The organism is Ewingella americana ATCC 33852 (assembly GCF_000735345.1).
Lineage (GTDB): Bacteria > Pseudomonadota > Gammaproteobacteria > Enterobacterales > Enterobacteriaceae > Ewingella > Ewingella americana.
In genome coordinates this window covers 115,344-173,014 of record NZ_JMPJ01000065.1, presented here as the reverse complement: position 1 = coordinate 173,014, position 57,671 = coordinate 115,344, and the positions used below count along the sequence as shown (strand labels likewise).

Here is a 57,671-nt window from a genome sequence, read left to right as displayed (position 1 = left end):
GAATCCTTTATCGGCCGTCACATTGGCCCGTCTTCTCAGCAGCAACAACAGATGCTGGAAACGGTCGGTGCCGACTCGTTAAATGCCCTGATCCAGCAAATCGTGCCGGTGGACATCCAATTGCCGGGCCCGCCAGCCGTGGGTGATTCCGTTACCGAACATCAGGCACTGGCTGAGCTGAAAGCTATCGCCAGCCAGAATCAGCGCTACAAATCTTATATTGGTATGGGCTACAGCGCGGTGCTGACCCCGCCGGTTATCCTGCGCAACATGCTGGAAAATCCAGGCTGGTACACGGCCTACACCCCTTATCAGCCAGAAGTCTCTCAGGGCCGTCTTGAAGCCTTGCTGAACTTCCAACAGTTAACCCTCGACCTTACCGGTCTGGACCTCGCGTCTGCTTCTCTGCTTGACGAAGCGACCGCCGCTGCCGAAGCCATGGCCCTTGCCAAACGCGCCAGCAAACTGAAGAACGCCAATCGCTTCTTCGTGGCTGACGACGTGCATCCGCAAACGCTGGACGTAGTCCGCACTCGTGCTGAAACCTTTGGTTTCGACATTATCGTCGATAAAGCAGAAAAAGTGCTCGAGCTGGAAGGCGTGTTCGGCGTGCTGCTGCAACAAGTGGGCACCACCGGGCAGGTTCACGATTACCGCGCACTGCTGGCTGAGCTAAAATCACGCAAAATCATCACCAGCGTTGCCGCCGACATTATGGCGTTAGTGCTGCTGGCCGCGCCGGGCGCACAGGGCGCAGACGTGGTGTTCGGTTCCGCCCAACGCTTCGGCGTGCCAATGGGCTACGGCGGCCCGCACGCCGCATTCTTCGCCTGCGTTGACGAATTCAAACGCTCCATGCCGGGCCGTATTATCGGCGTATCTCGCGACGCGGCGGGCAATACCGCGCTGCGCATGGCGATGCAGACCCGCGAGCAGCATATTCGCCGCGAGAAAGCCAACTCCAACATCTGTACCTCGCAGGTTCTGTTGGCCAACATCGCCAGCCTGTACGCGGTATTCCACGGCCCGGTTGGCCTGAAACGCATCGCCAGCCGTATTCACCGTCTGACCGACATTCTGGCCGCTGGCCTGAAAAAAGGCGGCCTGACGCTGCGCCACGACAGCTGGTTTGACACCCTGACGGTTGAAGTGAAAGACAAAGCCGCGACGCTGGAACGCGCTTTGAGCTTCGGCCTAAACCTGCGCACTGACATCCACGGCGCCGTGGGCATCACGCTGGACGAAGCCACTTCACGCGAAGACGTGCAAGTGCTGTTCGCCGCCCTGCTGGGTGACGACAACGGTCTGGACATCGATCAGCTTGATAAAGCCGTGAGTAGCGATAACGCGTCTATCCCAGCCGCCATGCTGCGCGTAGACCCGATCCTGACTCACCCGGTGTTCAACCAGTACCACAGCGAAACCGAGATGATGCGCTACATGCACCGTCTGGAGAAAAAGGATCTGGCGCTGAATCAGGCGATGATCCCGCTGGGTTCTTGCACCATGAAACTCAACGCCGCTGCCGAGATGATCCCAATCACTTGGCCTGAATTCTCCGAGCTGCACCCGTTCTGCCCGGTTGAACAAGCTGCGGGCTACCAGCAGATGATCGGCCAGCTCTCCCAGTGGCTGGTGCAGCTGACGGGCTACGACGCGGTTTGTATCCAACCAAACTCCGGCGCACAGGGTGAATATGCTGGCCTGCTGGCTATCCGCCGTTACCACGAAAGCCGTAACGAAGGCAGCCGTCATATCTGTCTGATCCCAAGTTCTGCTCACGGCACCAACCCGGCATCGGCGCAAATGGCCAGCATGACCGTGGTCGTGGTGGCTTGTGACAAGCAGGGCAACATTGATTTAAGCGACCTGCGCGAGAAAGCCGCTCAGGCCGGTGATGAGCTGTCGTGCATCATGGTGACCTACCCGTCAACCCACGGCGTGTATGAAGAAACCATCCGCGAAGTGTGCCAGATTGTTCACCAGTACGGCGGTCAGGTTTACCTCGACGGCGCGAACATGAACGCACAGGTGGGGATCACCACGCCGGGCTACATCGGCGCGGACGTGTCGCACCTTAACTTACACAAAACCTTCTGTATCCCACACGGCGGTGGCGGTCCGGGCATGGGTCCAATCGGCGTGAAATCGCATCTGGCTCCGTTCGTTCCGGGTCACAGCGTGGTGCAGATTGATGGCGTTCTGACTCAGAATGGCGCGGTTTCTGCGGCGCCGTTCGGCAGCGCTTCTATCCTGCCAATCAGCTGGATGTATATCCGCATGATGGGCGCGCAGGGTCTGAAGCAGGCAAGTCAGGTGGCAATTTTGAATGCCAACTACATCGCCACTCGCCTGAAAGATGCTTACCCAGTGCTGTACACCGGCCGCGACGGTCGCGTGGCGCACGAATGTATTCTGGATATCCGTCCGCTGAAAGAGAGCGTCGGGATCAGTGAAATGGATATTGCTAAACGCTTGATTGATTTCGGTTTCCACGCGCCAACCATGTCGTTCCCGGTCGCGGGCACGCTGATGGTTGAGCCAACCGAGTCTGAAAGCAAAGTGGAAATCGACCGTTTTGTTGACGCTTTGCTGGCAATCCGCGCTGAAATCGACCGCGTTGCCAAAGGTGAATGGCCGCTGGAAGACAACCCGCTGGTCAATGCGCCGCACGTACAAGCCGAGCTGGTCAGCGAGTGGTCCCACCCGTACACCCGCGAACTGGCGGTATTCCCAGCGGGCAGCGACAACAAGTACTGGCCGAGCGTGAAGCGTCTTGATGACGTTTACGGCGACAGAAACCTGTTCTGCTCCTGTGTACCGATGAGTGAATACGAGTAATTAATCAAAAGCTGTTCTGCTCCTCCCCCTGAAAAGGGGGAGGCTGTTAGGGGGTATTGCAGGCAAATCAATGTTGCCGTGCAGTGACCCCCTCTCCTTCTTCAACCTCGCAACAAAGCATCCCTAAACGACAAAATATGCGCTTCGGCTGCTGCTGCGGCGGCTTGGGTATCTTGCGTTTCCAGTGCGGAAATAATCGCGCGATGCTCCTCGATAACCTCAACCATGTGGTCTTCTTTCGACAGCGAACTGGCCCAGAAGCGTTGCGCTCTGGCGTGCAGCACGCTGAGAATGTCCTTGAGCATCAGGTTTCCGGCGATCTCCGCCAGCAGATGGTGGAAATGGTGGTCCAGCGACACCATGCGGTTGCGATCCCGCGTCTGCACGGCGACATTCATCTCTTCATTTACCGCCGTTAATGTCGCGATATCCTGCTTTGAGACGTGCTTACAGGCCAGCTTCATGCACAGCATCTCATTGGCGAGACGCACTTCGATCAGCTCCAGCGCGTCATCAATCGACAGCGGAGAAACCATCACCCCTTTGCGCGGGATTATCTGCAATAAGCCTTCATTGGCCAGCCGGTGGATCGCCTGATTAATCGGCGTGCGGCCCATTTCTAGCTCCGCCATCACCTGCGCGGTATTCAAATATTCACCCGGTTTATAGCTCAGGGTGACCAACGCCTGCTTAAAACGACGATAAGCCAACTCATTTTGCGATAAACCCACGTCATCCAACGCCGGTTGTGGGCGGCTTTCTGCTGCAACAGATTTCACGCATGACTCCTGCGAAGGAAATTTTTAGACATTCTACACAAAATTATGGCACGGAAATCGCTTATTTAATAACTGAAGCTATAGTGAAATTTCACTGTGCTTTCTAATAAAACAGTCAATAAGCGAGCCTTAAAAGATGAAATTAACCTTTACCTTACCTGCAAACACTGGCGAAACCTCATTAAACATCCATGTCGATCAGTTGGTGATCGCTGGCTGGACCGGGCGCGATCACGAGGCGATCTTGCACCATATCAGTGAGCTTGAGGCACTGGGCGTGCCCCGCCCGAGTGCAGTTCCTCTGTTTTATCGCGTCGCGACCAATCAGCTGACTCAAAGCGAAACTATTGAAGTGGTGGGCAGCGCCACGTCTGGCGAAGCCGAACCTTTTGTTTTCACTCATCAGGGCGAGCAGTTTGTGTCGCTGGCCTCCGATCACACCGATCGCGAGCTTGAAGCCCATAGCGTGGCGCTTTCCAAACAGATCTGCGTCAAGCCAGTTGCCCGTCAGGCTTGGAAAATGGCCGATGTCGCCGATCACTGGGATCAACTGATCCTGCGCTCGTGGATCAAAGAAGAGGGCGAATTCCGCCTGTACCAAGAAGGCCGCCTGTCCAGCCTGCGTAAGCCCGATGACCTGCTGGGGCGCTATCTTGACGGCAGCGCCCAGCCGGAAAACGGACTGGCGATGACCTGTGGCACGGTGGCGGCGATAGGTGGCATCCGTCCTGCAACGGAATTCCGCATGGAGCTGGTGGACGAAGTGCTGGGCCGCACCATCAGCCATGCCTATCAAAGTGCTGAATTGCCGGTGGTGGCGTGATGACTAAGGAGTTGACGATGAAACAGCTCACCCTGAGTCAGGCGCTGCAACAGCTGGCGGCGCAGGAGACTTCCTCGCTGGCTCTGACCGAGGCGGCGTTAGCGCGCAGTGAAGACCCACAGGGGGAAGGCGCGAAGGTCTTCACCCACATCTATCATCAGCAAGCCTTGCAGCAGGCGGCAGCGTCCGACGCACGTCGCAAAGCGGGCAGGCCGCTGTCCGCGCTGGATGGCATTCCAGTCTCTATCAAAGACCTGTTCGACGTCGCGGGTGAAAGCACTACGGCTGGCTCGAAAGTGCTGCGTGATGCCCCGGCAGCCAAAGCGCATTCGGCAGTGGTCCAGAAGCTATTGGACGCGGGCGTGGTGATCATCGGCAAAACCAATATGACCGAATTCGCTTACTCGGGGCTGGGTATCAATCCGCACTACGGCACCCCGGCTAACCCCTTTGATCGCGCGACGCGCCGCATTCCCGGCGGATCTTCTTCCGGCGCGGCGGTATCGGTCAGCGACGGCATGTCGCTGGGAGCGATTGGCAGCGACACCGGCGGATCGGTGCGTATTCCGGCCGCCTTCTGCGGCTTGACCGGTTACAAGCCGACGGCGCGACGCATCTCGCAACAAGGCGTACTGCCGCTGTCGGCAGCGTTGGACTCTATTGGCGTCATCGCCCATGACCTCGCCTCCTGTCTGGCGTTGGACGGCGTGATTGCCGACTCGCCGGTGAAAACCATTGAAAAAGCCCTCGCGCAGGGGCGTTTTGCGATTCCACAAACGCTGGTGTTAGACGGCATCGATGCCGACGTGCAGCGCGCCTTCACCCGTGCCATTGAGAAGTTAAAGCAGGCCGGTGCGCAGGTTGAGGAGATACCTTGCCATGAGTTCGCCGAGCTGGCTGAGATCAACGCCACCGGCGGCTTTACCGCGCTGGAGTCTTGGGCGTGGCATCAGAAATTTATCGAGCAGCAGGGCGAGCAGTATGACCCGCGCGTGGTGTCGCGTATTCGTCGCGGTGCGACGCTGGGGCAGGCAGACAGAGAGCGTCTGGAGCAGCAGCGCGCCGACTGGCAGCAGCGGGTGGCGAAAACCATCGGCCAGTTTGATGCCCTGCTGATGCCAACCGTGCCGATGATCGCCCCGAGTATCACCGAACTGGCCGCCGACGATGAGACCTATTTCAAGGCTAACGGCGCGGCGCTGCGTAACCCTTCAGTGATCAACTTCCTCGATGGCTGCGCGGTTTCACTGCCTTGCCATCAGGCGGGAGAGGCGCCGGTAGGGCTCATGGTGGCCGCGCTGTCACAGCAGGATGACACCCTGCTGAGCTGGTCATTGCAAATCGAACGCTGCCTCAAAGCCCAATAACAGGAGAAAAATCATGAGCACTTTACCCAATGGCATGCTGTTTGTGGCGACCAACGTTGCCGAGAAAGACGAAGCAGATTTCAACCAATGGTATGACCGTGAGCACGTGGAAGAGCGCGTGCGTATTGATGGCTTTTTGTCTGGCACGCGATATCAATTGATCGGTGCGACGGGACAGGGGCGCAAGTACCTCGGGCTGTATCAGACGGAATCCCTGAACAGTTTCTCAACCGACGCCTATCGCGCGGCGTTCACCCGCCAGACGCCGTGGTCCGTCGCCAGTCTGGATAAAATGATTAACCCGATGCGCCGCGTTTGTGCTGTCGAAGCGGTGATTGGTTTTGGCAGCGGCCGCCATCTGGCGATCATCCCGCTGGCGTCACATGTCGCCGGAGAAGCCCTGACGGCGCGCATTGCGCATCTGGGCGAAACCCTGTTTGCTCAGCCCGGTTTTATCCGTTCACGGCTGTTAACGCCGGATGTTTCCCTCAGTTCTCCTTTACCGAAAGAGTCGGCAGAAGACCGCCCGATGATCCCCATGATGTTGATTGACAGCAGCAGCGCCGAGTCCTGCCAGAAACTGACTGAACTGGCATGTCAGGCTTTGCATATTCCTAATACTGAGGCGCTGCACTACGGTCTCAGCTGGCAACTTACCGCGCAGGAGTTGAAATCATGAGCCTTTCCACCACTGAAAATGCAGGCATTAAGGGCAGCACGCATCAGGCCGATACCACCCACAGCCCGCCGAAAACCGGGCGTTTGGCGGCTGCCAGCTCCATTGGTACCGCGCTGGAGTGGTATGACTTTACGGTCTACAACATCATGGCGGCGCTGATTTTCAATCACGTCTTCTTCCCGTCATTCGACCCGCTGGTCGGCACGATTTTGGCGTTTTCCACCTACGCCGTCGGCTATGTGTCGCGACCAATCGGCGGCATGGTGTTCGGCCATCTCGGTGATGTGCTGGGGCGGCGCTTCGTGCTAGTCACTACTCTGGTCATTATGGGAGTGACGACCGCGCTGATGGGGCTACTGCCGGGCTATGCGAGCTGGGGTATTTGGAGTCCGCTGCTGCTGGTCACGCTGCGTTTTGTGCAGGGTATCGCCCTCGGCGGCGAATGGGCGGGGGCGGTATTGCTGTCGATGGAGCACGGCAAGTCGCACCAGCGCGGGCGCAACGCCTCTTTCGCGCAGGTTGGTCCCTCTTGTGGCACTCTGATTGGCACTGGATTGATTACCCTGATCACCGTGCTGCTCTCGGCCGATGATTTCCAGAGCTGGGGCTGGCGTATTCCGTTCCTGCTCAGTCTGGTGCTGGTGTTCTTCGGCCTGTGGCTGCGTCGCGGTATTGGCGAAACGCCTGCATTTCTCAAGCTGGAGCAGAGTAAAAACACCACGCACACTCCGCTGAAAGAGGTGTTCACCCAACACCCGCGTGCTCTGCTGATTGCCGGTGGTTCGCGCATTGGTTCTGACGTGCTTTACGCGCTGGTGGTGGTGTTTACCCTGACCTACGTCACCACGGTTCTGCATTTACCTCGTCCGCTGGCGCTGACCGCGACCATGCTGGGTGCGTTGGGGAATGCCGTGACGGTGCCGATGTTTGGCGCGCTGTCTGACCGTTTCGGCCGTCGTCCGGTGTATATCTTCGGCGCGGTGGCGGCGATTATCTGGGCGTTTGTGTTCTTCGTATTGCTCGACAGCACTCAGCCCGTGCTGATCTGTCTGGCGGTCATCGGCGGGTTGCTGATTCACGCCATTATGTACGGCCCGCAGGCGGCGTTCGTGACCGAACAATTCCCGACCCGCGTGCGCTACGCCGGTTCCTCTTTAGCCTACACGCTGGCAGGTATTATCGGCGGCGGCTTTGCTCCACTTATCATCACCACGCTGTTTAAAGAGTACAACAGCACGTTAGCAATCTCGCTCTACGTCGCGCTGGCTCTGCTCATCACGCTGGTTTCAGTTTTCGCCGCCAAAGAGACGGCACACAAACCGCTATAAAATGAAAACACATCAATTGATCGACAGAACGGGGAAGGATCCCTGTTTTGCGATACCCCTCGACAAATATAAGTATTAATTTGATAATATAAGTATCAATCCTTATATTCATTTGCTCGGAAATGGAGAAGATTTAAGGAATCTAAGGGAAATTATGGCAACTCTGAATTGGTCCATGAGGTCGATTAAAGAGCTTAAAAAGGATGTTCCGGCCAGCCAAAGGAAAAAAATTGTGAGCATGGTTGCCGAGTTAGCTGATTTTCCCCATGTGCGACCTAACCTCGACATTAAGCCCCTCTCTGGCGCGAATGGAAGGTACCGAATGCGCGTTGGGGAATACCGAGTCTTATTTATCGTGGTGAAAGGCACGCCAATTATTCTCACTATTGAGCACGTGCTAAGGCGAACGTCTAAAACCTATTAATAGCCCGCGTGCTAAGGGCTATGAAGCTGCTTAGCAGCTACCTTACTACTTGAAATATAAGCCATACACCGGAGTAAAAATCATGACAGGTATTCAATTTATTACCGACGAGCAGGGCGTTAAAGTGTCCGTCGTGGTGCCGATTAACGTGTTTGAGCGGTTGATTAAACAAGTGGATTTAGCGGCGTTGGCACCAGAATTATATCAGGCTGAGGGCGGGCAAAATGATGAACTCATTCCGCACGAGGTAGTTGAAATCATGGTCAATAAAGATGTGACGATTCAAGCAGCGTGGCGACTGCACCGTGGGATGACGCAAAAAGAAGTCGCGGAGAAGCTGGGCATAAAACAAGCCGCCGTATCGCAATTTGAAAAGTCAGATAACCCGCGCCCGGAGAACCTACTGCGGCTGGCTGAACTCTACGGCTGTCGCCCGACTCAATTGGTCATGAGTTAAATCACATCGCATGTAAAGAAGCCGCCCCTTTCGGGCGGTTTTTTTGTTTTCCCCTCCCCAAAACGGTCATCCCCACATAAACGGTCACACTCGGTCATTTTTTATCACGAGGATTTGTGACCGTTTGCTGAAATCTTTTTGTCCGTTTGCAAACTCAAACGCGATTTATTGCCGTGATCACCACAGATCCGAAATTTAACATTTCATCTTTTCATCGATTTTTTTGACAACTATCACATGGTCAGCGCAGCGCAAAGAGTGCGCGGCCGCTTTTGAGGAAGCCCGCATTCCACATTCCGTGGTCTGCGTATCCTATTGAACATCGGGAAGAGGAAAAAACCATGCTGCCTGTAGAACGTCACCGCTTTATTACCGAAGTCCTTGCACAACGAGGACGCGTCCTGGTTCAGGAAGTGGCCGAGCTTTGTCATATCTCGCTGGAAACGGCGCGTCGTGATTTGGCTCTGCTGGAGAAGCGTGGGTTGTTGGTTCGCAGTCACGGCGGCGCGGTGTTTGTTGAACACCATCATGCCGAGAAGCAGTACGTGCCGTCGCAGATTGAGCAAGGTGAGTCATTCCGCGACCGCAGTAATCAGGCTCCAGACAGCAAAACGCGGATCGCCAAACGCGCCTTGCAGTTCATCAATCCGGGAGACTGTTTGCTGCTCGACAGTAGCTCGACCAGCTGGTTTTTAGCGCGCCAACTGCCGGATATCCCGCTGGTGGTGCTGACCAACTCGCTGCACATCATTCAGGCGCTGGCGGTGAAAGCCAACGTCAGAACCATTGGTCTGGGCGGCGAGTACTCGGCCAAGTATGAAGATTTTATCGGTGTTTACGCCGAACAGATGCTGAAAGAGTTCGTGATTAACAAATTGTTTTTCTCCTGTCACAGCATCAGCCATGACGGGGGGATCAGGGAAAGTAATGAGCACCATGCGCGGTTAAAACAGCAAATGCTGCTCTCCTCAGAACACAAAATTTTGCTGGCGGATGCCAGCAAATTCGGCCGCAGCTCGTTTGCGCGGATATGCCACTACCGGGAAATAGACACACTGATCACCGACCATCTGGATGATGAAGAGTTTCGGCAGGAGCTGGCCTGGAGCAACGTCAATGTCATTGAAGTTGCCCCTTTACCCCTACAAAAGAAAACCAAAAAACAACCGTAGCGACTGGGCATTTTGCACAACGACTGCGGCATAAATTGAACATCTGTGGAGAAACATCATGAAAAAGTCTGTACTGGCCTGTTTGTTTGCTTCAGCTCTGTTATCCGTTTCAGCCGCGCACGCTGCGGACAAAATTCGCATGGGTGTCGTAGTCAAAGTCGGCGGTAACGCTTGGTTCAACGCCATGGAAGTGGGCATCAAAAACGAAGCGGCCAAAGAGGGTATCGACGCATGGCAGGTCGGCCCAACCAGCGATGACCCGGCGTTACAAGTGCGTGCGATTGAAGACCTGATCGCGCAGAAGGTGGACATCATCGGCGTGGTGCCAAATGACGCCAAAGTGCTGGAGCCGGTGCTGAAGCGCGCCCGCGATGCCGGTATCAAAGTCATCACCCACGAGTCACCGGATCAGAAATACGCTAACTGGGACTTCGAAATGGTCGATGCCACCCAGCTCGGTGTTAGCCACATGATTGCGTTGGCGAAATGCATGAAAGAGACCGGCGATTACGCGGTTTACGTCGGCAGCCTAACCGTGCCTCTGCACCAGAAATGGGCCGATGCGGCGGTCAACTACCAGAAAGAGCACTATCCGAATATGCACCAAGTTGGCGACAAGTTTGGCGTCGGCGAATCCCTCGATGACACCATCCGCACCACCAATGACCTGATGTCGAAAGACCAGAACCTGAAAGGCATTCTGGCGATTGGCTCCCAAGGTCCAATCGGTGCCGGACGCGCGGTGCAAAACCGTGGCAAAAACGGCGACATCTGCGTCTTCGGCCCGTTTAGCCCGGGTCAGGGTGCATCACTGGTTAAAAGCGGCGCCATTAACGGCGGCTATATCTGGAACCCAATGGTGGCCGGTGAAGTCTTCGTGCGCGTTGCGGGCATGATCTCCAAAGGTACGCCGATCACTGACGGCATGGATATCGAAGGCATGGGCAAAGTGAAAGTGGATGAAGCCACCCACACCATCCTCGGTAACAAAACCGAAAGTCTCGACAAGGCGAACCTGCCAAAACTGGTGAAAATGGGGCTGTAATTATGGCGATCTCCGAGACATTTGATACCCAAACGATGCCGCTGATTGATGTGCAGAATCTGTCGGTGACCTTTGGCGGTCAGCGCGCATTGAATGATATTTCACTACAGCTGATGCCCGGCGAAGTTCACTGTCTGGCGGGCACCAATGGCTGTGGCAAAAGCACGTTGATCAAGATTATCTCGGGGGTCTACCAGCCGGACAACGGTTGCAGTATTACCCTCGCGGATAAAAATTTTAACCCGCAAACCTTCAGCCGCCTTAGCCCGGAGCAGGCGCGCAGCTTTGGGGTGCAGGTGATTTATCAGGACCTGTCGCTGTTCCCCAATCTGAGCGTGGCGGAGAACATTGCCTTCGACCACAACCTGCACGGGCTGATGGGCTGGTATCGCCCGTCACGCCTGCGCGATACCGCCAAGCGCATTCTCAGCGAGCTGAATTATCAGCTGGATGTCGATGCCAAAGTGGCGTCGCTGCCGATTGCCCAGCGCCAGCAGGTGGCTATTTGCCGCGCGCTGGTGGCAGATGCGCGACTGGTAATTATGGATGAGCCGACGGCCTCTTTGACCCGTACCGAGGTCAATCAGCTGCTGCGCACCGTGCATTACCTGAAAAGCAAAGGCATCAGCGTGGTGTTCGTCAGCCACCGATTGGACGAAGTGCTGGAGATTTCCGACAGCGTAACGGTCATTCGCGACGGCAAGCGTGTCGGCACTTACCCGGCGTCTGAAGTCAGCAGCGAACGCCTGACCGAGCTGATGACCGGCCTAAAACTCGACTATCGGCTGAAAGCCGCTAACCAGAATGACCAGCGCATCATGCTCGAGCTGGACAAGCTGAGCCGCGAAGGCCAGTACCACGACGTTAGCCTCAAGCTGCACGCCGGGGAAGTGCTCGGCCTGTGCGGGCTGCTCGGCTCCGGGCGTACCGAGCTGGCGCTAAGCCTGTTTGGCATGACCAAGCCGGACAGCGGAAAAATCTATCTCGACAGCAAACCGGTGCGTTTTCGCGGCCATGAAGATGCCATTAAGTCTGGCATCGGTTATGTCTCGGAAGACCGTCTGACGCTGGGACTGATCCAGCAGCAGTCGGTGGGTGACAACACCGTGCTGGCGATCATGGATCAGCTGCGCAGCCGTTTTCATCTGATCGACGAATACCGCAAAAACAAGATTATCCAGCAGTGGATCGAAAAGCTGGGGGTCAAAGTCGCCAGCCCGGATCAGGCCATTTCTACCCTGTCCGGCGGCAACCAGCAAAAGATCGTCTTGGCGAAATGGGTGCTGACTCAGCCGAAGATCCTGATCCTTGATTCGCCAACCGTTGGCGTCGATGTCGGGGCCAAAGCCAGCATCTATCAGTTGATCCACCAACTGGCGGAAGAGGGGATTTCCATCCTGCTGATTTCGGACGAAGTGCCGGAAGTCTACTTCAACTGTGACCGAGTGCTGCACTTTAGCGAAGGCACGGTGAAAGGCGAGTATCTGCCCGCCAATATCAGCCAACAACAACTTGCGGAGGCGGTGAATGCTTAATCTCAACCGTTTACGCCCGTCCACCAACGAAGGCTATCTGGCCTGGGTGCTGGTCGTGGTGATCGTCACCTTCTCGCTGCTGACTAACCAGTTTTTGACCCTGCAAAACCTGCTGGACCTGTCTGAAAGCTACGCCGTCAGCGGCATTTTCGCCCTCGGGCTGTTTGTGGTGCTGGTCACCGGCGGTATCGATATCTCCTTCGCCGCCGTGGCCTCGGTGGTGCAATACACCATCGCCACGCTGGCGATCCACTACGGCCTCGCCAGCCCGACCGGCACGATTTTGCTGGCGATCGCCATCGGTTCCATCTTCGGCATGATCAACGCCATTCTGATCTACTGCCTGCGCATCGTGTCGATCATCGTCACCATCAGCATGCAGTCGCTGTTGTTCGGCATGCTGATGTGGCTGACCAACGGCACCAGCCTGTATGACCTGCCGGACTGGCTGGTGACGCCGCTCAAGGTGCTGCCGTTCAGCGTCGGCACGCAACACTATCAGATTGGTTTGCCGCTGGTGGTGATGCTGGCAGTCGCGGCGCTGACTTGGGTGCTGCTCAATAAAACCCATCTTGGTCGCCAGCTGTTTGCGGTCGGCGGCGATCAGGAATCGGCGCGACGCATTGGTATTCGCGTCGGCGTGCTGCACCTGTTCGCTTACGGCTATCTCGGCGCAATGGCGGCAATTGGCGGGCTGGTGCAGGTCTATCGCGTGGGGGAAGTGGTGCCCAACGCGCTGGTCGGCGGCGAGCTGGACGTTTTAGCGGCCGCCGTGCTCGGCGGAGCCAGCCTAAATGGCGGCAAAGGCAGCGTGGTCGGTACCCTGATGGGCGTATTCCTGATTGGGATCCTCAAGAACGGCCTGAACCTGATTGGCGTCTCCAACTACTTCATGAACATCGTTATCGGCGTGGTGATCGTGGTGGCTATCACCGTCACTCACTACAAAAAACGCAAAGAAACCGATGTCGGCTTCGCGTGAGGAATCTGCAATGTTAACCAAAACCAAGAGCCTAAAAATGAAGTCCAGCGGCACGGGCCCGCGCTTCAAATTTGATAACACCACGCTGGGCCTGAGCCTGCTGCTGGTGGTGGTGATTGTCGGTTTCAGTCTGGCGATGCCCGGCCGTTTTTTCAGCGACTCTACCTTTATGAGTGTGGCTTTCCAGTTGCCGGAGCTGGGCCTGCTGACGCTGGCGATGTTCATCCCAATCCTCAGCGGCGGCCTGAATCTGTGCATTATCGCCACTTCCAACCTGACCAGCTTGCTGATGGCGTGGGTGTTTCTGACCTACCTGCCGCCAGACGCTAGCCTCGGGCTGCAAGCCGTCTGGCTGACGCTGGCACTGGTCGGCGCGATGGTGCTGGCGATTGCTATCGGCATGCTGACCGGCGCACTGGTGGCCTATGTCGGCGCGCACCCGATTTTGGTGACGCTGGCGACCATGACCATGGTGAACGGCATTGGCATCTATCTCTCGCGCGGCGCGGCCATCAGCGGCATGCCGGACATCGTACGCTACATCGGCGCGGATACCCTGCTGGGCATTCCGGTGCCGCTGATCATCTTCTTAGTCACGGCGGTGCTGATCGCGGTGTTCCTCGAACGCACTCGTCTGGGCAAATACATCTACATGAGCGGCAGCAACATCAACGCCACCCACTTCAGCGGCGTCAACACCCACCGCGTGCTGATCGCCATCTACGTGCTGTCGAGCATGCTCTGCGTGATTGCCGGGCTGGTGATGATGGCGCGCTTTAACTCGGCGCGCATGGGCTACGGCGACTCCTACCTGCTGCTCACCGTGCTGGCGATTATTTTGGGCGGTACCGACCCCTTCGGCGGCTTCGGCAGAGTAACCGGCGTGGTGCTCTCTCTGGTGGTGCTACAGGTGATCTCCACCGGCCTTAACCTGTTGAACGTCAGCCCGCACTTCAGTCTAGCAATGTGGGGCGCGGTGCTGATTGTGGTGCTCGGCCTGAAGTTCTTCCGCAACCGCTATATGCAGAAAAGAGCAGGGCGGATGAGCGCAGCGAAGGCCAGAGCCGCCGCGCCTTAGACCTCATTTTTAATGGCTTAACAACACGCATTTTCAATCTCTCTGAACCCAGGAACAGACTATGGAATACAAAATCTCTCCGTCGCTGATGTGCATGAGCCTGATCGACATCAAACAGCAACTGGCGGTGCTGAACCGCCGCGCTGACATGCTGCACATCGACATCATGGATGGTCACTATGTGAAAAATATCACCCTGTCGCCGTTCTTTATCGAGCAGATCCGCCCGCACACGCAGCTGGTGCTCGACGTACACATGATGGTGGAAAACCCGACCGATTTTATCGAGCCGATTGCTAAAGCCGGAGCGGATTACATCTGCCCGCATGCCGAAACCATCAACCGTGACGCCTTCCGGGTGATCAATCAGATTCGCTCGCTGGGTAAAAAAGTGGGCGTGGTGCTCAACCCAGCCACCCCGGTTGAGTTCATCCAGCACTATATTCACCTGCTGGATAAAATCACCGTGATGACCGTGGATCCGGGCTACGCGGGCCAGCCGTTTATCCCTGAAATGCTGCATAAAATCGCTCAACTGCGTGACCTCAAGCAGCAGAAGAACTACCGCTATCTGATCGAAATCGACGGATCCTGCAATGTGAATACCTATCAGGATCTGATGGGCGCGGGGGCGGAAGTGCTGATCGTCGGCAGCTCCGGTCTGTTCAATCTGGATAAGGATTTGGACAGTGCGTGGGACAAAATGCTCGACCAGATGCGTCAGGCGCGTCAAGCGGCCTAAGGGCGGGAGAGGCTATGGAGCATTTTCTCGGCGTAGACATTGGCGGCACCAACACGCGGCTAATGCTGATGAACGACCAGCAGGTTTTTCAGGGATATCAGAAGGTGCCGACCCGCTCTTGGGCCGAACTGGCTGACCCACTCGGCGGGCTTGAGCAACTGCTTGCCGCGTACCTGCAAGGCACTTCTATACAGGTGTCTGGGGTGATGCTCGGGTTGCCGGGGATTTTGTCCCGCGACCGCAATACCGTGTTATCGCTGCCTTTTATTCCGGCACTCGATAACCAGCCGGTGGCGAAGCAGCTTTCGGCACGTCTCGGCCTGCCGGTAAGTATGGATAAAGACGTTAACCACTTGATGTGGTGGGATTTAACTCGTCTCGACGTGCTGCCCGACGTCGCCGTTGGGGTCTACCTCGGTACCGGGTTTGGCAACAGCCTGTGGCTGAATAATGACTTTTATCACGGAGCTCACGGCGGCGCGGGTGAAATTGGTCATATCCCGTTAAAAGACAATAAATTGCTGTGCCCTTGTGGCAAAACGGGCTGCGTCGAAACCCTGACTTCTGGCAACTGGCTTAGCGGCTGGGCCAGACAAAACGTGCCGCAAACCGCGATGTCAGACTTGTTCGTTAAACACGGCGAACACCCGGATTTGCTGGAGTTTATCGAGCGTCTGGCGCGCACTGTCGCCAGCGAAATGAATATCCTCGACCCGCAATATCTGGTGCTGGGCGGCGGCGTGCTGTCGATGACGGCTTTCCCCATTGAGAAGCTACAGCAGCAGATTCGCTCACATTTGCGCAGCCCGCATCCGGCCAATGGCTTAACTATCGCTATCAGCGGCGTCTCGGACGAAACGGGCTGTCGCGGAGCCTGTCTGGCGGCGCAGCGGCGTTTCGAGCAGCAGCGACCTTCACCGCGACATTTTTCACTCAGGAGAGAGGCATGAACAGAGGCAAGGTATGTGTATTTGGATCATTCAACCTCGACATTGTCGCCGGAATGACCCGTTTTCCTCAGCCGGGTGAGTCGCTGATTGCCCGCAACAGCATGATGGGCGCGGGGGGCAAAGGAGCCAATCAGGCCGTCGCCGCGCTGCGCGCCGGTGCGCGGGTTCACTACATCGGCAAAGTCGGGCGCGATGACTTCGGCACCTTTGCGCGTCGCCATCTCGACAGCGCCGGGTTTGATGCCGTGACGCTGTTCTCCACCGCCGAATGCCCGACCGGCAACGCGCTGATTTACGTGGCAGGAGCCGATGCGGAGAACATGATTGCCGTCGACCCCGGCGCGAATCTCACCGTGACCGACGACGAAGTGGAGCAGTGCCGCCCGGCCATTGCCGCCGCCGACATTCTGCTGACCCAGTTGGAAAATAACTTGTCGGCGATTGAGAAGCTGATTGGCATCGCCAAAGATAACGGCACCTTTATTATTCTCAACCCCGCGCCTTTCCAGCCGGTGCCCGACAGCCTGCTGGCGCAGGTCGATTTACTGACGCCGAATGCCACTGAATGCACCTTGCTCACCGGCATTGAAGTGCATGACGTGGCGTCCGCCAAAGTGGCCGCAAAGGCGCTGCACGACAAAGGCATCAAGGCGCTGATCATCACCCTCGGCACCCAAGGCGCGCTGCTCTCGGTGGCGGGTAAAACGGACCTCGTGGCCGCCTTCCCGGCTATCCCGGTAGACACCACGGGGGCAGGCGACGCCTTCAACGGCGCGCTCGCCTCCCAGCTCGCCGCCGGAGCCGACCTCGCCGACGCCGCGCAATTCGCCTCAGCCTACGCCTCAGTCTGTGTCGAACGAGCCGGCGCCGCCTCATCAATGCCAACCTACGCCGAAGCCAAAGAGCGGCAGACTGCGGTGGTTTGAGTTAAAGCTGGTTTCCTGATTTGTCGCCTTAAGGGCGACAGATTAGGGAAGTTTAACACTTAGGTTTCTCACACTTCGTTCAGTAACATTCGCTCGATTTTCATACAAAAAAGTATCATCTGGCTGACACATGACTGACACACAGAAAGCTTAGCGTAACGGCTTATTTGACTGACCGGTAATGAGAAATGCGCCGTTCGCTGTTCCCTTGGCTGGTGCTGATGCCCACCCTGATCTTCCTGTTTTTATTCACCTATTTCCCTTTATTCCGCTCTGCGGCCGACAGTCTGTATGACAGTCGGATGAACTCCGATAACCCGCCGTTTGTTGGTTTGCAGAACTATGTTCGCCTGCTGCAAGACGACGTGTTCTGGCGCGCGCTGCTCAACAACCTGTCTTACATTCTGATGACAGTGATCCCCGGCATCGTGCTGGCGCTGCTGCTGGCGGTGGCGCTGTGGGAAAACACCGTGCTCAATCGCTGGCTGCGCACTGCCTTTTTCTTCCCGATGATTATCCCGCTGGTCAGCGCCGCGACCCTATGGCTGTTTATCTTTATGCCGGGGCTGGGGCTTATCGACTACTACTTGGCGAAGTTCTTCGGGCCGATGAACAACAACTACCTCGGCGCGAGCGACAGCGCGCTGATTGCGCTGAGCGTGATTGGCGTGTGGAAATTCGCCGGTTACTACATGCTGTTTTTCCTTGCCGGATTGCAGTCCATTCCAGCTTCGGCGCGTGAGGCGGCGATGATGGAAGGGGCATCGCGCACCCAAACCTTCTTTTATGTCACCTTGCCGCTGCTGCGCCCGACCATCAGCTTTGTGGTCACCATCGCGCTGATTTATGCCATCACCCAAATCGACCACGTGCCGGTAATGACGCAGGGCGGGCCGAATAACGCCACCACCGTGATGCTCTATTACATCCAAAGTTTAGCCAACGACACCCACGATTTAGGCAAAGCCTCGGCGGCGACCTTCCTGACGCTGATTTTGCTGTTTGGTTTCTCGGTGATGAACCTGCGAGTGCTGGAAAGAGGGGCGCACTATGAGCGTTGAAACGTCTGACAACCTGCTGGTGACCGGCGCGAAAAGCCGCAGCCGCCAGCCATCTATGTTACTGCGCGGCGCGCGCCGTTCCACGCTGCCTCTGCTGCTGGTCTGTGGCGCGCTGCTGTGGGTCGCGCCATTTATCTGGATGCTGTCGGCCTCCTTTAGCGAAAGCAGTTTCGGGCCGGGCATGGCGTCGCTGCTGCCGCGCTTCCCGCTGACGCTGCAAAACTTCCGCGACGCGTGGGACAGCGCCGACTGGCTGCGGCTCTACGCCAACACCATCTTCTTCTCTTTCGGCACCTTCTTGGTCCAACTGGTGACCATCACCACGGCGGGCTACGTTTTCGCCTACCACGAGTTTCGTGGCAAACAGACGCTGTTCTACCTGCTGCTGATCCAACTGATGATCATGCCGGTGGTGATGATGGTGCCGAACATGATGATCCTCAAACAGTTCGGCCTGCTCAATACATTGACCGGCGTGATGATGCCTTACTTCGCGTCGGCGTTTGGCGTGTTCTTGATGCGTCAGGCGTTTCTCAGCATCCCGCGCGAAATCGAAGAGGCGGCGCTGATGGAAGGCTGCCGCTGGTGGCAAGTGGTGTTTCGCGTGCTGATCCCGATGTCGTGGCCAGCCATTTTGGCCTTTGCCACCGTCAGCATCACCTATCACTGGAATGAATATCTCTGGCCGCTGATGGTGCTCAACGATCCGGACAAGCAGGTGCTCACCGTCGGGCTGGTCTCCTTCGCCATGGGGGCTGAGTCAGGCGGGCAATGGGGGCTTATCACCGCAGGAACCCTGATGGTGTGCCTGCCGCTGATGCTGGCATTCGTTCTGTTCCAGAAACAATTTCTTAAAAGCTTTGGCTTTTCAGGCATTAAATAAACTGCCGTTAAATAAAGGGGTTACCGATGTTTCTCGCACAAATTTCCGATATGCATTTCCGTAGTCAGGGCCGCAAGCTGTATGACTTTATCGACGTCAACGCCTGCAATGCCGAGGTGGTTAACCAGCTGAATGCGCTGGAAGAGCGCCCTGACGCGGTGGTGATCACCGGTGACATCGTCAACTGCGGCCTGCCAGCCGAATATCTGGTGGCGCGCCGTACGCTGCAAAACCTGCACTACCCGCTGTACATCATTCCGGGCAACCATGACGACAAAGCGCAGTTCCTCGAAGCGCTGCACCCGCTGTGCCCTGAGCTGGGTCACGACCCGCAAAACATGCGTTACGCGGTGGACGATTTCGACATGCGTTTGCTGTTTATCGACAGCAGTTTGGCGGGTGAATCCAAAGGCTTCTTGACGCCAGAAACCCTGTCATGGCTGGAAGAGCAGTTGAAAGCAGGCGGCGACAAGCCAACGGCGGTGTTTATGCACCATCCGCCGGTTAAAGTCGGTTCGGCGCAGATGGACTCCATCTCCTGCGAGAACGGCGACGAACTGCTGGCGTTGATTGACCGTTTTCCGTCGCTGTGTCGTGTATTCTGCGGTCACACGCACCGCCTGATTTTCACTCAGTATCGCCAAGCCATCATCACCACTATTCCGGGTACCGTGCACCAAGTGCCGTACTATCACCACAATCCGGCGCCTTTCTATAACCTCGAACCTGCCGCCTGCGTGATGCACCGTCTGGTAGAGAAAACCGGCTTAGTCAGCTACTTGCACCCGCTTTCGCAATATCCGGGGCCGTACCTGTATGACGCCACCATCAGCTGCCCGGTGGATGACGAATAATGTCGCGAATTCGTCTCGAAAATATCTGCAAGCAGTTTGAAGGCAGCATGGCGGTGAATAATCTGTCGCTGGAGATCGCCGACGGCGAATTTCTGGTGCTGGTGGGGCCGTCCGGCTGTGGCAAAAGCACCTTGCTGCGCCTATTGGCGGGGCTGGAAAACGTCAGCAGTGGGCGAATTTTGCTGGATGGCGAAGACATTACCGCGCTGGAGCCGCGCGAGCGCAACTTCTCGATGATTTTCCAGAACTACGCGCTGTTCCCGCACATGACCGTCGAGCAGAACATCACCTTTGGCATGCGGATGCGCAATGAGCCGAAATCTCAGCATCGTGCGCGCGTAGACCGCGTGGCGGCGCTGTTGCAGCTCGAACCGCTGCTGGAACGCAAGCCGGGGAAACTCTCCGGCGGCCAGCGCCAGCGCGTGGCAATGGCGCGCGCCATTGTGCGTGACCCGAAGCTGTTTTTGATGGATGAGCCGCTGTCGAACCTTGATGCGCGCCTGCGTACCGAGGTGCGAGACGGCATCATGACGCTGCATAAACAGTTGAAAACCAGCACGGTTTACGTGACTCATGACCAGATGGAAGCCATGACCATGGCCGACCGCATTGCGGTGTTGGACAAAGGCCACTTGCAGCAAATCGGCGCGCCAGAAACCTTGTATGCCCAGCCCGCTAACCTGTTTGTTGCCGGATTTATCGGCACACCGTCGATGAACATCTTCAAGCTGCCTTGTCAGCAGGGCGTGTTGCAGTTTGGCGATCACGCCATTGCCTTGCCAGAGAGCGAGCACGCCCATGGCTTGAACGAGGTCTATTTGGGCATTCGCCCAGAGCACTTAAGTGACCAGCCGAATGAAGAACGCACTTTAGCCCTTAGCGTCACGCTGAACCATCGCGAGTTGCTGGGAGCTGAGTACCTGTGCCATGCCGACACGGGCTATGGTCACATTCGTTATTTATTGAAAAATCAAAATGTTAAAAATCTGCGGCGTATTCAGGCCGAGGGGGAATCCACTTTGGTTATCCCACAGCCGGGCGACCGCGTGACCTTGTACTTCTCTTTGCACGACCTTCATCTTTTTTCGGGCCAAAACCAGCAAAATCTTCACCAGGAGATCCAACATGCGTTTCACTATGCCTAAGCTCCACGCGCTGACGCTTGCCCTCGGGCTGCTGTCGGCTGGCGCGGCGTCAGCAAAACAGAATATCGATTTCATGTTCCCGGCGCCGGTTGACGGCAAGCTGACCATGGAAATGACCCGTGTTATCAAAGAGTTCAACGACTCTCAAAACGATGTCGAAGTGCGCGGTATCTTCACCGGCAACTACGACACCACCAAAGTGAAAGCGGAAGCGGCGGCTAAATCAGGCCAGCCTCCGGCGCTGGTGATTATGTCTGCCAACTTCACTGCAGACTTAGCCATCAAAAATGAAATTCTGCCGATGGACGACTTGTTCAAATACGGCAACCAAAAAGCCACGCCTTTCCTGACTGAAAACTTCTGGCCCGCCATGCGCCAAAATGCCCAAGTTAACGGCGTGACTTATGCGATCCCATTCCACAACTCAACGCCAATTCTCTATTACAACAAAGACTTGTTCGCCAAAGCGGGCATTTCTGCGCCACCGAAGAACTGGGATGAATTGCTAGAAGACGCCAAAAAGCTGACGGATAAAGCCAAAGGGCAGTGGGGCATCATGTTGCCATCGACCAATGATGACTACGGCGGCTGGATCCTCTCTGCGCTGACTCGTGCCAACGGCGGGCAATACTTCAACGCCGACTATCCGGGCGAGGTGTACTACAACACGGCTTCCACCGTGGGTGCATTGCAGTTCTGGCAAAACCTGATTTATCGCGACAACGTGATGCCATCCGGCGTGTTGAACTCCAAGCAGATCAGCGCAGCGTTCTTCTCCGGCAAGCTGGGTATGACCATGCTGAGTACCGGCGCGCTGGGCTTTATGCGTGAAAACACCAAAGATTTCGAGCTGGGCGTGGCGATGATGCCGCAGAAGGTGCGTAATGGTGTGAGCATCGGCGGAGCAAGTCTGGTGAGCTTTAAAGGCATCACCGATGATCAGAAAAAGGCGGCTTATACCTTCCTGCAATATCTGGTTAGCCCGAAAGTGAACGGGGCGTGGAGTCGCTTCACCGGCTACTTCTCACCGCGTATCGCCTCTTATGATTTGCCGGAAATGAAGGATTATCTGGCGAAAGACCCGCGTGCCGAAATCGCTCTGCAACAGCTGAAATACGCCTATCCGTGGTATTCAACCTATGAGACGGTGGCCGTGCGTCAGGCGATGGAAAATCAGCTCGGGGCCTTGGTCAATGACCAGAAAGTCACGCCACAGGCTGCTGCTGCCGCTGCGCAGGAAAAAGCGGATGCCATCATGAAGCCGTATGTAGACCAGACGGCGCTCAGCGTGCCGAAATAAGTGTTAATGACTCCTCCCTCGCCATGAGGGAGGAGAAAGCATTATTTCAGCCAGCCTTGAGCTTGGGCATTGTCCAGATGGCCGCGAATGTGTTGCCACAGCTCTGGGTTGATGTCGCCAATGAAAGAATTGCGTGCCAGAACCTGTTCCAGACGGATATTGTTCTCCACCCAGCTTTGACCTTTATTGTTCAGGTTCATCACTACCGGCAGAATGCGGTCAATCACCAGCGCAAAGCGCGCTTCAGCGGTTTCACCGGCTTCATACTCATTCCACAAATCAAGGAACTGCTGATCCAGTGGCGCAGGCAGCATGCCAAATAGGCGTTTAGCCGCCAACACTTCTTGGTCATGCACGGCTTCACGGGCGGCAAGGTCATACACCAGCACGTCACCGGCGTCGATTTCCACGATGTCGTGCACCAGAGCCATGCGGATCACTTTCTGAATATCGACATCTTTAGGCGCGTAGGGCGCGAGGGACATAGCCGCCACAGCGAAGTGCCAGCTGTGCTCTGCTGAGTTTTCCTGACGCTGAGTGCCGAGCACCTTAGTGCGGCGTTGTACGCTTTTCAGTTTGTCGATTTCCATCAGGAACTGAAAAACTTCGGTCATTGAGCCGAAATTCAGCGCGGAAGAAGCTACAGACATAATCAAACCTCAGTCATTGGCAGGGAATTCCCCTATACGATAATCCGATGAGGCAAAAAAATCATGTCTTTACATAAATCAGCCGAGGTTTTTCTCAAATGATAATTCAGTGAAATTATTAATAAATTGAACGATTAGAAGGGCTTCAGACTCGGCTTGTTCCTAAATGCTTACCAAGCTAAGAGCTTGTTACAACAGTTAATACTAATTTTTAGCTTACACATGTACACTGGAATTGTTCTCAGTTACCCTACTGAGCAGGTAAATTTTTGACCAATTTTTCTTCTCAATCTTTTATCAAAATTACCTCGAGGGTTAGTAAGTTATGACTAAAACGTTGCCTCAGGCTTATCCCTGGGCCGAAGAGATAGCCAACAGCCTGAGCCATGGCGTCGGCTTGGTGTTGGGTATTGTAGGACTGGTTTTACTTCTTGTTCAGGCCGTGGCGACCAATGCTGGCGCGATGGCAATCACTAGCTATAGCCTTTACGGCGGCAGTATGATCCTGCTGTTTTTGGCTTCCACTCTGTACCATGCCATTCCGCATGAGAAGGCCAAATACTGGCTGAAAAAGCTCGATCACTGTGCCATCTATATCTTAATTGCTGGTACCTATACGCCGTTCCTGCTGGTGGGTCTGAATTCGCCGCTGGCGAAGGGCTTGATGGCTGTTATTTGGGGGCTGGCGCTGTTCGGCGTGATTTTTAAAATGGCCTTTGCACACCGGTTTGAAGTGCTGTCGCTGATCACTTATCTGACCATGGGCTGGCTGTCGCTGATTGTTATTTACCAGCTAGCGGTGCGTCTGTCTGCGGGCGGCGTAGCGCTACTGGCGATCGGCGGGTTGCTGTATACGCTGGGGGTGATTTTCTACGCCTCTAAGCGAATTCGCTTCGGGCATGCTATCTGGCACGGCTTTGTGCTGGGCGGGTGTGCCTGCCATTTCTTCGCCGTCTACTTCTATATCTGATTTACCGTCATCCTTCGCACTGTCTCAGCGTTGGCTGCGGGGACTCACTCTGGTCACTTACCAGTGTAAGCTCCCAGGGATTCATCCCCTTGCCGCCTTGATACAGTGCGAATGATTTAGGTAAATCCAGCGTCTGCTATTGATGGAGGAAAATATCTTTCCTCCATTATTTCAATTACTTCTCTTCCACCAACGAATACGGCAGTGGCTGAATGCTCAGCTGGCTTGCCGCGTCGTCGCGTACGCGCAGGTTGGCGTCGGCGTCGAGGTCATTGTTGAGCACGGCTTGCACCCACACTGAACCGTCGTTGAGCTGGCTGGCGGCCAGAATGGTGCCGGTACGACGCCAGTTCTCACCCAGTTGTAACTCTAAATCATCCCCGGCAGCAGGAACTTTGCTGGCTTTACCCGCCAGCCAATACAGCGCGCGTTTATTAGCGCCACGGTATTTAGCACGAGCAACCATCTCCTGGCCGGCGTAGCAGCCTTTGCTGAAGCTAATGCCGTCCAGCGCCTGAATATTGGTGGCCTGCGGGATAAACTGCACGGTGTTAACGGTATCAATCACCGGGTAACCCGCCTCAATTTCCAGTGCCAGCCACTGCTGGCTGTCATTCAACTGGGCCTGATCGCCAATCTCAGTCACCACTTGTTCCGCCTTTTCAGGGCTGGTGACAATCAGATAGCGCTCGGCTGGCAGCGGCAAGTAAAGCAGGGTGCTTTCATCTTGCTGAACTACCGGCTGCTCGGCAGTCGGTAAAGTAGAGAATACGCCTTTCAGCGCGGCATTAGCCTGAAAACCGGCCACGCCCAGCAGCACCACGTCGTCATCTTCAGTGAACGTCACTTTGGAGAACACGGCGTACTTTTTCATTTCGGTCATCTGCTGGTTACGCAGGTTGCGGCGCTCGATGAAAGCCATGCCATCACCGCGCTTGAACAGACGCATGTTGCTCCACATTTTGCCTTTTGCATCGCAATGAGCACAAAGAATGTGTTGGTCTGGAGAGAGCGCCTCGACGTCGGCCGTGACCTGACCTTGCAAATATTTCACCGTATCAGCGCCGGTCATGGTGACCATCGCCCAATCTTCCAGTGAAATTAAAGTCAGCGGCAGACGTGAAGAAGCTGAAGGTTTTTGCGGTGGAAACGGAAACTTGTACGCCATGATGCAATCCTAGGCTGAGGTAAATGGACAATTAACTTCATGGTAAAAGAGCTAGCCTGCTTTGCAAACTCAATTTATGCCATTTCCAAGACACCTCGCAGCAGAATGGCGCGTTACATCATCGTTGCTTGCCATTGTGCGAGGCGTGATGGAGATATGAACATTGAGGCATGTAAAGGTTACGCCTGAGCTGTGCAGGCTGGTAGAATCTTCCCAGACCGATAAAATAATCATTAATGTACCCAATAAAGAGTCAGCCTATGGAAAGCAAAGCCCCACTGGATATTCATAACAAGTCCCGCATTCACTGGGCTTGTCGTCGCGGAATGCGCGAGCTTGATATCTCTATCATGCCTTTTTTTGAATATGAGTATGACAGCCTTGATGACACCGATAAGGCACTGTTCGCCCGTCTGTTGACCTGTGATGACCCGGATTTATTCAACTGGTTGATGAATCACGGCGAGCCAAAGGATGCCGAGTTACAACGGATGGTGGCCCTCATTCAGACGCGAAATAAAGACCGTGGCCCTGTGGCAATGTGATTTACGCGTTTCATGGCGCTCGCAGCTCATCTCACTGGGGATCCACGGTGCGATAATGCTGCTTATTCTGCTGGCGCCATGGTCTGCGGGTTACTGGCCGGTGTGGATGACGCTTCTGCTGGTGGTCATTTTCGAATGTATTCGCAGCCAGCGGCGCATTACGTCGCGCCACGGTGAAATCAGCCTGCTCGATAACCAACGGGTTATTTGGCAGCAGCAAGAGTGGGTTATCACCAAACCGGCGTGGATGCTGAAAAGCGGCATGCTTTTGTCATTGCAGCGTGAAAAACGCAAAGGTGGCTTAAGACAGGCGATGAAGAGTTCACGGCAAAAACTGTGGCTTTCTTCAGACAGCATGAGTCAGGAAGAGTGGCGACGTTTGCGCCAGCTGTTACTCAGCGCTCAGCAGCAGGAAAATGGCCAGCAGTAACCCCTTTGGGGAGCCAAAAGGTGTCACCAAAGAGGCCCGCTTTCAGAGCCTCTAGTGGTGAACGGCTTTAGCCGAGCAGCGCGTCCATCTCTATCAGGATTTGGTCACACCAGTCTTGCAGGCGTTCTTCGCTCAGGTCGTACTGGTTAACTTCATCAAGCGCCAGCCCGACGAAGTGCTTGCCGTCTGCACTCAGCGGTTTTGGACTGGTGAATTCAAAACCTTCAATTGGCCAGAAGCCAATAAACTGCACGCCCAGCGGTAATAAGCGGTCGTGTAGCATGCCGAGTGCGTCGAGGAACCATTCGCCGTAGCCCAGTTGGTCTCCCATGCCGTACATGGCGATGATTTTCCCGTTGAGATCCAGCGTCGGAAGTTTGTCCCAAATAGCTTCCCAATCTTCCTGTATTTCACCGAAATCCCAGGTCGGAATGCCGAGGATCAGAATGTCATACTCTTCCATTTTGACCGGATCGACATCTTTCAAATTGTGCAAATCGACCAGCTCTTCACCCAGAATTTCGCGGATTTTCTCCGCAGCCATTTCGGTGTAGCAGGTGCTTGAGCCGTAAAAAAGTCCAATCTTCATGCTTGTTGCCGTAACGTCATAAGAATGTGAATGGCAGATAGTGTAACAGATTTGCTCGGCACTCCGTCACAATGGCAGGCATAATGAGGGCTAGTCGTCTGCGGCTGAGACTTTCGTTGAGGTCGCAGCGGAATGAAATTAAGGAGTCAACGTGCCGAACGCCGACCATGATCAGGCTCTTTGCGAGCAGTTTTTGGATACGCTGTGGATAGAGCGTAACCTCGCGGAAAATACGCTGGCGTCTTATCGTCTGGATTTGAAATCCCTGCTCGGCTGGTTGAGCCACCATGAAACCGACCTGACCAACGTGCAGGCCGCCGATCTTCAGGCTTTTCTGGCTGAACGCGTCGAGGGTGGCTATAAGGCAACCAGTTCGGCTCGGCTGCTCAGCGCGATGCGTCGCCTGTTTCAATATATGAACCGCGAATCGCTGCGCCATGATGACCCAACGGCGCTGCTCTCCTCGCCAAAACTGCCCCAGCGTTTGCCAAAAGATCTTAGCGAGGCGCAGGTCGACGCGCTGCTGGCTGCGCCCAACGTTGATATCCCATTGGAGCTGCGGGACAAGGCGATGCTGGAGCTGCTTTATGCCACCGGCCTGCGCGTGTCGGAGCTGGTGGGGCTGACGCTCAGCGATATCAGCCTGCGCCAAGGCGTGGTGCGGGTCATCGGTAAAGGTGACAAAGAGCGGCTGGTGCCAATGGGGGAAGAGGCGGTGTACTGGATTGAAAACTACTTCGAACATGGCCGCCCGTGGATGCTCAACGGTGCTTCAGTCGATGTGGTATTCCCGAGCAATCGCGCGCAGAAAATGACTCGCCAGACTTTCTGGCATCGCATCAAACACTATGCGATCCTTGCGGGTATCGACGCAGAGCGGCTCTCTCCGCACGTCTTGCGACACGCTTTTGCCACCCACTTACTGAACCACGGGGCTGACTTGCGTGTCGTACAAATGCTATTAGGTCACAGCGACTTGTCGACCACCCAAATTTATACCCATGTAGCGACTGAACGACTCAAACAGCTACATCAACAACATCACCCTCGTGGCTAACGCGCGAGGAGATAAAGGACGAAATGATGAAAAAAGGTTTAATGCTGTTAACGTTACTGGCTGCCTGTATTACCGGCGCGGCCCAGGCTGACGATGCGGCAGTCCAGGGAACCCTGAACAAGCTCGGCATGAAAAACGTTGAAGTCCAGCCCTCGCCGGTCGCCGGTTTGAGAGCCGTAACGACTGACAACGGCGTGATTTATGTTACCGAAGACGGTAAACACGTTCTGCAAGGCCCGATGTTTGATGTCAGTGGCACCCAGCCGGTGAATGTCACCAACCAGATGCTTATCAAGAAGTTAGATTCGCTGAAAAGCGAAATGATCATCTATAAAGCCGCGAAAGAAAAACACGTGATCACGGTATTTACCGACATCACCTGCGGCTATTGCCACAAGCTGCACCAGCAGATGCAGGACTATAACGACCTCGGCATTACCGTGCGTTATCTGGCTTTCCCTCGTCAGGGCCTGAACTCTAAAGCAGAAAAAGACATGCAGTCCATCTGGTGTACCGGCAACCGCAAGCAGTCCTTTGACGCTGCGATGCGTGGCGACGATATTTCGCCAGCCAGCTGCAAAACTGACATCTCCAAACATTTCCAATTGGGCGTGCAGTTTGGTGTATCTGGAACCCCGGCGATTGTGCTTGAAAATGGCACTATGATCCCAGGTTACCAACCGCCAAAAGAGATGGCCGCCATGCTCGACGCGCAGGAACCTTCACAAAAAACCGGTGGTTGATTTTAAGTGACTTTGCAGACCCAACTTCGTCGTCGTCAGGCAACTGACGGCGCTAACCTTCCTGCTGAGCTTTCCCCGTTACTGCGCCGCTTATACAGCGCGCGCGGTATTAAAGGTTCGCAGGAGCTTGAGCGCGGTGTTAAAGGATTGCTGGGATATCAGCAACTTGATGGCATTGATGCTGCCGTAGAATTATTGCAGAAAGCCCTGCGCGACCGCCTGCGCATTATGGTGGTGGGCGACTTCGATGCCGATGGCGCGACCAGCACCGCACTGACCGTGTTATCGCTGCGCAGCATGGGTTGCAGCGAGATAAAGTATCTGGTGCCTAACCGTTTTGAAGATGGTTACGGGCTTAGCCCGGAAGTGGTTGAGCAGGCCGCCGCGCGCGGTGCCGAGTTGATCCTGACGGTAGATAACGGCATTTCCTCCCACGCGGGCGTCGACTTAGCCCACGAGAAAGGTATTCAGGTGTTGGTCACCGACCACCACTTGCCGGGCGACACCCTGCCTGCCGCCGAAGCCATCATTAACCCTAATTTGCACGGTTGCGAATTCCCCTCCAAATCGCTGGCGGGCGTTGGCGTAGCCTTCTACTTGATGCTGGCCCTTCGCGCCGCATTGAATAAAAGCGGCTGGTTTGAAGAGCAGGGGCTGACCGCGCCGAACCTCGCCGAGTGGCTGGATTTAGTGGCGCTGGGCACCGTGGCTGACGTGGTGCCTCTCGATGCCAATAACCGCATTTTGGTTTATCAGGGTCTGAACCGTATTCGCGCCGGCAAGTGCCGTCCGGGGATCCGCGCTTTATTAGAGGTGGCGAATCGCGAAGCGCGCACGTTGGCGGCCAGTGACCTCGGCTTTGCCCTCGGCCCGCGTTTGAATGCGGCCGGGCGTCTAGACGATATGTCCGTTGGCGTGGCGTTACTGCTCAGTGACGACATCGCTCAGGCGCGGGCGTTGGCCAGTGATTTAGACGCACTGAACCAAACCCGTCGGGAAATCGAGCAGGGGATGCAGGTCGAAGCGCTGGCGCTGTGCGATAAGCTGGAAAGCAGCAGCGACGCGCTGCCTTATGGTCTGGCGATGTATCACCCCGAGTGGCATCAGGGCGTGGTGGGCATTTTGGCTTCACGCCTCAAAGAGCGTTTCAACCGTCCGGTCATTGCTTTTGCTCCTGCTGGCGACGGCGTACTGAAAGGCTCTGGCCGCTCGATTGCTGGGTTACATATGCGTGATGCCCTTGAGCGTATCGACACGCTGCATCCGGGGCTGATGATGAAGTTCGGCGGGCACGCGATGGCGGCAGGTTTATCGCTGGAAGAGGCCAAGTTCGACGAGTTCCGCGACCGTTTTGCCGAGCTGGTTGGCGAATGGCTGGATCCGTCACATCTGGAAGGCGTGATTTGGTCTGATGGCGAGCTGGCGGGTCAGGAGCTGACGATTGATACCGCCGAGCTGCTGCGCGACGGCGGCCCTTGGGGGCAGTCCTTCCCCGAGCCGACCTTCGACGGGCGTTTCCGCATTCTGCAACAAAAGCTGCTGAAAGAGCGCCACCTGAAGCTGATGATTGAGCCTATTGGCGGCGGGCCACTGCTCGATGGCATTGCGTTTAACATCGATCCGACTTTTTGGCCGGACAGCAGCGTGCGAGAAGTTGAACTGGCATATCGTCTGGATATTAATGAATATCGCGGAAATCGCAGCGTTCAGCTGATCATTCAGCATTTGTGGCCGAAATAGGCCATTTTCACCCCTGCCGATAGCCTTGGCGTCCTCAAACCGACGGCGCTAAAAAAACAGCAACTTGCTATAAAAGGGCCGCTAATTCCGCTAGAATCAGCGGTTCGAATGGCATTGGGCCAACTCCGAATCAACGTAAGACGCGAAAATCATGTTTGAAATTAATCCGGTAAAAAACCGAATTCAGGACCTGTCCGAGCGGACAAACGTCCTTAGGGGGTATCTTTGACTATGATGCCAAGAAAGAGCGCCTAGAAGAAGTTAACGCCGAGCTGGAACAGCCGGACGTTTGGAACGAGCCAGAGCGCGCACAGGCGCTGGGCAAAGAGCGTTCCGCACTGGAAGCTATCGTTGAAACCATCGACCAGTTAACTCAGGGCCGTGACGATGTGTCAGGCTTGCTGGAACTGGCGGTTGAAGCTGACGACGAAGAGACTTTCCACGAAGCCGTAGAAGAACTCGACCAACTGACCGCCAAGCTTGAGCAGTTGGAATTCCGTCGCATGTTCTCCGGTGAATACGACAGCGCAAGCTGCTATCTGGATATCCAAGCCGGTTCCGGCGGCACAGAAGCTCAGGACTGGGCCAGCATGTTGGTGCGTATGTACCTGCGCTGGGCCGAAGCCAAAGGCTTCAAAACAGAGATGATTGAAGAGTCTGACGGCGACGTCGCGGGCCTCAAATCAGCCACCATCAAGATAACCGGTGACTACGCTTTCGGCTGGCTGCGCACGGAAACCGGCGTCCACCGTCTGGTTCGTAAAAGCCCGTTCGACTCCGGCGGCCGTCGTCACACCTCCTTCAGCTCGGCCTTCGTTTACCCAGAAGTGGATGACGATATCGAGATTGAAATTAACCCTGCCGACCTGCGTATCGACGTATACCGCGCGTCAGGTGCGGGTGGTCAGCACGTTAACAAAACGGAATCTGCGGTACGTATTACCCACCTTCCAACCAACATTGTGACCCAATGCCAGAACGACCGTTCTCAGCATAAGAACAAAGATCAGGCCATGAAGCAGATGAAAGCCAAGCTTTATGAGTTTGAGATGCAAAAGAAAAATGCTGATAAACAGCAGATGGAAGACAACAAGTCAGACATCGGCTGGGGTAGCCAGATTCGTTCTTACGTGCTCGATGACGCACGTATCAAAGATCTGCGCACTGGCGTTGAGACACGAAACACGCAGGCCGTTTTGGATGGCGACCTGGATAAATTCATTGAAGCAAGTTTGAAAGCCGGGTTATGAGGAACCAAAATGTCTGAGCAACAACCGTCCGCTGAACAGCAATCAAAAGCGCAGGGCGCTGAGCAAGTACCAGATCTGAACAACGAGCTGAAGGCGCGTCGTGAGAAGCTGGCTGCACTGCGTGAAACCGGCATCGCTTTCCCGAACGACTTCCGTCGTGACAGCATTTCTGACGAAATTCACGCTAAATATGACAGCAAAGAGAACGAAGAGCTGGAAGATTTAGGCGTTGAAGTAACCGTCGCTGGCCGCATGATGACGCGTCGTATTATGGGTAAAGCCTCTTTCGTTACCTTGCAGGACGTGGGCGGTCGTATTCAGCTTTACGTTGCTCGTGATGATCTGGCCGAAGGCATTTACAACGAACAATTCAAGAAGTGGGACTTGGGCGATATCCTGGGTGCTCGCGGTAAGTTGTTCAAAACTAAGACCGGTGAGTTGTCTATCCACTGTTCTGAACTGCGTCTGCTGACCAAAGCGCTGCGTCCATTGCCGGACAAATTCCACGGTCTGGCGGATCAGGAAACGCGTTACCGTCAGCGTTATCTCGACCTGATTGCTAACGACGAATCGCGCAAAACCTTCAAAGTGCGTTCACAAATCATGGCTGCGATCCGTACCTTTATGGTCAATCAGGGCTTCATGGAAGTGGAAACGCCGATGATGCAAGTGATCCCAGGCGGCGCTGCGGCTCGTCCGTTCATCACTCACCATAACGCGCTTGATATCGACATGTACCTGCGTATCGCGCCGGAACTGTACCTGAAGCGTTTAGTGGTTGGCGGCTTTGATCGCGTATTCGAAATCAACCGCAACTTCCGTAACGAAGGCGTTTCTCCGCGTCACAACCCAGAGTTCACCATGATGGAACTCTATATGGCGTACGCGGATTACAAAGACCTGATCATCCTGACCGAGAGCCTGTTCCGTACGCTGGCTGAGCAAGTCAATGACGGCAACCCGCAGATCGTTTATGGCGACCAGACCTTCGACTTCGGCAAGCCTTTTGCCAAGTTGACGATGAAAGAAGCCATCTGCAAATACCGTCCTGAAACCAACGTTGCTGACCTCGACGACATGGCGAAAGCCACGGCGATCGCGGAGTCCATCGGTATCAAGATTGAGAAGAACTGGGGCCTTGGCCGCATCGTAACTGAGATCTTCGAAGAGACCGCTGAAGCGCAGCTGATCCAGCCAACCTTCATCACCGAATACCCAGCAGAGGTTTCTCCGCTGGCGCGCCGTAACGACGAGAACCCAGAAGTGACCGATCGCTTCGAGTTCTTCATCGGCGGTCGTGAAATCGGTAACGGCTTCTCCGAGCTGAACGATGCAGAAGATCAGGCACAGCGTTTCGCCGATCAGGTTGCAGCCAAAGACGCAGGCGACGACGAAGCGATGTTCTTCGACGAAGACTACGTCACCGCGCTGGAGCACGGCCTGCCGCCGACGGCTGGCTTGGGTATCGGTATCGACCGTATGGTTATGCTTTTCACCAACAGCCACACCATCCGCGACGTGATCCTGTTCCCAGCGCTGCGCCCAACGAAGTAAGTTCGTCACGGCCAGTAAAACAAAGGGGAGCTTCGGCTCCCTTTTTGATGCCCAAAGCCCCGCGAAAAACTAACCGCTTAAATCTCAAGCGCATATCGCAAAACACGCCTTGCTCACCACACGTAACGGGTTATAATGCCCACGCACACCTAAGCGGGTGTAGTTCAATGGTAGAACGGTAGCTTCCCAAGCTGCATACGAGGGTTCGATTCCCTTCACCCGCTCCAAATCTTCCGTACCAGACCGTTCCGCCGCCCCAAAGCTTACTAAACGCTGTTTATATCCCCTCTAAACGTTTTATATGCTCAATTTTTATGCAGAACGCTGAGCATTCTTCTGTTTTAGTCCTATTCTTACAGCGTATGCACTAAAACGGGTCCATGCTGATATCAGGTTGTAATAAACGTATCTGTCCAATGAGGGAATATTATGAAAAAGGCAATTATTGCTCTGTCCGCGATTTTACTGGCTTCCCCAGTGTTTGCTGCTGATACCGTCAGCCACGCAACGGATGAAACTGTCGCTGAAGCGCACAAAGGTGCAGATACTGCGAAAGAAAAACTGCACAAAGAGCAGAATAAAGGCGAAGAGCAGAAGCAGAAAGCTAAGCACGCCGCAGAAGGTAAGCGCGACTCTACCACCAGCAAAGTGTCTGAAGGCACCAAAAAAGGCTGGGATAAAACCAAAGAAGGTTCGGAAAAAGCTTGGGATAAAACCAAGCAGGGTAGCGAAGACCTGAAGAATAAAGTCACTAACTAATCGACTTGTTCTCCACACTGAAGGCCGGTTATCCGGCCTTTTTTTATGGGTGTGGTGCCCGAATTTGCTTGCTCCAGACCATAAAAAGCCCGCCGTGAATGGCGGGCTTTTGCATTTCAGCGTTAAGCGAGCTTACTTCACGACGCACTTAGCACACTGGTTGATGCGGATCTGCTCGAAGAAGTCGTTACCTTTGTCATCCACCAGAATGAACGCCGGGAAGTTTTCCACTTCGATTTTCCAGATAGCTTCCATCCCCAGTTCAGGGTACTCGACGCACTCGAGGCTCTTAATGCTCTGCTGAGCCAGTACCGCAGCCGGGCCGCCGATGCTGCCGAGGTAGAAACCGCCGTGTTTGTGGCAGGCGTCGGTGACTTGCTGACTACGGTTGCCTTTTGCCAGCATGATCATGCTGCCGCCGTTGGATTGCAGCAGGTCGACGTAGGAGTCCATGCGGCCCGCGGTGGTTGGGCCGAGTGAGCCGGAAGCATAACCTTCAGGAGTTTTGGCCGGGCCCGCGTAGTAAATCGGGTGATCTTTCACATACTGTGGCAGACCTTCGCCGTTATCCAGACGCTCTTTCAGCTTGGCGTGCGCAATGTCGCGGCCAACGATGATGGTGCCGCTCAGTGAGAGGCGAGTTGAGACCGGATACTCAGACAACTGCGCGAGGATCTCTTTCATCGGGCGGTTGAGGTCAACTTCAACCACGCCGGTTTCACCCTGCTGGCGCAATGCTTCAGGGATGTATTTACCCGGATTGTCTTCCAGCTTCTCGATCCAGATACCGTCGCGGTTGATTTTGGCTTTGATATTACGGTCGGCGGAGCAGGAGACGCCCATGCCGACTGGGCAAGATGCGCCGTGGCGTGGCAGACGAACCACGCGGATATCGTGCGCGAAGTATTTGCCGCCGAACTGTGCGCCGAGGCCGAGGTTATTGGCTTCCACCAGCAGCTCTTTTTCCAACTCTACGTCGCGGAACGCCTGACCGTGCTCGTTACCTTCGGTTGGCAGGCCATCGTAATAGTGAGTAGAGGCCAGTTTCACGGTTTTCAGCGTGGCTTCTGCTGACGTCCCGCCAATCACGAAGGCGATGTGGTACGGCGGGCAGGCAGCCGTGCCCAAAGTACGCATTTTATCGACCAGATAATCTTTCAGCTTAGCCGGGGTGATCAGCGCTTTGGTTTCTTGATAAAGATAGGTTTTGTTGGCCGAGCCGCCGCCTTTAGCGACGCAGAGGAATTTATATTCGTCGCCATCCACGCTGTAGAGGTCGATTTGCGCTGGCAGGTTGGTGCCAGTGTTCACCTCTTTATACATATCCAGCGGGGCGTTTTGCGAGTAACGCAGGTTGTCTTCGATAAAGGTGTTGTACACGCCTTTGGAAAGCGCGGCTTCGTCGCCACCGCCGGTCCACACGCGCTGACCTTTTTTACCCATGATGATCGCAGTCCCGGTGTCCTGACAGGTTGGCAGAATACCTTTGGCGGCGATTTCAGAGTTTCTGAGGAATTGCAGCGCGACATAACGGTCATTCTCGCTGGCTTCCGGGTCATCAAGGATGGCTGCTACTTGTTTCTGGTGAGCTGGGCGTAGCATGAAGGAGGCGTCGTGGAAAGCTTGCTGTGCGAGCAAAGTCAGACCTTCTGGCGCGACTTTCAGCACTTCTTCGCCATCAAACTGGCTAACTGAAACGTGGTCACGGGTTAACAGATAGTATTCGGTGTCCTCTTTGGCGAGAGGGAATGGATCTTGATAATGGAAAGTTTTATTCGACATTGTTTTCTCACTTAATCCGTTATTGCCGCCATGGGTACAACGACTTCCTGGGGTGATCTTCGGGTAGATCGGGGGCGACGTTTTTATTCGTGTGTATGTTGCCAGCCTAGGTGATTGGCTGGCAACAGGCTGGGGATGTTTTATTTGAGTAAAAGCACTGTTAATGGCTTGAGTATCAAATTAATCCTCCTTTAGAACAGCATGGCCATCCAAGGGTAGCCGATAAACAGCAGGGCGGCTAAGAACAGTGCGCCGAAGATGGTCCCTAAGCGCCAGTAGTCTTTGGTTGGCAGATAACCGCTGCCGTAGTAAATCGGGCTTGGACCAGTACCGTATGGGGTGATGATCCCCATCACGCCGAGAGAGGTGACCATCAGCAGGCAGAACACTTGCAGGTTGATGCCTGGGATTGCGGCACCGATGGTCAGCATCGCTGGTAACAGGGCGGTGGTGTGCGCCGTGGTGCTGGCAAACAGGTAGTGCAGCAGGTAGAACGCCAGCAGCAGCACGATAGTCGCTGTCCCCGGAGAGATACCACCCATCATCACCGCGCCTTCTTTACCTAACCAAGAGATGAAACCGGTGCGAGATAGGCCGTCGGCCAGAGCCACCAGAGTGGCGAACCATGCGAAGGTGTTCCACGCCGGTTTGTTGCTGGTGATGTCGTTCCAGTTCAGCACGCCGGTCCACAGCATCAGCACCACTACCAGCAGGGCTGCCATCGCAGGTTCGATGAAGCTGGCGGCGAAAATCCACATCATCAGGGCGCAGCATACGAACACCAGCAGCAGGATTTCATGACGGGACATTTTGCCCAGTTTTGCCAGCTCGGCGGTGGCCCAGCGCGGCACTTCGTCATTCACTTTCACTTCTGGCGGGTAGAGCCAGTAAGCCAGCAGCGGCATGGTCAGCAGCAGTAACAGACCCACTGGCAGGAAGGCGAAGAACCACATGCCCCAAGAGATATTGATGCCGGTGATGCTGTTAACGATGCCCAGTGCCAGCAAGTTCGGTGCCAACGCGGAGAGGAACATGGAGCTGGTAATACAGGCGGCGGTGATGGCAACCCACATCAGGTAAGAGCCGATTTTGCGCGCGCTTGGGTCATTCGGTTTAGAGCCGTACAGCGGCGGCAAGTTGGCGATGATTGGGTAGATAGTCCCACCGCTGCGCGCCGTGTTTGACGGAGTGAAAGGCGCCAGCAGCAGGTCGGCGAAGGCGATGGCGTAGCCCAGCGTCAGGCTGCGGCGGCCAAGATACTTCACTAAAATCAGTGCCAGACGGCGACCAAACTGGGTTTTATCATAGCCAGCGGCAAACATGAATGCGCCGAAGATAAGCCACACGGTGGAGTTGCCGAAGCCGCTCACTGCCCACTTAAAGGACTGTGCTGCCATTTTGAATTTCGGGTCAGCCAGTTCTGCCGGGCTAAACAGCAGCCACTGGCTGAACAGCGCAATCACTACCACGCCGGTTAGGCCGATCACTGCGCCGGGGAGAGGCTCAAAAATCAGCCCCACAATGACGCCAACGAACACCGCGAAGAAGTGCCATGCGTGAGGCTGCAAGCCTTCAGGAACGGGAATGAGCAACAGAATTACTGCCACCAGGATTGGCATAAGCATCATCATCAGGCGGTTTTTTTTGCCGCCTGACACTTTGCTAACCGGCGGTGTCACCATGGTTGTTTTGGAGATATCAGTCATAGGTTTGACCTAACAAGTAGTTGAGAATTCTGAGTACCCAAGATCTCGCGAGCGGCAGGAGTGTTCACTGCGGGCTCTTAACGGCTCTGTTGGGTAGGTTTGCGTAATAAAGTCAGTCTGTTTTTGATTTTTTTAGTTACTTAACTTTCTTAAGCTATTTAATGGCGGCATTTACGTTGCTCCATTATTGATATTCATTATTTGGTAGGGATATCCCCCTTAATGGGGAGGAGTTATTTATATAATGCGATTTTCCTATTTATTGCTTTTGATCTGGATCAAGAAAACCTATTTATATTTAACTTTTTAATCATGCATAAAAATAAGGGTTAATTTTTAGCGGGGGTTTTTAAGTGAAATTAATTTAGGAATTTTAGTAATGAGTGCTCTTTCTCTCGCCGTCAGGAGGTTTGCTTGCAAGTGAATTAATCTCAATTCATTGAAATTTATTGATTATTTATCTTTTTGCGCTAGACGCGCCTGCTGGGGGGCTATTCCTCATTAAGTAGTTGGGGCTAATTAAATATAAAGCTGGTGGATAATTGATGAATTGTGAACATTCTATTTGTCATTTAACAATGCATTAATAAATACAGCGGAATATTAATAGGTAAATAGTTAAATAACTAAGGTTAGAGATTATGAAAGTAAAGAAAGTAATATATTAATACCATGAGAGCGGAGACTAACTAAAAAGAATTAATCAATCCGATACCGAATTCACAAAATATTAAACACTTTAGGTTGGAGTTAATTATTATGAAAAATCGCGATCGGTTATTGAGTCCTATTACTCTGCCAAACGGCACCGCGTTGAAAAACCGTTTCCTGATGGCACCGATGACCACCTGCACTGGCTTCTACGACGGCTCGGTGAACAGCGAACTGGTGGAATACTACCGCGCCCGTGCTGGCAGCATCGGCACGGTTATCGTCGAGTGCTGCTTTATCGACGACAAAGGTCTGGCCTTCCCCGGCGCTATTGGTATCGACAGCGACAGCAAAGTGCCGGGTCTGGCAAAAATTGCTCAAGCAATCAAAGAGAAAGGCTCAAAAGCCGTATTGCAGATTTATCACGGCGGCCGCATGACCGAGCCAAAACTGATTGGCGGCCAGTCGCCGGTCGCGCCAAGTGCCTTGGCCGCGCCGCGTGAAGGTGCCGCAACGCCGATTGCGCTGACCAGCGAAGAAGTGGACGGCATGATTGCCAAGTTTGGCGAAGGGGTGCGTCGCGCCATTGAAGCCGGTTTCGACGGCGTGGAGATCCACGGCGCTAACACTTACCTGATTCAGCAATTCTTCTCGCCAAACTCCAACCAGCGCACCGACCAATGGGGCGGCAGCCGCGAAAACCGCGCCAAATTCCCGCTGGCGGTACTGGAAATCACTCATCAGATGGCCCAGCAATACGCCGATCCTTCTTTCATTATCGGCTACCGTTTCTCACCAGAAGAGATTGAAGAGCCGGGCATTCGCTTCGCTGACACCATGTACCTGCTGGAAAAGCTGGCGGCGCGCGGTCTGGATTACCTGCACTTCTCCGTCGGTTACACCCTGCGTCCGTCGATTGTTGATAGCCAAGATCCAACGCCGCTGATCGACAAATATGTCGCGATGCGCTCTGAGACGCTGGCTAAAGTGCCGGTGATGGGCGTCGGTGGCGTGGTGAATATGGAAGATGCCGAGCTGGCGTTGGAGCACGGTTACGACATGGTAGCGGTCGGCAAAGCCTGTATCGCCTACCCGGACTGGGCGGATCGCATCACCCAAGATAAGAAACTCGAGCTGTTTATCGACAGCACCCAGCGCGAAGCCTTGACCATCCCCGAGCCGCTGTGGCGCTTCTCACTGGTCGACGCGATGATCTGCGACATGAGCATGACGTCGAAAAAATTCAAAGCCGGCGTGTTTAATGAAAAAGTGCAGGACGACACCCATCAGCTGGCGATCAACGTCAGTCTGGAAACCGACCGCATTGCTGATATCGAGCTGGATGCCGACGCCGAGCTGGACGTGGCCTTCACCACCAGCTTCGAAATCATCCGCAGCCGCATTCTGGATGCCAACAGCCCGCACGTCGACGCCGTCACTGGCGCGACCACGCAGAGCGAAGCCGTGAAGAAAGCGGTTTCAAAAGCTATCGCTAAATCCTGCAAAGCCCAGCTGTTGGAAGAGGGCGGCAGCCCGTCAGCGCCGCAAAGCTATGACGTGGTCGTGGTTGGCAGCGGCGGTGCCGGTTTGGCCGCGGCGATCCAAGCCTGTGATGAAGGGGCCAAAGTGCTGGTGGTTGAGAAAATGTCGACTATTGGCGGCAACACCATCAAAGCCTCTGTCGGCATGAACGCGGCGGAAACGCGCTTCCAGAAACTCAAAGGCATTGAAGACAGCAAAGAGCTGTTCTACCAAGAGAGCCTGAAGGGCGGCCAGTTCAAGAACAACAAAGTCTTGCTGAGAGAGTTCGTCGAGCGCGCGCCGCAGGCCGTGGAGTGGCTAGCCGAGCACGACATCGAGCTGAGTGATATCACTATCACTGGCGGGATGAGCATCGACCGTACCCACCGCCCGGCGGATCGCAGCGCGGTCGGCGGCTTCCTGATTAGCGGCTTGGTGAAAAACCTCAACAAACGCAATATCGACGTGATGCTCGACACCTCGGTGACTCAGATTCGTTATGAGCAGGGCGCGGTGCAAGGCGTCGAGCTGTTAAACGATGAAAACGAAGTGCTGACCATTAATGCTAAAAGCGTGATTGTGGCGACTGGCGGTTTCAGCGCCAACCGCGACATGGTGGTGAAATATCGCCCTGAGCTGGACGGCTTCGTCACCACCAACCATAAAGGTGCAACCGGCGGCGGTATTGCGATTTTGCAGAACATCGGCGCTGATACCGTGGATATGGGCGAAATTCAAATCCACCCAACGGTTGAGCAAACTACCTCTTACCTGATTTCAGAAGCCATTCGCGGCGGCGGGGCGATTCTGGTCAATCAGGCCGGGAAACGCTTCTTTAATGAGATGGAAACCCGCGACAAAGTCTCGGCGCAAATCATCGCCCAGCCGGAAAAATACGCGTACGTGGTGTTTGATGAGCAAATTCGACTGAACAACAAGGCTGCCGATGAGTATATCGCGCGCGGTTTTGTGATTAGCGCCGAGTCTCCGCGTGAACTGGCTAACAAGTTGGAGATGGATTTCCACGCCTTCCTCGCCACCCTCGAGACTTACAACGTGGCGGTGGATAAGCAGCACGACGCCGAGTTTGGCCGCACCACGGCGATGCGCCACCCAATCAATCAGGGGCCGTTCTACGCCATTCGCATCGCGCCGGGGGTTCACCACACCATGGGCGGCGTGACCATTAACACCGAAACCTGCGTGCTGGACAGCCAGCAGCAGGCGCTGAACGGCGCATTCGCCGCCGGTGAAGTGGTCGGCGGCATCCACGGCGGCAACCGAATTGGCGGTAATGCCGTTGCGGATATCATCATCTTCGGTATTCTTGCAGGACGCAACGCCGCTCGCTTCTCCATGAAATAACGGCGAATAGCCTGTGTCGCTTCCCCGGCGCGCAGGCTTTATCCACTTGATTGACGAGATAAATCTATGACGCCAGACGATCGAATTTATGCTTACTCCGCCGTGCTGATGGGCTCTCCCATTCTGCTCAAGCTGTTTGAACATAATGAGAGTCTGGCGTCACGCGTTTTCCGGTTGATCAAACAGCAAGAGAACATTTTCACGGTCAATCGCCCGCACTCTGAAGTGATGGCGGTAAACCACGCGGCGGGCAGCCACCCGGTGGAGGTCAGCCAGCCGGTTTACGAGTTGATTAAACGCGCCAAGGCCGTGAGCTTGCTCAACGACAGCCTGTTCAACTTCACCATCGGCCCGCTGGTAAAACGCTGGAAGATTGGCTTCAACGGCCACAGCGTGCCTGCCGCCAGTGACCTGCAAAGCCTGCTTGCCCTGACCAACCCCCGTGACGTGATACTTGATGACGCCGCGCGTTCCGTCTTCTTGCAGCACGCCGGAATGGAAATCGACTTAGGCGCGATAGCCAAAGGTTATATCGCTGACGTGGTGAGGGATTTCCTGCTGGCGGAGCAGGTGCCGCAAGGGCTGATTAACCTCGGCGGCAATGTGCAGACGCTGGGCGCCAGTGGGCAAGAGGGCTGGGGGATTGGGCTGAAAAAGCCGTTTGCCGCCGAAGATGCGCTGCTGGGGGTGATCCACGTCAGCAACAAATCGGTGGTCACGTCGGGCATCTACGAGCGTTATTTCGAGCTGGACGGCCGCCGCTATCACCATATTCTCGACCCGAAAACCGGCTATCCGCTGGATAACGAGTTGCAGAGCGTGACGGTGATTTCTGAGGATTCCATCGACGGCGATATCTACACCACGCTGCTGTATGGCATGGGGGTAGAAAAAAGCCTCGAGTATCTGCAAGACCTTGCACATATCGAGGCGATTTTTGTCACTAAACAGCAGCAGATTATCTGCTCGTCCCACCGCCAGTTCGGCTTCACGCTGCTGGATAATAGCTACCAGCTGCTGCGCTGAGGCTTACTGGCAGTACTGTTTCAACAGGGCGTGATGATCTTCTTGCAGCCGATAGCGATAGACCGGCCTTCCCGTCACACCGTAATGAATGCTGGTGAACAGGATATGGCTGTCAGCCAGCCAAATCAGGTACTTACGGCAGGAAACGCGCGAGATATTCACCGAGTGCGCCAGTTCATCGGTGGAGAACTCGGTGTCAGGATGGGCATCAATCCACTGGCACAGGGTGCGCAGGGTCTGCGGCGTTAAGCCTTTCGGCAGCTTTTTATTGTCAGACGTGGTCTGCGGCTCGCCGTGTATCAGGCGATCCACGTCAGATTGCTCATAGTACTGATGATGGTCCATCAGCGTTTTCTTCTGCTGCCAGTGGGTCAGCGCCTCTTCAAAACGCGGGAACTGGAAAGGCTTGATCAGGTAATCCACCACGCCATAGTTCAGCGACTTCTTAATGGTGGCGGCATCGGCGGCGGAAGAGATAACAATCACGTCGATTGGGCGACCGGCATCGCGCAGCACCGGCAGTAAGTCCAGCCCGTTCTCCTGCTGCATATAAACATCAAGCAAAATAAGGTCGATAGGATGTTGAGAATTCAACACCAGATCTTTGGCTTGTTGTAAGGTTGAGGCCACGCCAGTGCATGTAAACCCTTCAATCTGAGTCACATAACAGCGGTTAAGCTCTGCAACCATGGCATCATCATCGACTATCAGCACATTGATCATGCCGGTTTCCTCTCACTATCCCACGGGAGTTGTACAAAAAATTGGGTGTATACATCAGGTTCTGACTCAACGCTTATGCTTCCGCCGAGGTTCTCAATTTGCTGCTTCGCCAGAGACAACCCGACGCCGCGCTCTTCACCTTTTGACGAAAACCCTTTCTCAAAAATAGCATCAATATGCTCAGGCGGAATGCCGGGGCCGTCATCGCTGACCACGCCAGCGAGCCAGCCATTCTGGTAATGCAGCAACACGCTTATCTCTCCGTTCGGCTGCTGGCCCAGAGCGTCCAGCGCATTCTCAATCAAATTACCTAGCGCGGTGATCAGCGCCGCCACCTGATCTTCATTGGCATTGTCGGGCAGCAGGCTGTCATCGCTGAGCGTCAGCTGATGGTGCATATCCGTGGCACGTTTCATCTTGCTTAACAAGAAACCGGCAATAACAGGTGATTTGATTTTTAACAGCAACGAGCCAATTTCTGTCTGATAATTGTTGGCCGTTTTGAGAATGTAATCCTCAAGCTGCGTATAGCTCTTCATATGCAGTAACCCGAGGATCACATGCAGCTTATTCATAAATTCGTGCGAGCGCTCTCGCAGCGAATCGGCGTAGTTTACCATGCCGCTCAGGCGCTGCATCAACTGGCTGACTTCGGTCTTATCCCTGAAGGTACAGATAGCGCCGATAATCACCCCATTGCTGCGCACCGGCACGGTGTTACTCAGCAGTAAACGGCCTTTAACGTTGATCTCTTCATCCTGACGCGGCACCCCGGTTTGGAGCACGTCGTTGAGGTTATGGATCAGGGGCTGCGAGCCGCCGATGTTCTCGACATTAATCGAAAACTCGGGCGCGGTTTCGCCAAACAGGTGGCGCGCTTCCTGATTAATCAGCGTCACCCGCGCGTCTTGGTCGACGGCAATCACCCCCTCTTTGATCGACTGCAACATCGCCTGTCGCTGCTCAAAAAGCGTTGATATTTCATAAGGTTCAAGCCCGAACAAGATGCGTTTGAGCATCTTCACCAAGGCAAAAGTGCCCAGCGCGCCGACCAAAGTACCAAACAGCACGGTCCACAAAATGCTCCAGCGGCTCTTATTGATTTGCTCGGTCACTTTGCTGAGGGAAATGCCAATCGCCACCACGCCAATTTGCTTGTGCTGTTCATCATAAATCGGCGTAAACACGCGCAGTGCCTCCACCAACACCCCGTGGTTGATCGCCACATTCTCTCGGCCTTGCAGGGCCGGATTGATATCATCACCAATAAAGCGGCGGCTGATCACCTCTTTATTCGGATGTGAGAAGCGAATGCCGCTCATGTTGGTCACTACCACGAACAGCAGGTCATTTCTCTTCTGCGCCGCGTCGGCAATGGGCTGAATGATGCCGCTGTCAGAAGGCTGCGTCAGCCCGCGCTTGATTTCCGGCAGGTCGGCCAGCGTTCGGGCCACGGCCAGCGCCTTCTCTTTCACGCCGTCGCGGGTGGTGTCGCTGACCTGAATAAGATAGAGCAAATGCACAACCAGCAGGACGGAGAGGATCACTGCGCCAATCATCAAAATGACCGAGGTCATCAGTTTCATGGGGCGTTTGCGCGTGGCAAAGGGTTGTTTGGTGTCGCTCATTGAAGTCTCAAGGAAAAGTGTCGTTAACCATAGGTGATAGCTTATGGTCCACGTTTGTCAGCCGAGAGTCTAGCTTGTTACTCTATTGCCGCAAACTGAACGCCGCGCTTTCACACTTGATAGCTAAACGACGATTTTTTACACAACTCCCGTGTCGAGGGAGAGTAATTTATGTTAAAACGTTCGCTTTCAAAATTCGCACCCGCTCGACTATCTCCACCAAAGGTTTCATGACATATGACAGATAATCTTCTCGAACGCATTTCCACAGCGTTAGAAGCAGAATATACGCTCGAAGGACTGGTTCGGCAGTTGCTGGAGATGCTTGAGCTGGTGACCAATATGGAGTCCACCTACCTGACCCGTATTGATGAAGATGGTGCGCAGCAGCACATTCTTTTTTCCCGTAACGGCAGCAATATGCACATTCCTGAGGGGCTGTCAGTGCCTTGGGGAGACACATTGTGCAAGCGCGCGCTGGACGAAGGTCGCCGCTACACCTGTGACGTGGCCGGAGTGTGGGGCGATTCAGAAGCCGCGAAAGCGCTGGGGATCACCACTTATGTCAGCACGCCGGTGACGCTGGCCGACGGTTCACTCTATGGCACGCTCTGTGCCGCCAGCTCTGAACACCGCGAATTATCCGAGCGCAGCGAGCAGGTGCTTCAGCTGTTCGCCAACCTGATTGCACAGCAGATCCAGAGCGAGCAGTTGCTGAAGAAGCTGCAGCTCGCCAACGACGCGCTGACCACCGCCAGCTATACCGATGAACTCACCGGCTTGCCGAATCGCCGCTCGCTGTTCAATCAGCTGCCAACCCTGTTCTCACAGGCTCACGCCAATTCGCGCTATGTGCTGATCGCTTTCGCCGATCTGGATGATTTCAAAGAAATTAATGACGTCCACGGCCACGAAGTGGGGGATGATTTTCTGGTGGCTGTTGGGCAGAAGCTGAAAGAGGGCGTGCGTGCCGATGAAGTGATTGCCCGCGTGGGAGGCGACGAGTTTATTGTCGCCGGAGCAGGGCCTGCAGAGTTTAGCGAAGCACAACAGGCGGCGCTGGCGTTCAAAACCCGCCTGTCCGAGCTGCTGACCGGCGAGTATCAGTTGCAGTCTTGTCTGATCGACTACGCCGGGCCAAGCATCGGCGCGGTGGCCATTAACCCAACGGACACCACGCCGGACATGGCGCTGCGCGAAGCCGACGCCCAAATGTATGAAGAGAAAAACCGCCGCAGAAGATGGCGCGTGGCCTAGTCCCCACAGCCTTCTTTCACAGCTTTTTTACAGCCTTAAACCCGCCAGAACTTGTTCTTACTGGTTTTGCCCACCCCGGCGTTGAAGCTGTTGGTTGGGTCGAGGCGATGCATATGCTGCTCGTAGTCCGGCGAGGCGTGGTACTGGTGGCCGACATTGTGCTCGGCCGGGTATTTCGCGCCGCGCGTTTCGATATATTCCAGCACGCCGTGTTTGAAAGCCGTCGGGTCGTAGCCGGGCTTCAGAATATAATCCTGATGGTTAACAAAGCAGAAGAAGTGGCCGCAGCACGACTCGAGCAGCACCTGCTGCTGTAAATGGGCCGGTAATTTCAGCCGCCATTCCGGGTCGTTAGAGCGCAAAGCCACGTCGAACGCCACCAGCCGCTGGTTGATGTCCAGCCCCTTGCCTTCGCAATAGTAGACCGTACAACCCCCGACGCCGAAGCGAATCAAAAACGCATTCTTCTCTTCGGCGCTGCTGCATTCAAAGAATTTACCCTGTCGGCTGGCAAAGAAATTCTGCAAAAGCGTTTTCAGCTCCTGCGCGTCTTTTTGCTCGGTTTTCAGCATCAGGTGATGCTCAAACTGGTGGTGGAAATCCATGATGCGCGGCTCGACGCCGTCGGGCGTGAATCGGTTATAGATTTGAATCAGGCTGTCAAAGGCGTGGTTGGGCAGGATCGGGATGGCGCGAACGATTTTATCAATCTGGTTTTTCTGCGCGAACATCTCGGGGATCTTCGCCGCGCCCTGTTTACTGATGGCTTTATAGACGTGCTTGGCATAGCGAATGGTTAAATCGAACGCCTGACGGTGAATGTATTCGGCCTGCAACGGCGAGGCTTGTAGGTTCTTGAGCAAGAAGCGGCGCAGCTCCACCAGCTCGGTTTCATCATTGGCGCCGATGTAAAACGTGGTGGTGCCACGGCTGCTTTCAAAGGTCGGCAGGCGCACTGAGAACACCGCCAGCTTGCCGCTGGAGCCGGCACTTTCATGCAGATATTCAGGGTTGCCGTTGTAGCGCGTCGGCTGGTCGGAATCAACATTGCGCAGCTTTTTCTCATAATCATCGGCCCAGATCCGCCCCTGCCAGTCCGCTGCGTCGCCGGTGGTGTAGTCTTTGCTGACCAGATTACCGAGGATCTCTTCGGGCGTTTCGCCCAACTCAATGCCCAGATGGTTAATCAGCTGCAGCTGGCCCTGTTCATCAATGGCGGCATACAGCGATTTCTCAGTAAAAGCTGGCCCACGGCGAATAAGCGAACCGCCAGAGTTATTGCAGATGCCGCCAATCACCGACGCGCCGATGCAGGAGGAGCCAATCACCGAATGCGGCTCGCGGTGGAAAGGTTTTAGGGCATTTTCCAGCTCGGTGAGGGTCGTGCCGGGGAAGGCCAGCACCTGATTGGCGTCATCCAGCAGGTGCAAACCATTAATCTTGCGGGTGCTGATGATCACGATGTCGCGGTCATAATCATTGCCGTCCGGCGTCGAACCGCCGGTCACGCCGGTGTTGGAGGCTTGCATCAGAATGATCACGTCATGGGCGACGCAGACTTTCAGCAACTGCCACATCTCCATCAGTGAGCTTGGCAGCGCGACGGCTAGCGCCTCGCCTTTGCCGACGCGAAATCCTTTGGTGTAGGGCACTTTGTCATTGGCTTTGGTCAGCACATGGCTATGTCCAACCACATCTTTTAACTGGTTTATCAGAGGGGTGTTCATGGTAAGGGCTCGTTTTAGTTGGTTTTCTTCCTACTTTATCAATTTATGAACAGATTGCATGTGAAAGTCAGCCAAGAAAATGAGCTAAAAAAAGAGGCTCGGGGAGCCTCTTGTCGAAGGGAGTCAGTCACTGATTATTGGAAATCGGTCGAGCGCGAAACGGCTTCCCACTCGCTGAACTCCTGCTGTAAGAATGCCAGCTTTTCGCCAACCAGCTTGATTGCATCGCTGCCCAGCAGCAGGTGCATCGGCGGGTTTTGCGTGGCGATCAGCTTCAGCATCACCTGCGCGGCCTTGACGGGGTCACCCAACTGTTTGCCGCTGTACTCCTGACGGCGCTGGCGCAGCGGCTCGAACACGTCATCGTAGTCGCTGATGCTGCGCTCGCCGCGGGTCATCGAGCGACCCGCCCAGTCGGTGCGAAAACCACCCGGCTCCACGGCGGTGACGTGAATGCCCAAGCCTTTGACCTCTTTGGCCAAACTTTCCGAGATACCTTCCAGCGCGAATTTGCTGCCGTGATAGATGCCCAGCCCCGGCAGGGTGATGATGCCGCCCATCGAGGTGATATTGAGAATATGCCCGGCGCGGCGCTTACGCATGTAAGGCAGCACGCCCTGAATCATCGCCACCGCACCAAACACGTTGACTTCAAACTGCTGGCGCACGGCGTCCAGCGAGGCTTCTTCCACCACGCCCTCATAGCCATAACCGGCGTTGTTCACCAGCACGTCAATCGACCCGACCTCGGCTTCGATATCGGCGATGGTGGCGGGGATCAGTTCATTGTGAGTGACATCAAGCACATAGCCGAAGGCGCTGCCCGGTTTGAGTTGTTCGAACGCCTGAGTGTCCTGCGCGTTACGCAGTGTGCCCACCACTCTGTGACCCTCTTTAAGCGCCTGCTCGGCCAAGGCACGGCCAAACCCAGAGGAAACACCGGTGATCAGAAGCGTTTTTGCGGAAGATGAATCTGCCATTTTGCGACCTTATTTATCAGAAGGGATGCCTGTAGAATCAGCTACAGGCTACTCCTCAGGTCGCGGCGCGATAATCCGTATAAAAGTTGTCGAGTCATGAAGAGAAACTTCACAATCAGAACTGGTGGGCGAAGCTGTCTCGAGCGATGGTTGAGCCGGAAGTCGCCAGCTCTTGTTTTAAGAAGTCGATAAACACGCGCAGTTTCAATGATATCTGGCGGCGATCAGGGTAATAGAGGCAGAAACCCGGCACCTGCGGGCACCAGTCGGGAAGGATTGAAATCAATCGCCCCTCGGCAATCAGATTTTCCACATAGCCGCTGACCATCCATGAGATGCCGACGCCGTCGAGCGTGGCCTGCATCATCGCCAGCGAATCATTGATAATAAAGCGGCCATTGACCGGCAGCGTCAGCTCTTCGCCATCTTTGCTTAGGCTCCAGCGTTCGCGCTGGCCGCTGGTGTTATGGCGGAAAACGATGCAGTCGTGGCGCAGCAGGTCAGTAGGCTTGTCGGGCATGCCGTGGCGCTCAAGGTACTCCGGCGTGGCGACAATATAGGTTTTTAGCGGCGGCCCGAGCGGCACGGCCACCATGTCTTTATCCACCATTTCGCCAAAACGAATTCCGGCATCGAAGGCGCGGCCGACGATATCCACCAGCGCGTTCTCGACCATCACTTCCAACTGAATACCCGGCCAAGCGTCGAGAAAGCGGCGCAAAATCGGTTGAAGCAAAATCAGGTGGGCGCTGCGGGGAATGTTAATGCGCAGCAGCCCGGTCGGCGTCTCGCCAGACTGCCCAAGCTCTTCGCTGGCTGACACCAACTCTTGCACGCAGGGCAGGGCGCGCTCCATAAACTGCTTCCCGGCGTCGGTCAGCGACACGCTACGCGTCGTGCGGTTGAACAGCGTCGCGCCCAGTCGTTGCTCGAGTGTGCGGATTGACTGGCTGACGGCAGAGGGCGAAATGCCAAGGCGCGCCGCCGCCGCAGAGAAGCTGCACTCTTCCGCCACCACGATAAATGAGACGATGCCGTCTAACTGATTTTGCCGCATGTTGGTTCCTTTGACTCTCTTGCCCGGCGGCTACTATATCGCTGGCGCAGGCTTCATTACAGCCCTCCCTTGAGCATATTGCGCGACACTGCCCGCTTGCCCGCCATCGCCTGAAAACGGGCAGAACGAGCGGGACGAATTTGCCGCTAAATGACGGTTTTTAGTGATCCTTTTCACAGATTAACTGCGCAATTCCCCAATGGAGCGGGATGCCTCTTTCCAATCTTCCACGAAGTGATAACCATCCCTGTAGAGGATGTGCCGAGGTGAGGGGAGAAGATGCAAAACGAGATTGTGATTGTTCTGGACTGCGGAGCCACCAATATTCGCGCGATGGCGATTGATAGCCAAGGCAACGTATTGGCCAGCGCCCACGAGCAAAATTTTACGCTGAACTCGGCAGAAAACCCGCTGTGGCACATTTGGCCGCTGGCGAGGATTATGCAAAGCCTCGAAAGCTGCTGCCAGTCGTTGGTGGCGAAGCTGCCCGACCATCAGGTTCGCGCCCTGACCGTCACGGCCTTTGGCGTGGACGGCGCGCTGGTGGACAGCCAAGGAGAGCTGATTTACCCGGTGATCAGCTGGAAATGCCCGCGCACCGAAGCCGTGATGAATAACATCGAAAAATACCTTCCCGCCGCCGAACTCAAGGCCATTACCGGCATCGCGCCTTACAGCTTCAACACGCTGTATAAGCTGATTTGGCTGCGCGAAAATGCTCCAGACTTGCTCGACCGCGCCCATGCGTGGCTGTTTATGTCGTCGCTGATTAGCTTCCAGCTGACCGGCGAAATGACCACCGAAAGAACCATGGCGGGCACCAGCCAACTGCTGGACGTCACTCAGGAAGTGTTCAGCGAGCGGCTGCTGAAGCTGGTGGGCATAGACGCTTCGCTGTTCCCTCGCATGATTAATGCTGGAGATAAAATCGGTGAATTGCAGCCGCAGATGGCGGCGCGGCTGGGTTTGAAGCCGGGCATTCCGGTGATTTCAACCGGCCATGATACGCAGTTTGCGCTTTACGGCTCGGGCGTGGGCATCAACCAGCCGGTGCTGTCATCCGGCACTTGGGAGATTTTGATGGTGCGCACGGCCAGCATCAACACCGACCTGCTGCAAACACACCACGCGGCAACCTGCGAGCTGGACAGCGCCCGTGGCTACTTCAATCCGGGCTGCCAATATCTGGCCTCAGGCGTGCTGGAGTGGATCCGCAAACTCTATTGGCCTGAGGTGCCTGCGCCGCAGGTTTATGAACAGATGCTCCTAGAAGCCGGGCGCATTCCGGCGGGCAGTGAAGGGGTGACCATGCGCAGCGACCTGATGGGCGACAAACAGGCTGGGTGGCAAGGCGTAACCCTCTCCACCCAGCGCGGGCATCTCTATCGCTCGGCGCTGGAGGCGTTATCCGTGCGCCTGCGCGAGCAGTTGGCGATGCTGGAGCAGGTGGCTGGGTTCAAAACGCAGGAGCTGGTTTTGGTCGGCGGAGGCAGCCGCAACGCCCTGTGGAACCAGATAAAAGCCGACACCTTGCAACTGCCCGTGAAGGTGCTGGCGAAAGCAGAAACCACGGTGTCGGGAGCGGCGATGTTCGCGTGGGCAGGTATTGGGGTTTATGGCTCGGCCGACGAGGCGCGCCAGCAGGTCAGCTTCGACTACGACACCTATTATCCCCGTTAGCTATTGGCGGATAACCGTGGTCACGGCTGAAACCTGCCCGATAATCACCTCACTACTACGCTCAATTTTGCTGGAATCCACCAGCAAAATGCTTTGCAGACTCTTCTTCAGCATAAATTTCTTAAACAGCGTGTTGCCATTATCCGTGTCCCAGATATTGCCGTCGGCATCCACGCCGTCGCAGGAAAAAATGAATAAATCGATGTCGAGGTTGCGCACCATGTGCAGCGGCGAGTCATTGATATAGCTGGCGAATTTACGGTCCAGCGTGCCGCCAGAGCATAAAATCTCAATCTGGGTTTTCTTCTCCAATTCGTGGCAAATCCGGTAGCTGTTGGTGTACACCGTCAGCGGCTGGTCGAGCAGTTTTTTCGCCAGATGCCAGCAGGTCGAGCTGGCATCTAGGGCGATGCACATCCCCGGCGTTATCCACTCTATGACTTTCTCTGCCAGCAGGCTTTTGCGCTGGGCGTGGCTTTTCGAGCGCGACTCGAAGGCCACGCTCGGGTCATCGGAGGGGCGTTTCAGGCTTTTGGCTTTGCCATACTCCCTCACCAGCAGGCCCTTGAGTTGCAGATACTTCAGATCCCGGCGCAGCGTCTCTTTGCTGACCTTCAGCGCCTCGGCGAGGTCATTCACCCGCAACGAGGCATTGCCTTTGAGCAAGGCAACAATTTCATCCAGCCGAGCCTGTTTATTCATCTTCACTCCAACCTTTTATCCGACATTCGGCGGCTCAATACATGGCATTTTTCAGCCTGCCAAGTCAAGGATGCGCCGACTGCCCGTTTGCTGAAAAGGCGCTGAAAACGGGCGTTGGCGAGGCGTTGGGCCGAGGGTGAAAACGCGCTTTTTTCCGCGATATTTTGAAGGCGGTCACACATCCACGCCGCCAACTGTTGCCAGCCGAATAGCCACCAGAAGATAGGCAAAACGTCACTACACCACAGTTTGCCGCGCCGAGGACATCACAATGGAAAGAACCGTTATTGCACGCCAGATAATCGACACCTGTCTGGAAATGAGCCGCATGGGCCTGAACCAAGGCACCTCGGGGAATATCAGCGTTCGCTTTGGCGACGGCATGCTCATCACCCCGACCAGCGTGCCTTACGAGCAGTTGAGCGAAGATGACATCGTGTTTGTCGACGGACAGGGCAATGCCGAAGCGGGCAAAACGCCCTCCAGCGAATGGCGTTTCCATCTGGCCATTCTGCAAGCCAAACCGGCGGAAAACGTAGTGCTGCACAACCACGCGGTACACGCCACGGCGGTAGCGATTCTGAATCGAGAGATCCCGGCGATCCACTACATGGTGGCAGCTGCGGGCGGTAAGAAGATCCCCTGCGCGGGCTACGCGACCTATGGCACACAGGCGCTGTCGGACCACGCGGTGACGGCGCTGACCGGCTATAAAGCCACACTGTTGCAGCATCACGGCATGATAACCTGCGGGAAAACCTTGGAAAAAGCGCTGTGGCTGGCGCAAGAGGTGGAGGTGCTGGCGAGGCTCTATCTGCTGACGCTGGCCGTCACGCCAGAGGTGCCTTTGCTAAGTGATGAAGCCATTGATGAAGTGCTGCGCAAATTCCACGGCTATGGCCTGAGCGACGTGGCCTGAGGTGCAATAAAAAAGGGCACCTGAGGTGCCCTTTCCAATATCGGCTGTTATTACAGCACTTTACTCAAGAATGACTTGGTACGCGGATTGGTTGGATTGGTAAACAACTGCTCCGGCGTGCCTTGCTCTTGGATAACACCCTGATCGATAAACACCACGCGGTCGGCCACTTCGCGGGCAAAGCCCATCTCGTGGGTAACGATAACCATCGTCATGCCTTCCAGCGCCAGCTGTTTCATTACTGCCAGCACTTCGCCGACCAATTCCGGGTCCAGCGCCGAGGTCGGCTCATCAAACAGAATCAACGCCGGTTCCATCGCCAGTGCGCGAGCAATCGCCACGCGCTGCTGCTGACCGCCAGACAGGCTGGAGGGCCACGCGTCGATTTTGTCGATCAGTCCCACCTTTTGCAGCAGCTTTTCAGCGCGCGACACGGCTTCGGCTTTCGACAAACCTTTCAATGACATAGGTGCCATGGTCAGGTTTTCCAGCACCGTCATGTGTGGGAATAGGTTGAAGCGCTGGAACACCATGCCGACGCCGGAACGCAGCGTGTTCAGATTGGTTTTCGGGTCATGCACCGCAAAGCCGTTAACCACCACTTCGCCGCCGTTTGGCTTCTCCAGCGCGTTCAGGCAGCGCAGGAAAGTACTTTTGCCCGAGCCGGAGGGGCCAATCACGCAGACCACTTCCTTCTCCGCGATATCGCAAGAGATGCCGCGCAAGACGTGAGTTTCGCCAAACTGCTTCTGTAAATCCTTAACGTGAATCACTTTTGCCGAACCTCTTTTCCATGTGTTGAACCAGCAGCGACAGCAGGAACGTCAGTACCCAGTAGACCAGCGAGATGGTCAGGTAGGGTTCCCAATAGGTGGCATAAGCGCCGGAAACGGTACGCGCGGCGTAGGCCAAGTCGGCCAGCCCGATAGCCGAGGCCAGCGAGGAATCTTTGACGATGGCGATGGCGTTGTTGCCCAGCGGCGGCAGAATGCGGCGAAACGCCTGCGGCAAAATCACTTTGCGCATGGTTTTGCCCCAGCCCATGCCGAGCGCGCGGGACGCTTCCATCTGGCCGTTGTCGATTGACTGAATACCTGCGCGGAAAATCTCCGACACGTAGGCACCGGCGTTCAGGGTGATAGCCACCACGCATGAGAGGAACGCGCCGTAATCCGAACGCAGGGAGCGAGCGAAGTCGGCGGACATCAGGCCGTTGGCGACTAAAATGCCGTCACGCGGGTTGATAAACAGCGGCACCAGCGCGAAATGCACCACCATGATTTGCACAAACAGCGGCGTACCGCGAAATGCGCTGACGTAAACGCGCACCGGCCACTGGACCGCGAAGCGCAAAATGAGTTTCCACGGACCATCATCGGCGCGGGCCATACGACCCAGACCCAATAACAGGCCCCAAGTCGTGCCCAAAATAACGCAAATAATGGTGCATTTGATGGTCATCAACGCGCCCTGAACAAACAGCGGGGCGTATTCGGAGATGATCTCCCAACGAAATCCGGTCATGCTTTTCCTTGATTGGGGGCCGAGCTGGCCCCCATTTTATGCGTAATTACTTAGTTGGCAGGGTTGGTACGTTGTTATCGAACCAGTTGGCGTAAATCTTGGCGTAGGTACCGTCAGCCACGATGGTTTTCAGACCCGCGTTGATTTTGCCCAGCAGCTCGGTGTTACCTTTGGCCACCGCGATGCCGAAGTACTGACGCTGGAATTTGCTGTCCGGAACCAGCTTCAGCGCTTTCTCAGGATGGGATTTGATGTAGTACTTCACCACGCCAACGTCGCCAACCGCCGCGCCGATACCGTCTTCAGACAGCTCTTGCAGCATCAGTGGAGTGTTGTCGAAACGTTTGATATCTGTGCTGTTCTTGCCCAGTTCATCAGACACCACGATGTCGCCGGTGCTGGAGTTAACCACGCCCACTTTCTGGCCTTTCAAGGCGGCGACGGAGTCCACTTTAGAGTCCGCTGGCACCACGATGGACTGCTCGGCTGGGAAGTAAGGGGTGGAGAAATCAACCATCTGCTGGCGTTTGTCAGTGATAGTGATGCCGGAAATGATGATGTCACGGTCGCCAGAGTTCAGCGTCGCGAAGATACCTTCCCACGGCGTGTTAACCAGTTTAACGTTGAAGTTCTCAGCCTTAGCGATGGCTTTAATGATATCAATATCAAAGCCTTCCAGCTCTTTCTGGTTGTTTTCATATTCGAACGGACGGTAAGTACCACCCGAGCCAACCACGTAGGTTTGCTGTGCCGCGAAAGCGGAAGTGGCGAGAGAGGAAAGCAGGCACCCGGCGAGAATAAAGGACTTAAACATGGTAACTCCAGTTGTGTTTGTTGTTTTATGCACTTAACTTGCATAAAAATACATAAATTGACGAATAGCTTCAACTAAAAACAACGGAGTTTTGTGTAATAAGTGGCTGGGAAGCGAGGTGGATTAAGGGTTCCAGCACCAATGCCAAGGTTCGTAAATAAAGCCCCAAGGGTTATTCGGCGGGAAGGAGAGGGTGAAGCCAAAGCGTGATGCATTGTCGCTCAGCCAGCGGAAAGCCTCGGTTTCGCCGAAAACGCCGGTCACTTCGTCGCAGTCGGGAGTATTGATATCCACCGCGCGGCCGGTGTGGTGCTCGCTACAGCCGGGCGGGGCCAGCGAGCTAAAAATCTTCTCGGCTGACAGTCCGGCTTGCAGCTTCTGCTCAATCAGCCCGGATTGATAAGCCAAATCGCGCCATGCCGAAACCAATAGGATCTCCACGCCATCCTGCGCGGCGGCGCGTTTCATTGTCAGCCAAGCATCGGCGGCGGGGGCCGTCAGCCGATGGGCTTTGCCAGTTTCGTCCGTCTCGGCAATCACCAGATGGCTGGGATCAACATCCTCGAAAAACGGCAATGTGCGGTGAGCAATCACCTGCGGGTCAATGCCCAACGCACGGAGCGCCTCGGTGGTGGCGGCAGACGGCGAATGGCTCATTCGTCAGCCTTGCCCAGACGGTTCATCGCCAAGGCCATCGCCCGACCGCTGCTGCGCATGGTCTGCTGGTAGTGGGTGGCGGCGCTGACGAAGGCGGCTAACAGTTGCTGGTCCTGCTCATGTTGCTGATACTCCGGGTGCCACTGCACGCCGAGGCAAAAATCGTAGCCTTCGCACTCAATCCCTTCGATAACCCCGTCCGGCGCGAAGGCGTTGACGCGGCAACCTTCGCCGACGCTTTTCACCGCCTGATGGTGGGAGCTATTGACCTCATAGCGTGCAGCCTTCACGCAGCGGGCAAGCAGGGTGTCAGCTACAATCTCAACCTGATGGCGCGCGCGCTTTTTGCCGCCCGCATTCTCGGTATCGACCGTGGTGCTGTGCTCGAGGGCGTCAGGTAGGGCGTCGGGGATATGCTGATGCAGGGTACCGCCGGTCAATACCGCCAACAGCTGCTGCCCGCCACAAATACCCAGCAAGGGCATATTGCGGCGCATTGCCCCTTGGATAATGGCGATTTCGAACTCGGTTCTGGCAGGTTTGAGGCGAATCTGGTCGCTCGACTGCTGCTCATTAAACAGGGCGGGGGAGACATCAAACGCGCCGCCGGTCACCACGATGGCGTCGCAAAGTGACAAATACTCTTCAGCCAATTCGCCGTGATGAGGGAGCGCCAAAGGAACCGCGCCGTGAGAAGCCAGACTCGCCATATAATTTTGCCGCAGCGCATACCACGGAAAATCGGCATAGCCTCCAGCCTCTTCACTATCAAGCGTCACACCAATAACCGGTTTAGAGGGAAAATTCGCGCTCATAGCTCTCCGCCGAGTTCTGTTATTAACTCAAATTAGAATGATGAGAAAAACACTTTCCTTCAACATATCAACAGGGCGGCGAGTGAAACAATACAAATTATCAATGTTTTTGTTATTTGATATTCAGCGCTGTAATGGGTGCGTTACGCTGGCTGGAAAGGTTGGTTTAGATTACATACTCATATCTCTTCAGCACCAACTGGGTGCCCTCATTCAGCAGATCATTAATCGAATGACCTGTAGCCTGTGAAGCAATAACCAGCGCTTCATGGTAGGCCGGAGACAGTCGGGTGGTGACTTTGCCACTGAAGGATTTAAACGGATTGATCTCTTTCTCTTTGCAGACGTCGAAAAACACCTTCAGGGAAATAGCCCCTTCTTTCTTCAGCTGCTCAACACTGTCGGCATAAAAATCGGCACCGCCGTTAAGGTTTAAAAACTCTCCGCGAAACATTTCAATGTCCGGATCAAAAGTGATGACAGCCGTGACTCCGTCAATTTTAATGGTATTGCGCATCATGGTTTAAACCCTAATTCTTGGCATGATTTTCATACAATGATGATACCAAAAAATGACACTACGACAAGCTGTTTTAGTGTCACAAAATGGTGTCATCGGTTGGTAATCTTTCTCACTTACGTTCAATTCAATGTTAGAATTCCACCCATTCACCCGAAATATACTTTCTTAATTGTTAACGCAATCTTTGCGCAGTCCTAAAACAGCCGCAGGGTTTTTTCGGGATAATAAATGCCGGGTAACGGAACTCTCTGGTTGAAGGATCGTTTTCAGCTGCTTTCTTCTCATTATTAGTGCGAAGCCAATAACTTTATGCTGCCAAATACCTCTTCTCGTCCTAAAAACCGCAATAGATTGTGGTTAGTCATCGCGGTGATTATCGCGGCTATTCTGGTTTGGTATTTTGCCTTCCATCACAGCAGTTCGGGTGCGCCAGACAAGCAGGCCGGGCCGGGACGAGGTGGAATGCGCGGCGGCATGCACGGCGCGGCAATGGCCGGGGCGCAAACGCCGGTGCAGGCGGGGAAAGCGGAACAGGCCGACGTGCCTGTGTATCTGCGCGCGCTGGGCACCGTGGTCGCCAATGCCACGGTGACCGTCACCAGCCGGGTGGATGGCCAACTGATGAAGGTCTACTTCACCGAAGGGCAGAAAGTGGAGCAGGGGCAGCTGTTGGCGCAGATTGACCCGCGCAGTTATCAGGCGACGCTGGAGCAGTATCAGGGCGATTTAGCCCAGAATCAGGCGCTGGCGAAAAGCGCCGAGCTGACCTTGGCGCGCTATAAGAAACT

52 protein-coding genes and 1 tRNA gene (2 of these 53 cut by a window edge) are annotated in these 57,671 nt (G+C 55.2%); 35 read left to right on the top strand and 18 right to left on the bottom strand.

The window, feature by feature from the left end:
* A protein-coding gene (gene gcvP / locus GEAM_RS15160) for an aminomethyl-transferring glycine dehydrogenase (RefSeq protein ID WP_034793002.1) crosses the window boundary here: on the top strand, positions 1 to 2,841 show its 3' portion. The gene continues 33 nt to the left of window position 1, outside the view; 2,841 of the gene's 2,874 nt are visible here — the last part of the coding sequence; its start codon lies off the left edge, out of view; its stop codon occupies positions 2,839 to 2,841.
* 101 nt (positions 2,842 to 2,942) lie between these two features.
* On the opposite strand, the gene GEAM_RS15155 is transcribed toward gcvP, so the two are convergent.
* A complete protein-coding gene (locus GEAM_RS15155; RefSeq protein WP_034792999.1) occupies positions 2,943 to 3,620 on the bottom strand; it encodes a GntR family transcriptional regulator in 678 nt (225 codons plus the stop codon).
* A 136-nt stretch (positions 3,621 to 3,756) separates the two neighbouring features.
* On the opposite strand from GEAM_RS15155, the gene GEAM_RS15150 reads away from it, so the two are divergent.
* The 18 genes from GEAM_RS15150 (at position 3,757) to GEAM_RS15060 (ending at position 22,371) form a co-directional block, all read left to right on the top strand.
* A complete protein-coding gene (locus GEAM_RS15150; protein WP_034792996.1) occupies positions 3,757 to 4,443 on the top strand; it encodes a DUF2848 domain-containing protein in 687 nt (228 codons plus the stop codon).
* Between the two features lie 17 nt (positions 4,444 to 4,460).
* Entirely contained in the window at positions 4,461 to 5,810 is a 1,350-nt protein-coding gene (locus tag GEAM_RS15145) for an amidase (protein ID WP_034792994.1), read from the top strand.
* Between the two features lie 13 nt (positions 5,811 to 5,823).
* The gene (locus GEAM_RS15140) at positions 5,824 to 6,489 is read left to right on the top strand and encodes a DUF4286 family protein (protein WP_034792993.1); all 666 of its coding nucleotides are present in this window, start codon (positions 5,824 to 5,826) and stop codon (positions 6,487 to 6,489) included.
* Complete coding sequence (locus GEAM_RS15135) at positions 6,486 to 7,817, top strand: MFS transporter (RefSeq protein ID WP_034792992.1); 1,332 nt, start codon at positions 6,486 to 6,488, stop codon at positions 7,815 to 7,817. Before GEAM_RS15140 ends, GEAM_RS15135 begins: the two co-directional genes overlap by 4 nt.
* A gap of 506 nt (positions 7,818 to 8,323) precedes the next feature.
* Positions 8,324 to 8,698: a helix-turn-helix domain-containing protein gene (locus GEAM_RS15125; RefSeq protein WP_034792989.1), complete on the top strand. Its 375-nt coding sequence runs from the start codon at positions 8,324 to 8,326 to the stop codon at positions 8,696 to 8,698.
* A 341-nt stretch (positions 8,699 to 9,039) separates the two neighbouring features.
* Positions 9,040 to 9,870, top strand: coding sequence for a DeoR/GlpR family DNA-binding transcription regulator (locus GEAM_RS15120; protein ID WP_034792988.1), 831 nt, complete (start codon positions 9,040 to 9,042; stop codon positions 9,868 to 9,870).
* A 58-nt stretch (positions 9,871 to 9,928) separates the two neighbouring features.
* Positions 9,929 to 10,915: a substrate-binding domain-containing protein gene (locus tag GEAM_RS15115; RefSeq protein WP_034792985.1), complete on the top strand. Its 987-nt coding sequence runs from the start codon at positions 9,929 to 9,931 to the stop codon at positions 10,913 to 10,915.
* Positions 10,916 to 10,917: 2 nt separating this feature from the next.
* Entirely contained in the window at positions 10,918 to 12,450 is a 1,533-nt protein-coding gene (locus tag GEAM_RS15110) for a sugar ABC transporter ATP-binding protein (protein ID WP_034792984.1), read from the top strand.
* The gene (locus GEAM_RS15105) at positions 12,443 to 13,432 is read left to right on the top strand and encodes an ABC transporter permease (protein ID WP_034792982.1); all 990 of its coding nucleotides are present in this window, start codon (positions 12,443 to 12,445) and stop codon (positions 13,430 to 13,432) included. Before GEAM_RS15110 ends, GEAM_RS15105 begins: the two co-directional genes overlap by 8 nt.
* Positions 13,433 to 13,442: 10 nt before the next feature.
* Complete coding sequence (locus tag GEAM_RS15100; RefSeq protein WP_084674130.1) at positions 13,443 to 14,510, top strand: ABC transporter permease; 1,068 nt, start codon at positions 13,443 to 13,445, stop codon at positions 14,508 to 14,510.
* Between the two features lie 61 nt (positions 14,511 to 14,571).
* Positions 14,572 to 15,252, top strand: coding sequence for a D-allulose 6-phosphate 3-epimerase (gene alsE / locus GEAM_RS15095; RefSeq protein ID WP_034792980.1), 681 nt, complete (start codon positions 14,572 to 14,574; stop codon positions 15,250 to 15,252).
* 14 nt (positions 15,253 to 15,266) lie between these two features.
* Positions 15,267 to 16,202, top strand: coding sequence for an allose kinase (gene alsK, locus GEAM_RS15090; protein WP_034792978.1), 936 nt, complete (start codon positions 15,267 to 15,269; stop codon positions 16,200 to 16,202).
* Complete coding sequence (rbsK, locus tag GEAM_RS15085) at positions 16,199 to 17,128, top strand: ribokinase (protein WP_034792976.1); 930 nt, start codon at positions 16,199 to 16,201, stop codon at positions 17,126 to 17,128. Before alsK ends, rbsK begins: the two co-directional genes overlap by 4 nt.
* Before the next feature lie 188 nt (positions 17,129 to 17,316).
* Positions 17,317 to 18,189, top strand: coding sequence for a carbohydrate ABC transporter permease (locus GEAM_RS15080; protein ID WP_034792974.1), 873 nt, complete (start codon positions 17,317 to 17,319; stop codon positions 18,187 to 18,189).
* Positions 18,179 to 19,072: a carbohydrate ABC transporter permease gene (locus GEAM_RS15075; protein ID WP_034792972.1), complete on the top strand. Its 894-nt coding sequence runs from the start codon at positions 18,179 to 18,181 to the stop codon at positions 19,070 to 19,072. The genes GEAM_RS15080 and GEAM_RS15075 overlap by 11 nt, the downstream gene beginning before the upstream one ends.
* 26 nt (positions 19,073 to 19,098) lie before the next feature.
* Positions 19,099 to 19,926 carry a phosphodiesterase gene (locus GEAM_RS15070; protein ID WP_034792970.1) on the top strand — a complete coding sequence of 276 codons (828 nt, stop codon included), beginning with the start codon at positions 19,099 to 19,101 and terminating at the stop codon, positions 19,924 to 19,926.
* Positions 19,926 to 21,071 (top strand): ABC transporter ATP-binding protein, encoded by a 1,146-nt coding sequence (locus GEAM_RS15065; protein WP_172468441.1) that lies wholly within the window; start codon positions 19,926 to 19,928, stop codon positions 21,069 to 21,071. Before GEAM_RS15070 ends, GEAM_RS15065 begins: the two co-directional genes overlap by 1 nt.
* Positions 21,064 to 22,371 (top strand): ABC transporter substrate-binding protein, encoded by a 1,308-nt coding sequence (locus tag GEAM_RS15060; protein ID WP_034793528.1) that lies wholly within the window; start codon positions 21,064 to 21,066, stop codon positions 22,369 to 22,371. The genes GEAM_RS15065 and GEAM_RS15060 overlap by 8 nt, the downstream gene beginning before the upstream one ends.
* 41 nt (positions 22,372 to 22,412) lie before the next feature.
* On the opposite strand, the gene GEAM_RS15055 is transcribed toward GEAM_RS15060, so the two are convergent.
* Complete coding sequence (locus tag GEAM_RS15055) at positions 22,413 to 23,021, bottom strand: HD domain-containing protein (protein WP_034792966.1); 609 nt, start codon at positions 23,019 to 23,021, stop codon at positions 22,413 to 22,415.
* Between the two features lie 325 nt (positions 23,022 to 23,346).
* Here GEAM_RS15055 and trhA point away from each other — a divergent pair, with 325 nt between their 5' ends.
* On the top strand, positions 23,347 to 23,991 hold the full coding sequence (gene trhA, locus GEAM_RS15050) for a PAQR family membrane homeostasis protein TrhA (protein WP_034792965.1): 645 nt from the start codon (positions 23,347 to 23,349) through the stop codon (positions 23,989 to 23,991).
* 175 nt (positions 23,992 to 24,166) lie between these two features.
* Here trhA and ygfZ read toward each other — a convergent pair whose 3' ends face one another.
* On the bottom strand, positions 24,167 to 25,159 hold the full coding sequence (gene ygfZ, locus GEAM_RS15045; protein ID WP_034792963.1) for a tRNA-modifying protein YgfZ: 993 nt from the start codon (positions 25,157 to 25,159) through the stop codon (positions 24,167 to 24,169).
* Positions 25,160 to 25,437: 278 nt separating this feature from the next.
* On the opposite strand from ygfZ, the gene sdhE reads away from it, so the two are divergent.
* Complete coding sequence (sdhE, locus tag GEAM_RS15040; protein ID WP_034793525.1) at positions 25,438 to 25,704, top strand: FAD assembly factor SdhE; 267 nt, start codon at positions 25,438 to 25,440, stop codon at positions 25,702 to 25,704.
* The gene (locus tag GEAM_RS15035) at positions 25,685 to 26,134 is read left to right on the top strand and encodes a protein YgfX (protein WP_034792961.1); all 450 of its coding nucleotides are present in this window, start codon (positions 25,685 to 25,687) and stop codon (positions 26,132 to 26,134) included. Before sdhE ends, GEAM_RS15035 begins: the two co-directional genes overlap by 20 nt.
* Before the next feature lie 67 nt (positions 26,135 to 26,201).
* Here GEAM_RS15035 and fldB read toward each other — a convergent pair whose 3' ends face one another.
* Complete coding sequence (gene fldB, locus GEAM_RS15030) at positions 26,202 to 26,723, bottom strand: flavodoxin FldB (RefSeq protein ID WP_034792959.1); 522 nt, start codon at positions 26,721 to 26,723, stop codon at positions 26,202 to 26,204.
* 151 nt (positions 26,724 to 26,874) lie between these two features.
* Here fldB and xerD point away from each other — a divergent pair, with 151 nt between their 5' ends.
* The 7 genes from xerD to GEAM_RS14995 all read left to right on the top strand — a co-directional run bounded on the left by xerD (position 26,875) and on the right by GEAM_RS14995 (position 33,826).
* On the top strand, positions 26,875 to 27,780 hold the full coding sequence (gene xerD, locus GEAM_RS15025) for a site-specific tyrosine recombinase XerD (protein WP_034792956.1): 906 nt from the start codon (positions 26,875 to 26,877) through the stop codon (positions 27,778 to 27,780).
* A 26-nt stretch (positions 27,781 to 27,806) separates the two neighbouring features.
* Complete coding sequence (gene dsbC / locus GEAM_RS15020; protein ID WP_034792954.1) at positions 27,807 to 28,523, top strand: bifunctional protein-disulfide isomerase/oxidoreductase DsbC; 717 nt, start codon at positions 27,807 to 27,809, stop codon at positions 28,521 to 28,523.
* A 6-nt stretch (positions 28,524 to 28,529) separates the two neighbouring features.
* Positions 28,530 to 30,263: a single-stranded-DNA-specific exonuclease RecJ gene (gene recJ / locus GEAM_RS15015; protein ID WP_034792952.1), complete on the top strand. Its 1,734-nt coding sequence runs from the start codon at positions 28,530 to 28,532 to the stop codon at positions 30,261 to 30,263.
* 151 nt (positions 30,264 to 30,414) lie between these two features.
* Positions 30,415 to 31,513 (top strand): peptide chain release factor 2 gene (gene prfB, locus GEAM_RS15010; RefSeq protein WP_100936909.1). Its coding sequence is split into 2 segments (ribosomal slippage): positions 30,415 to 30,489 and positions 30,491 to 31,513, totalling 1,098 coding nucleotides; the frame shifts between segments, so codons are not numbered across the junction.
* A gap of 9 nt (positions 31,514 to 31,522) precedes the next feature.
* Complete coding sequence (lysS, locus tag GEAM_RS15005; protein ID WP_034792949.1) at positions 31,523 to 33,067, top strand: lysine--tRNA ligase; 1,545 nt, start codon at positions 31,523 to 31,525, stop codon at positions 33,065 to 33,067.
* Positions 33,068 to 33,220: 153 nt separating this feature from the next.
* Positions 33,221 to 33,294: transfer RNA gene (locus GEAM_RS15000), tRNA-Gly, on the top strand.
* Between the two features lie 202 nt (positions 33,295 to 33,496).
* Positions 33,497 to 33,826 carry a hypothetical protein gene (locus tag GEAM_RS14995; protein ID WP_034792948.1) on the top strand — a complete coding sequence of 110 codons (330 nt, stop codon included), beginning with the start codon at positions 33,497 to 33,499 and terminating at the stop codon, positions 33,824 to 33,826.
* A 132-nt stretch (positions 33,827 to 33,958) separates the two neighbouring features.
* Here the strand turns inward: GEAM_RS14995 and fumA are convergent, their stop codons facing one another.
* Positions 33,959 to 35,608, bottom strand: a complete 1,650-nt coding sequence (gene fumA, locus GEAM_RS14990) for a class I fumarate hydratase FumA (protein ID WP_034792947.1) — start codon at positions 35,606 to 35,608, stop codon at positions 33,959 to 33,961.
* A 191-nt stretch (positions 35,609 to 35,799) separates the two neighbouring features.
* The gene (locus GEAM_RS14985; protein ID WP_034792945.1) at positions 35,800 to 37,314 is read right to left on the bottom strand and encodes an anion permease; all 1,515 of its coding nucleotides are present in this window, start codon (positions 37,312 to 37,314) and stop codon (positions 35,800 to 35,802) included.
* A gap of 759 nt (positions 37,315 to 38,073) precedes the next feature.
* Here GEAM_RS14985 and GEAM_RS14980 point away from each other — a divergent pair.
* Positions 38,074 to 40,851, top strand: coding sequence for a flavocytochrome c (locus tag GEAM_RS14980; RefSeq protein WP_034792943.1), 2,778 nt, complete (start codon positions 38,074 to 38,076; stop codon positions 40,849 to 40,851).
* A 66-nt stretch (positions 40,852 to 40,917) separates the two neighbouring features.
* Positions 40,918 to 41,877, top strand: a complete 960-nt coding sequence (locus GEAM_RS14975) for an FAD:protein FMN transferase (RefSeq protein WP_034792941.1) — start codon at positions 40,918 to 40,920, stop codon at positions 41,875 to 41,877.
* Between the two features lie 3 nt (positions 41,878 to 41,880).
* Here GEAM_RS14975 and dcuR read toward each other — a convergent pair whose 3' ends face one another.
* Positions 41,881 to 42,600, bottom strand: coding sequence for a two-component system response regulator DcuR (gene dcuR, locus GEAM_RS14970; protein WP_034792939.1), 720 nt, complete (start codon positions 42,598 to 42,600; stop codon positions 41,881 to 41,883).
* Positions 42,597 to 44,228 carry a sensor histidine kinase gene (locus tag GEAM_RS14965; protein WP_034792937.1) on the bottom strand — a complete coding sequence of 544 codons (1,632 nt, stop codon included), beginning with the start codon at positions 44,226 to 44,228 and terminating at the stop codon, positions 42,597 to 42,599. Before GEAM_RS14965 ends, dcuR begins: the two co-directional genes overlap by 4 nt.
* A 237-nt stretch (positions 44,229 to 44,465) precedes the next feature.
* On the opposite strand from GEAM_RS14965, the gene GEAM_RS14960 reads away from it, so the two are divergent.
* Positions 44,466 to 45,485, top strand: a complete 1,020-nt coding sequence (locus GEAM_RS14960) for a sensor domain-containing diguanylate cyclase (protein WP_034792936.1) — start codon at positions 44,466 to 44,468, stop codon at positions 45,483 to 45,485.
* Positions 45,486 to 45,520: 35 nt separating this feature from the next.
* Here the strand turns inward: GEAM_RS14960 and dld are convergent, their stop codons facing one another.
* The 3 genes from dld to GEAM_RS14945 form a co-directional block, all read right to left on the bottom strand.
* Complete coding sequence (gene dld, locus GEAM_RS14955) at positions 45,521 to 47,212, bottom strand: D-lactate dehydrogenase (protein ID WP_034792934.1); 1,692 nt, start codon at positions 47,210 to 47,212, stop codon at positions 45,521 to 45,523.
* 134 nt (positions 47,213 to 47,346) lie between these two features.
* Complete coding sequence (locus GEAM_RS14950; RefSeq protein WP_034792932.1) at positions 47,347 to 48,192, bottom strand: oxidoreductase; 846 nt, start codon at positions 48,190 to 48,192, stop codon at positions 47,347 to 47,349.
* A 115-nt stretch (positions 48,193 to 48,307) separates the two neighbouring features.
* Positions 48,308 to 49,249, bottom strand: a complete 942-nt coding sequence (locus GEAM_RS14945) for a LysR family transcriptional regulator (protein ID WP_034792930.1) — start codon at positions 49,247 to 49,249, stop codon at positions 48,308 to 48,310.
* A 279-nt stretch (positions 49,250 to 49,528) separates the two neighbouring features.
* Between GEAM_RS14945 and fucK the strand changes: the two genes are divergently transcribed.
* Complete coding sequence (gene fucK / locus GEAM_RS14940) at positions 49,529 to 50,929, top strand: L-fuculokinase (RefSeq protein ID WP_034792928.1); 1,401 nt, start codon at positions 49,529 to 49,531, stop codon at positions 50,927 to 50,929.
* On the opposite strand, the gene fucR is transcribed toward fucK, so the two are convergent.
* The gene (fucR, locus tag GEAM_RS14935) at positions 50,930 to 51,631 is read right to left on the bottom strand and encodes an L-fucose operon activator (RefSeq protein WP_034792926.1); all 702 of its coding nucleotides are present in this window, start codon (positions 51,629 to 51,631) and stop codon (positions 50,930 to 50,932) included.
* A 271-nt stretch (positions 51,632 to 51,902) separates the two neighbouring features.
* On the opposite strand from fucR, the gene GEAM_RS14930 reads away from it, so the two are divergent.
* Positions 51,903 to 52,550, top strand: coding sequence for an L-fuculose-phosphate aldolase (locus tag GEAM_RS14930; protein WP_034792925.1), 648 nt, complete (start codon positions 51,903 to 51,905; stop codon positions 52,548 to 52,550).
* Between the two features lie 50 nt (positions 52,551 to 52,600).
* Here GEAM_RS14930 and GEAM_RS14925 read toward each other — a convergent pair whose 3' ends face one another.
* From GEAM_RS14925 to GEAM_RS14900, 6 genes are all read right to left on the bottom strand, one after another.
* A complete protein-coding gene (locus GEAM_RS14925) occupies positions 52,601 to 53,323 on the bottom strand; it encodes an amino acid ABC transporter ATP-binding protein (RefSeq protein WP_034792924.1) in 723 nt (240 codons plus the stop codon).
* A complete protein-coding gene (locus tag GEAM_RS14920; RefSeq protein WP_034792923.1) occupies positions 53,310 to 54,074 on the bottom strand; it encodes an amino acid ABC transporter permease in 765 nt (254 codons plus the stop codon). The genes GEAM_RS14925 and GEAM_RS14920 overlap by 14 nt, the downstream gene beginning before the upstream one ends.
* A gap of 46 nt (positions 54,075 to 54,120) precedes the next feature.
* Entirely contained in the window at positions 54,121 to 54,888 is a 768-nt protein-coding gene (locus GEAM_RS14915; RefSeq protein WP_034792922.1) for a basic amino acid ABC transporter substrate-binding protein, read from the bottom strand.
* A gap of 123 nt (positions 54,889 to 55,011) precedes the next feature.
* Positions 55,012 to 55,545, bottom strand: coding sequence for a M15 family metallopeptidase (locus tag GEAM_RS14910; protein WP_034792921.1), 534 nt, complete (start codon positions 55,543 to 55,545; stop codon positions 55,012 to 55,014).
* A complete protein-coding gene (locus GEAM_RS14905; protein ID WP_034792920.1) occupies positions 55,542 to 56,360 on the bottom strand; it encodes a gamma-glutamyl-gamma-aminobutyrate hydrolase family protein in 819 nt (272 codons plus the stop codon). Before GEAM_RS14905 ends, GEAM_RS14910 begins: the two co-directional genes overlap by 4 nt.
* 166 nt (positions 56,361 to 56,526) lie before the next feature.
* Complete coding sequence (locus GEAM_RS14900; protein WP_244956643.1) at positions 56,527 to 56,880, bottom strand: type II toxin-antitoxin system HicB family antitoxin; 354 nt, start codon at positions 56,878 to 56,880, stop codon at positions 56,527 to 56,529.
* Between the two features lie 312 nt (positions 56,881 to 57,192).
* Between GEAM_RS14900 and GEAM_RS14895 the strand changes: the two genes are divergently transcribed.
* Positions 57,193 to 57,671, top strand: partial view of an MdtA/MuxA family multidrug efflux RND transporter periplasmic adaptor subunit gene (locus tag GEAM_RS14895; protein WP_034792919.1) — the 5' end (the start) only. 829 nt of this gene lie beyond the right edge of the window; 479 of the gene's 1,308 nt are visible here — the first part of the coding sequence; the start codon lies at positions 57,193 to 57,195; its stop codon lies beyond the right edge, outside the window.

What these genes read in the sequence shown, in the direction of transcription:
- GEAM_RS15150 (WP_034792996.1), top strand. Translation starts at nt 3,757, where the DNA reads ATGAAATTAACCTTTACCTTACCTGCAAACACTGGCGAAACCTCATTA.
- GEAM_RS15145 (WP_034792994.1), top strand. Translation starts at nt 4,461, where the DNA reads ATGAAACAGCTCACCCTGAGTCAGGCGCTGCAACAGCTGGCGGCGCAG.
- GEAM_RS15140 (WP_034792993.1), top strand. Translation starts at nt 5,824, where the DNA reads ATGAGCACTTTACCCAATGGCATGCTGTTTGTGGCGACCAACGTTGCC.
- GEAM_RS15135 (WP_034792992.1), top strand. Translation starts at nt 6,486, where the DNA reads ATGAGCCTTTCCACCACTGAAAATGCAGGCATTAAGGGCAGCACGCAT.
- GEAM_RS15125 (WP_034792989.1), top strand. Translation starts at nt 8,324, where the DNA reads ATGACAGGTATTCAATTTATTACCGACGAGCAGGGCGTTAAAGTGTCC.
- GEAM_RS15120 (WP_034792988.1), top strand. Translation starts at nt 9,040, where the DNA reads ATGCTGCCTGTAGAACGTCACCGCTTTATTACCGAAGTCCTTGCACAA.
- GEAM_RS15115 (WP_034792985.1), top strand. Translation starts at nt 9,929, where the DNA reads ATGAAAAAGTCTGTACTGGCCTGTTTGTTTGCTTCAGCTCTGTTATCC.
- GEAM_RS15110 (WP_034792984.1), top strand. Translation starts at nt 10,918, where the DNA reads ATGGCGATCTCCGAGACATTTGATACCCAAACGATGCCGCTGATTGAT.
- GEAM_RS15105 (WP_034792982.1), top strand. Translation starts at nt 12,443, where the DNA reads ATGCTTAATCTCAACCGTTTACGCCCGTCCACCAACGAAGGCTATCTG.
- GEAM_RS15100 (WP_084674130.1), top strand. Translation starts at nt 13,443, where the DNA reads ATGTTAACCAAAACCAAGAGCCTAAAAATGAAGTCCAGCGGCACGGGC.
- alsE (WP_034792980.1), top strand. Translation starts at nt 14,572, where the DNA reads ATGGAATACAAAATCTCTCCGTCGCTGATGTGCATGAGCCTGATCGAC.
- alsK (WP_034792978.1), top strand. Translation starts at nt 15,267, where the DNA reads ATGGAGCATTTTCTCGGCGTAGACATTGGCGGCACCAACACGCGGCTA.
- rbsK (WP_034792976.1), top strand. Translation starts at nt 16,199, where the DNA reads ATGAACAGAGGCAAGGTATGTGTATTTGGATCATTCAACCTCGACATT.
- GEAM_RS15080 (WP_034792974.1), top strand. Translation starts at nt 17,317, where the DNA reads ATGCGCCGTTCGCTGTTCCCTTGGCTGGTGCTGATGCCCACCCTGATC.
- GEAM_RS15075 (WP_034792972.1), top strand. Translation starts at nt 18,179, where the DNA reads ATGAGCGTTGAAACGTCTGACAACCTGCTGGTGACCGGCGCGAAAAGC.
- GEAM_RS15070 (WP_034792970.1), top strand. Translation starts at nt 19,099, where the DNA reads ATGTTTCTCGCACAAATTTCCGATATGCATTTCCGTAGTCAGGGCCGC.
- GEAM_RS15065 (WP_172468441.1), top strand. Translation starts at nt 19,926, where the DNA reads ATGTCGCGAATTCGTCTCGAAAATATCTGCAAGCAGTTTGAAGGCAGC.
- GEAM_RS15060 (WP_034793528.1), top strand. Translation starts at nt 21,064, where the DNA reads ATGCCTAAGCTCCACGCGCTGACGCTTGCCCTCGGGCTGCTGTCGGCT.
- GEAM_RS15055 (WP_034792966.1), bottom strand. Translation starts at nt 23,021, where the DNA reads ATGTCTGTAGCTTCTTCCGCGCTGAATTTCGGCTCAATGACCGAAGTT.
- trhA (WP_034792965.1), top strand. Translation starts at nt 23,347, where the DNA reads ATGACTAAAACGTTGCCTCAGGCTTATCCCTGGGCCGAAGAGATAGCC.
- ygfZ (WP_034792963.1), bottom strand. Translation starts at nt 25,159, where the DNA reads ATGGCGTACAAGTTTCCGTTTCCACCGCAAAAACCTTCAGCTTCTTCA.
- fldB (WP_034792959.1), bottom strand. Translation starts at nt 26,723, where the DNA reads ATGAAGATTGGACTTTTTTACGGCTCAAGCACCTGCTACACCGAAATG.
- dsbC (WP_034792954.1), top strand. Translation starts at nt 27,807, where the DNA reads ATGAAAAAAGGTTTAATGCTGTTAACGTTACTGGCTGCCTGTATTACC.
- lysS (WP_034792949.1), top strand. Translation starts at nt 31,523, where the DNA reads ATGTCTGAGCAACAACCGTCCGCTGAACAGCAATCAAAAGCGCAGGGC.
- GEAM_RS14995 (WP_034792948.1), top strand. Translation starts at nt 33,497, where the DNA reads ATGAAAAAGGCAATTATTGCTCTGTCCGCGATTTTACTGGCTTCCCCA.
- fumA (WP_034792947.1), bottom strand. Translation starts at nt 35,608, where the DNA reads ATGTCGAATAAAACTTTCCATTATCAAGATCCATTCCCTCTCGCCAAA.
- GEAM_RS14985 (WP_034792945.1), bottom strand. Translation starts at nt 37,314, where the DNA reads ATGACTGATATCTCCAAAACAACCATGGTGACACCGCCGGTTAGCAAA.
- GEAM_RS14980 (WP_034792943.1), top strand. Translation starts at nt 38,074, where the DNA reads ATGAAAAATCGCGATCGGTTATTGAGTCCTATTACTCTGCCAAACGGC.
- GEAM_RS14975 (WP_034792941.1), top strand. Translation starts at nt 40,918, where the DNA reads ATGACGCCAGACGATCGAATTTATGCTTACTCCGCCGTGCTGATGGGC.
- dcuR (WP_034792939.1), bottom strand. Translation starts at nt 42,600, where the DNA reads ATGATCAATGTGCTGATAGTCGATGATGATGCCATGGTTGCAGAGCTT.
- GEAM_RS14965 (WP_034792937.1), bottom strand. Translation starts at nt 44,228, where the DNA reads ATGAGCGACACCAAACAACCCTTTGCCACGCGCAAACGCCCCATGAAA.
- GEAM_RS14960 (WP_034792936.1), top strand. Translation starts at nt 44,466, where the DNA reads ATGACAGATAATCTTCTCGAACGCATTTCCACAGCGTTAGAAGCAGAA.
- dld (WP_034792934.1), bottom strand. Translation starts at nt 47,212, where the DNA reads ATGAACACCCCTCTGATAAACCAGTTAAAAGATGTGGTTGGACATAGC.
- GEAM_RS14950 (WP_034792932.1), bottom strand. Translation starts at nt 48,192, where the DNA reads ATGGCAGATTCATCTTCCGCAAAAACGCTTCTGATCACCGGTGTTTCC.
- GEAM_RS14945 (WP_034792930.1), bottom strand. Translation starts at nt 49,249, where the DNA reads ATGCGGCAAAATCAGTTAGACGGCATCGTCTCATTTATCGTGGTGGCG.
- fucK (WP_034792928.1), top strand. Translation starts at nt 49,529, where the DNA reads ATGCAAAACGAGATTGTGATTGTTCTGGACTGCGGAGCCACCAATATT.
- fucR (WP_034792926.1), bottom strand. Translation starts at nt 51,631, where the DNA reads ATGAATAAACAGGCTCGGCTGGATGAAATTGTTGCCTTGCTCAAAGGC.
- GEAM_RS14930 (WP_034792925.1), top strand. Translation starts at nt 51,903, where the DNA reads ATGGAAAGAACCGTTATTGCACGCCAGATAATCGACACCTGTCTGGAA.
- GEAM_RS14920 (WP_034792923.1), bottom strand. Translation starts at nt 54,074, where the DNA reads ATGACCGGATTTCGTTGGGAGATCATCTCCGAATACGCCCCGCTGTTT.
- GEAM_RS14915 (WP_034792922.1), bottom strand. Translation starts at nt 54,888, where the DNA reads ATGTTTAAGTCCTTTATTCTCGCCGGGTGCCTGCTTTCCTCTCTCGCC.
- GEAM_RS14910 (WP_034792921.1), bottom strand. Translation starts at nt 55,545, where the DNA reads ATGAGCCATTCGCCGTCTGCCGCCACCACCGAGGCGCTCCGTGCGTTG.
- GEAM_RS14905 (WP_034792920.1), bottom strand. Translation starts at nt 56,360, where the DNA reads ATGAGCGCGAATTTTCCCTCTAAACCGGTTATTGGTGTGACGCTTGAT.
- GEAM_RS14900 (WP_244956643.1), bottom strand. Translation starts at nt 56,880, where the DNA reads ATGATGCGCAATACCATTAAAATTGACGGAGTCACGGCTGTCATCACT.